Genomic DNA, 57,671 nt, shown 5'->3' with positions numbered 1-57,671 from the left:
CGCTGCGGCGTGATGCTCGGACTTGCCGACATCAAGCCCGCAGTAGACCTCGTATTCTTCGTCCATCCGGCGCTCCTTTGCACCACTTATGGCCGCAGTCACGACACCCGATGCTGGCACCCACGTTACAAAGAGACCTGGCCCCGCGGAAGGAGCCGGCCGTGTCCCTATCAGCAGTCAACGCGTGTCTCCGAACCTGGCGACAACACCCCCCGGATCATCAGTGACAGGGCAAGAAAGTCATACCAGGTCCAGCGACCAAATCCCCGGCCTTCGGGGACGGAATAAATGTAACGGGCGGCTACAGGGCCGCTGCGGAGCTTGTTTGTCGTTGTCGTTGGCGCTGCAGCTGGGGGTCGGCGATGGGGGCCGCCATGAGCAGAGCCTTGGTGTAGGGGTCGGCCGGCTGGGTGGTGACCAGCTGGGTTGGTCCGGATTCTTTGATGGTTCCCCGGTACAGCACGGTCACTTCGTGGCAAATATGTTTCACCACGGACATGTCATGGCTGATGAACAGGTAGCTTAGACCGCGTTCACGTTGAAGGTCCGAGAGCAGGTTGAGCACTTGGGCCTGCACGGACAGGTCAAGTGCGCTGACAGCCTCATCGCAGACAACGATTTCCGGGTTGGTGATCAACGCCCGCGCAATGGAGATGCGCTGCCGCTGCCCGCCGGAGAACTGGCGCGGACGCCGTGATGCTGCGTCCGGTTCCATACCGACGGCGGTGAGAACGTCGGCCACACGGGCGTCCACGTCCACCTCGCCCAGCATGTTCTGCGCTTTCAAGGGCTCGATGAGGCTGCGTCGGATGGTGAACGAGGGATTCAAGGAGGTGTTGGGGTCCTGGAAAACTGCTTGGATGGAGCGGCCGAGCTCCCTCCGGCGTTTGCCGGCCAGGTGGGTGATGTCGTGGCCGAGCAGTTCCACCCGGCCGGTGGTGATGGGCACGAGTCCAAGGATTGCTTTGGCCAGTGTTGACTTGCCCGAGCCGGACTCGCCGACCAGGCCGACCGTGGCGCCGCGGGGAATGCGTACGCTGACGTTGTCGAGCGCTGTGAAGCTCACCCGCCCGCGTCGGAAGCGGACGGTGATGTTTTCGGCGTTGAGCACCGGAGCTGCAGTTTCGTTCATCGGTCCAACACTCCTTCACTGGCAAGTTCTTCGGCACGGATGCAGCGGGTGACCGATCCTGTCGGGACAACACGCAGGGGCAGAGGCCCTTCGAGGCATGCCTCGGTGGCGAAGGGGCACCGGCCGGAGAACCTGCATCCGGAGGGCCAACTGCCGGGAGCGGGAACGCGTCCCGGGATGGTCTCCAGTCGTTCACCGAGCGGGGATACGCTAGGGTCAGCAGCCAGGAGCGCGGCCGTGTAGGGGAACCGGGGGGCTTTGAAGACGGTGTATACGTCACCCATTTCCACGACCTCACCGGCATACATCACCACGGCCCGGTCAGCGATGTCAGCGACGACGCCCCAGTTGTGGGTGATGATGAGCACGCTCATCTTGGTTGAGCGCTGGAGCTCGCGAAGCAGGTAGAGAATCTCTGACTGGACGGTGACGTCGAGGGCGGTGGTGGGCTCATCGGCGATGATCAGGCGGGGACGACCGGCCAGTGCGAGGGCAATGTTGATGCGTTGGGCCATGCCGCCTGAGATTTCGTGCGGGTAAAGCTTGAGCACCCGGGCAGGGTCAGCGATCTGTACTTGTTCCAGGAGTTCGTGGGTGCGGTCTTTCAGGCGCGCCGACGGAAGCTGTTCGTGGCGCAGGATGACTTCGCGTAGGTGGCTTTCGATGGTGTGGGTCGGGTCCAGGCTGCCGAGAGCATCCTGGGCAACATAACCGATGCCTTGTCCCCGGACGGCCGCGTATGCCTGGGGCCCTCCTTGGAGAAGATCGACGCCGTCGAAGATGACGCTGCCCCCGGCAATGTGCAGCCCCGGCGGCAGCAGGCCGAGGGTCGCCAGGGCCGTGACCGATTTGCCGCATCCGGATTCGCCGACGACAGCGACGATTTCTCCCTCGTCCACGGAAAAGGTCGCGTCATCCACCAGTGCCACACCGTTATCGAGGGAGACCCTCAGGTTCCGTACCTGCAGGAGATGACTTGTCGCGCCGGGACCAAGATCGGCGTCGGCCGGTGCCGGGATGACTGCCCCCCGGCGCTTGCGCACCGTGGTGGGGCCTTCATCGGAGGTGGCATCGCGGATGGCGTCGCCCAGAAGCCCGAAGGCCATGACCGTGAAGATGATGATGAGTCCGGGAGGGACAAGCGGCCAAGAGGTAAGTGAGATGACAGTGGATGCTTCGCCGATCATGCCACCCCAGGTGGGACGGTCTCCATCGGAGAGCAGCCCCAGGAACGCCAGCGCGGCCTGGACCACCAGGGCGGCGCCGATGAAGACGGATGCCTGGACGAGGATGGGTCCCAAGGCCCGGCGCGCCAGGTGCGTGGCCATGATGTTGACCGGCTTCACCCCGGCAACCGTGGCGGCGGTGACGAAGGCTTCTTCCCTGACCACGAGGGTCACGCCCCGGACAACGCGGATCAGGCCGGGGGAGCCGAGAAGGCCCAGGGCGACCATCGCGGCGACAGGGCTGGAGGAAAAGACGGCCAGGACGACCAGCAGAATGATGACTGCCGGAATGGACATGGTGATTTCAGCTGCACGGCTGATCACGCTGTCCAGACGTCCGCCGCGGTAACCGGCGATGATTCCCAACGGCACGCCGATGATCAGGAAGACAGCCAATGCGACCAAGGCGTACCCGAGAGAGGGAACGGTTGCGTAGAGGAGCCTGCTCAGGATGTCGCGGCCGAGCGTGTCCGCGCCGAGCCAGTGGGTGCTGCTGGGTCCGGTGAGGGTGACCAGCAGGTCCTGTTTCCCGGCCGGGAAGGGGGCGATCACGGGGGCGAGGATACCGAGAATCAGGACCAGCAGAATGAAGAGGCTGGCAATGACCCCGAGGGGTTGGCCTTTCCAGGCGCGACCCAACCAGGAGGTCCGTTTGGGTGTCGTGCCGGGTCCGGTCTGGCGTGATCGGGGGGATATTGTCGCTGTCATTGAACTCTCACACGTGGGTTGAAGTAGCCGTACGCGAGGTCGACAATCAGGTTGACGACGATCGTGATGAGCGTGAAGTAGACGACCACCCCTTGGATCAGGGGCAGGTCGCGGGACGCGGTGGCCTGGACTGCGGTGCTGCCCAGCCCGGGGATGGCGAAGATGGATTCGATGGCCACCGTCCCACCGAGGGCTCCCACGAAGACAATTCCGATGACGGTCAGGATCGGCACCGCGGCGTTGCGCAGAGCGTGCCGGTAGATGATTGAGTTTTCCTTCACGGCCGCCGCACGCAGCGTGCGTACATAGGTTCCGTCCAAGGCCGTCGCCATGGAATCCCGGGTCTGCTTGGCGATGCGTGAGAGGGCCGGCAGGGACAACGTGATGATCGGAAGGATCAGCGATTGAATCCACAGCCCGGGATCATCGGTCACCGAGACATACCCGGTCGGGGGCAGGAGCCTGAGTTGCACGGCGAAGATAACCACCAGCACCAGTCCCAGCCAGAAGTCGGGGATGGCCAGAGCGAGGATCGAGGAGGAATCCACGACGCGTCCGAGGACGCCGCGGCGCGCTGCGCGGATGCCCATCGCTATCCCGATCACCGAGGCCACAAGGGTGGCCCCGATGATCAGGGACAGGGATGGTTCCAGCCGTGCATTGAGAAGGTCCGTTACAGGCTGCCGGCTGATCAACGACGTTCCCAGATCCCCGTGCAGCGCGCCTGTCAGCCAGTTCCAGTATTGCTGCCACAGCGGGAGGTTCAGCCCCAGCTCTTCCCGGGCCGCAGCGAGCTGGGCCGCGGTGGCGTTGGGTCCAAGCAGGGCCCTGGCCGCGTCGCCGGGAAGGAAGGGGACGAGGACAAACGAGATCATTGACGCGATGAGCGCCAGCGGAATCGACAGCGCCAATCGGCGCAGGATCAACCTAAGCACGGCTTTGTATCTTTCTTATTCGGTCGGGCGCAGGTCGGTGACCAGCGGAACTCCGGCGTTCGCCGATGTTGCATCGAAACCTGTCAGACCAGGGGCGAGGTAGTAGCTCAATGGGGCGCCGACGACCGGAATGGTCCAGGCCTGCTCGACAAGCCGGGCGTTGATCTGCTGCTGCAGTGCAGCACCTGACTTTTCATCTGCAGTCCGGTACTGGGTGTACAGCTCATCAAGTTTCGGATCGACCGTCTTGAACCAGTTGAAGGGCCCGGCCGGGTTGACGAAGCCGGAGTAGAGCGTGTTCATGTCCGCCAGCCCATAGCCGATGACAGCTGCAGGGTATTTCCCCGAGACCATGGCCGTGAAGTAATCCGGAGCCGCCGCCTGTGTGGTCAGCTCAAGTTTGACCCCGACCTGCTCGAGCTGTCCGCCGATTGCCTGGGTCAGTTTGTCGAGGCCAGCCAGGGAAGTGCTGAGAACCGGCAACGTGAAGCCGTCTTTGTACCCGGCGTCGGCGAGCAGCGCCTTCGCGGCTTCCGGATCGTATTTGTACTTCTCGTTGAGGTCCTTGTTGAAAGCAGCCTGTCCTTCAAGGGCGTACTGCGACAGGGCGAGATCCTCGGATCCGTAGAGCGCCTTGGCGATGGCCTTGCGGTCCACGGCCATGTTCAGGGCCTGCCGGACCCTGACATCACCAAGGGGCTTGGCGAGTTTTCCTTCGCGGTCGGCCAGGTTGATTCCGGACAGAGCCTGAGGCGGTGCGATGACCTGCAGCCCCGCTGCGCGTGCAGCCGGCAGGGTCGTGGAGTCACCGAGGGCGGCCTGTACTTGTCCGGCCTGCATTGCCTGCACCGTGGAGGACGGGTTTGCGATCACGCGAACGGTCACAGTGCTGAAGTGCTGACGTTCCGGGCTCCAGTACTTGGGGTTCTTCACGAACGTGTAGTGATCCCCGGCGACAGTCTGGGCAGCGTCGAGCATGTACGGCCCGGCCCCCGCAGTGGCCGCGTCAAGCGATGCTGGATTGTCCAGGGAGGCCGGGCTGATCAGGTAGCCAGCGCCGAACGCCTGAGCGAAGTAGAAGGTCAGTCCCGGATCAGGGCGGGACAACGTCAGACGAACAGTCAACGGATCCGTGACTTCGACGCTCTGCACCGAGGCCAACAAAGTCGCAGGAGTGCCGAGGGTCTGGGAACGCAGGTAGTCGAGGTTCTTCTTCAGCGCCGCGCCGTCCAGAGCGACGCCATCGCTGAAGGTCAGTCCCTGGCGAAGCGTCAGCTCGTAGGTTGTGTTGCCGTCGCCGACGTAACCCCACTTCTCAGCGAGCCCGGCAGAGAACGTGCCGTCGCCCTTCATGACAACCAGGGGGTCATAAGCCCACTGGTACATCGGAGAGTAGGCCGGATCACCGATCGCCGGGTTCAGCGAAGGCGGAACTACCGAGGTGGCAAAGGTGACAGCATCAGCGGTATACGGCTTTCCGGTCGCCGCAGCCCCGCCCGTCCCGTTGCCCGAGCATCCTGTCACGGCGACACCGAGAACCATGACACCGGCTGCAAGCACCGTGCCGCGACGTACTGCCGGCCTCGAAGATCCGCTGGAACCCTCCCGGAATCCTCCTGCAAAGAAGGACTTGATCCGGGTACTGAAACGCCGCGCGGCGCTGGTGCCCTCTCCGGACACCTCTTGTGGGGAAGCGATGCCCTTGGCACCGTTCACTTGCACTTCGTCCATTTTCATCCTCCGTTGGAATCCCACACCCGACACCGTTGCCGGGCTAAATGGATTTAGCAAAAAAGATGACATGTGCCATAGGTCACTGTCAAGCCCGTGAAGAAAATTCCTGAAGTATCAGGGGGTGGCGGCAGGCCGGGTTGAGTCCCGGTGCCGCAGGTGCATCGGTTCGAGGTGCTCGCCGACCGTTGCCGTGTTCGCGTCCAGTGCGATCTCCACGGCCCGGCGGCCCATGGCCTCGAAGGGAAGGGCCACGGTCGTCAGCTGTGGCCTCAGAACCGAGACGATGTCGTCGTCATCGAAGGAGACGATGGACACATCATCCGGGACGATGAGGCCCTGCTGGCGGAACCCTTCGTAGGCGCCGGCCGCGAGTGTGTCATTGAGGGCTATGACTGCAGTGACAGGGCCGTGCTGGCTAACTGCCCTGGTCGCCGTATCCAGGCCGGTTTCGAAGTCCCACACGGGTCGGTCGAGAGCCACCCGGATAACCTCCACGCCCGCGTTGGAAAAATCCGACAGAAGACTTTCGATGCGCCGGCGCACCGGCACGGTCCAATACTCCGGTTCGGAGGTGCCAAGGATGTGCACTCGGCGCTGGCCAAGCTGAATGAGATGGCGGGCGGCCTGCCGGCCACCGCCTTCCTCATCTGGCAGGACCGAGCTAAAGTCCCCGGGTCCGGGACTGCCGTTGAGGATTACCAGCGGAACAGGCAACGGACGCTCGGGCATCATGATCGTCCCGGTCACCGTCGCCAAAATCAGCGCGTCGACCTGGCGGTCCAGCAGGGCCTCTATGGCCAGTTCCTGTTCCCGCAGGTCACCTTCGGTTTCTGTCACAAACAGCGTGTGGTCCCGCTCCCGGGCAGCCCGCAAGGCCCCGCGGATCATCGGGCCTGCATAGCGCGTCGAAGCGATCCGATCGGAGACGAAGCCGATGGTCGCCGATTTCTCCATCCGCAGGCCTCTGGCCATCAGGTTGGGTCGGTAGTTCAGAGCTTCAGCGGCTTCGAACACCCGCCGTCGGGCATCAACACTCAACCGGGTATTTTCCCGCCCGTTGAGGATCAGCGAAGCGGCGGTCCGGGACACGCCGGCTCGTTCGGCGACATCAGCCAAGGTAATTCGGGGACTCATCGCTCCATTGTTGCCGGTCATGCGTTCCTACCAGGACGTGCCTTGACATATTTAGAAGAGGACATGAAACTAGTATTCGCTAAATCCATTTAGCTTCCAAGCTTCTCAGCGTTGTTTCCGCGAAAGGTCCACCAAAGATGCTCAACCTCAGCGGAGATGTTGCTCCGGGATTCGGTCCTGTCGCGGACGCTTTCAGGGAGAACTTCCAAAGCCGCGGCGATATTGGGGCCGCCTGCGCCGTCGTCGTTGACGGAACAACGGTGGTGGACCTGTTCGCCGGTGAATCCCGGCCCAACACGCCCTGGACTGCCGCAACACGCAGCGTCGTATTCTCCGTCAGCAAGGGCATCACCGCGATCTGCCTTCTCATGGCATCGGAACGAAACCACCTGGACCTCGATCGTCCCGTGGCGCAATATTGGCCGGAATTCGCAGCCCACGGTAAAGACCGGATAACTGTCCGCCAGCTTCTGGCCCACCGCGCCGGACTCGTTTATCCCGCGGCCCCGCTGACCGCAGCGGACCTTCGAAACTGGACTCCAACGGTGCAGGCTCTGGCTGCCCAGGTGCCGGAGTGGCAGCCCAATGAGACTTTTGCGTACCACCCCATCACCATGGGATTTCTGGCCGGTGAAGTGCTTCGACGCGCCACGGGCATGAAGCCCTCGGAGTGGCTTGAAAAGTACGTGACCGCGCCGTTGGGCCTGACGATTGCTTTCGGCGCCGACGGCTTGAGCGCCGATTTCGCGCCGATGATCCCCCCGGTGGCGGAAGAACCTCTTCCGTATCCTCCGCACGAATTGGTCGTGGCGGAGAAGGCCATGACCATGTCCGGAGCCTATGACGCGGACTTCTTTAACGGCGCCAACGGGGAAGTCTTCCTGGGGAGCGAGAGCCCCGGGGCGAACCTCGTTGCCACGGCTCGGGACCTGGCCCGTCTGTATGGTGCCACCGTCGCCGATGTCGATGGAACCCGCCTCCTGGAGGACGATTCCATCGCTCAGGCAACACTGCCGCTGTCCTGGGGGCAGCCCTTCTACGGGGCTGACGAGGGAAACGTCTGGGGTACAGGCTTCATGCTCCACTCCCGTCGCCGCCGCATGGCCGGCCCGGGCTGTTTCGGGCACGACGGTGCCGGGGGACAACTGGCATTCGCAAGCCCAACGCACCGACTCGGGTTCGCCTACCAGACCATCCAGGCGGGAAACCAAAAGGACTCCCGTGCGGAAGTGCTCTCACAGGCCCTGCTCACATGCCTGTAGTCCCGACTCCGTCCAGCCCGTCCGGAGGCATCGATCACGCGACCAATTGCATTGGCACAACCACCGGGAGGGCGTGAATGAGGCACCGCTCCATCCTTATCGTGGGCGAGTCGCTCATGGATATTGTTGCCACCGGCCAAGGGGCCACCAGCCATCCGGGAGGCTCGCCGGCCAACGTGGCAGTAGGACTTGCCCGCCTAGGACACGCAGTTTCGCTGCTGACGCGCCTCGGTCAGGACAGCGACGGCCACAGGATCCGAAGGCACCTCGAATCCGAGGGAGTCGACCTGGTCGAAGCGGACACACCGTCCAACCAGCGCACGTCCACTGTCACAGTGACTCTTAACGCCGACGGCTCCGCAAAATACGCCTTCAAGATCGAATGCTCCCTCCCTCAGCAAACGGTCCCTGGCGTCTTCGAGATCATCCTTACAGGTTCGATAGCTGCATTCGTGCTCCCGGGACCGGTGACCGTCCGGGCACTGTTCGAACAGTATCGGTGGGCTTTCACTGCTCAGCGTCGACCCAAATATCCGCCCGCAACTACTCCCCCTGGTTGCGCCGCGCGTGAGCTGGCGTCCCAGCTCACGCGCTACCCGCGTGGAAAGGACCGCGGACCTGCCGACGATCCTCAGCTGCCCATCGACTGGCAAGCTGGCGATGATGGCCTGGGGCTGCATCATGGGGCCTATGACGGCCGCGCACACCACATCGAGAGTGTTTTTGCTCTTGAGCTTCAACCAGGACCGCGACCCGTCGTAGGGCTGCGAGCCTCGCTTAAAGACCAGCCCTTCCACCCCTGTGGAGGGCAGATCCTGCAACCAGATCTTTGCCAGTTCCATGTCGGTGGTGGTGGGGGAGAGGTTCAACGGAGCGGTCCAGTCCTTGGCCAGTTCCTCGAGCAGCTGCCGGCGCCCCGCGAACGGCACACCCCGGACGTCCTGCCGGCAATGGCCAGCACGTCAAAGGCCGCGAAGGAGGCCGGCAGCTCACCGACCAGCGCCGGCAGATCCGCCCTGGAGGTGACCAAGCGGCGTTGCAACGCCTCAAAGTCCTGCCGGTCCCCGTGCCAGATGAGCGCCTCACCATCGAGGACCACACCGGGCGGGACCTGAGCCCGTACAGCTGCGCATAGCTCTGGAAAGATCCTCGAAAGTTCTTTGCCCTGCCGGGACCACAGCGTCACCCCCGCCGGATCCACCGGCGCCACCGTTCTATAGCCGTCCCATTTGGGTTCCGCCCACATTCCTCCCGGTAGTACGCCCCGCCCCGGGAAGTTCTTGACAAGTTTCGCCAGTGCAACAGCAACCGGTGGTTGCAGTGCCCGCGGGGTGGACTCGTCCATGGGGTCAGCCTAAAGGACCAAGGACCAGAAGGGGCGCCCGCTCCGCGGCCGACTGCAAAAGCCTCTTTTTGCCTTACATATGGCTGGGATGTTCTCCGTACAAGGCCACTGATCGTAGCCGTCCGGGGGGCCCGACCCGTCAACCCACGCAACCGGCCAATCCCACGCGGTCGCTGCGCTCCCTTATTTCGCCGGATAGCTCGGTCACTCTTCGGGGTTTGACGGCCCACCCTCGACCGGCTGCGGGAGGCCGGCTCATAACTGGATGGGTTTCGCGGTTATGCGATCTCGGCAAGGTGAGCGATGTTCGGCGTTAAAGCCCTGATTTACTCTATTACGAAGTTGGGCTTCCGGGTCTGGCTTGGGCAACGGACACACAGACCTATGAGACGGGCGGAGCCCAGCCCAAGACGTGATCGCCGTCGATGAAGTAGTTCGCTGGCCATGGACTGCCAGGCCGTATTTGTGCAGGATCCGGTCGGATCAAGAGGACGGATCCGGACCAGATCGGTTCAGGTAGCGCTTCGATCCAAGCGGGTTGGATGTAGTCGAAGCGGTTCCAGCGAATGCTGATCCAAGAACCTGTTGGCTGAAGGGCATCTACGCTGAGAACGGTGACTTCCGCAGTCGTCCCGCTGTTGTTCTTGAAGCTTTCGAGCTGCTTCCATCGGGCATCTGCTGTGGCCTGCCATGATCGTTGGCCACGAATGCGCTGAGCCCAGAACGACAGGATGACCAGAACCAGGACAATGACGGCCACAAGGAACCAGCCGGAGCCGGGAACTTCGTTCGTCATTGCCAGCAGCACGACGGCAAGAACCAAGGTTACCGCGCTTAGGATGACCAGAGCGGGTGTCGCTACCTTTGGCTTGATTGCTGGGTTCATCTGCATTCTTTCCCTCCATCGAGTTTAGAGCTGCCACCCAGCGCTGTTAAGACTTTGGTCAACCCCGGTCGCGTTGATGATGCTTGGATTAAGTTCAGATGGCGCGAAGTTCGCGGCATTGCGGATTGCCTGCTGAATTGCGCCCCACTGTGAGCGCTGCTCCCAGTCATACTCCGATGGAGCCGGGCCAAGGGGTAGGGGAGAGTCGCCCACGTTCCATCGGTCTCGATACACAGCTACCTCGCGGATGATCCTTGAAGCCTCGAGCGGATCAGGGCTGGGGCTAAGCATTTCCATCAAGGGCGGTGTCCACGATGGTTCGTCGAGTAGAGCAATTTTTCCAACAAATTCGGTTCGGTTAAGGATCCGGTGTCTTACCTGTGTGACTAGAGATCGGAGGTCTTCGCGGCCTAGCGAGAGGTGCTCGGTCAACGGATCGAGGGTCGACTGCGGCATCCCCGAACTGAACCTGCGTAGTCGGGAATGGACTACAGCGGCCGGGTCCTTTGCGGTGCTGTCAGATCGCAGCACTTCGGCCAACACTCGGAGACAGCCGGCGCGATTGACGTTGGACGCTTTTCGCCAGGCAGCGACTGTGGCTCCCCACGCCGTCGAGGCCTCAAATTCCCTCATTTTGCCGGGGAGCAGGCTGTCGATTGCTTGCGTCAGATCAACGCTGGCCGCTATTTGAGCCAGGTAGTCGTACTCGCGGCTGAGGCGCTCGAGGCTGTCGGCGTGGGAACGCTCAAAGTCGCGGACCTCGTGGGCTGTCCGTTCCGCGCCTTCCGCGGCCAAGACTTCGCCAAGAATGGCACGCCAACCCGATCGCGCACTGGGATCAAGGATTTCGTCTTCGTCGGGGTCATTCTCACTGACGTACGCCATATTGGAGAGCCGCCCACGGGTCATGCTCACATACAGGAGTTCTCTGGTGAGCCGGCCAGGGGTGACCACTACATGCGCCGTATCGACGGTGATGCCCTGGGATCGGTGGGCCGTGGTGGCATATCCAAGTTCAACCGATGCCTGCAAATATGAATCACTGAGCTCGATTAGCGCCCCGGTGTCCATCCGTCGGGCGCACAGTGACCTGTGTCGTCCATCCAACTCCTGCACTTCGAGCAGTGTTCCATTCCGAATAGACGAGCCGTGGCTGTCGCGAATACTTCTGTCGTTTTGTCGGGCAATGATGAAGTCGCCCCGGCCCGCGACCAGCCCATCCCTCAGGACAACGGTTTTCTCTGCGTCGGCTACGCCAAGGACCACCCTGTCTGTTTGGGCTCGTTCGTTGAGCATCCTGACCGTCTCGTTGTCCGGTCCAATAAGGACAGACAGGCGCCCACAAAGGACATCCGAATGCCAGGCAGAGTACGAGCAGTCCAGCATGTCCAGATAACTGCCATGGCTGATTCGTCCATGGTGCTCGTAGTCGGCAAGAACAGACGCACGGCCCGCACGAAGATCGAGCGAGGCTGACTTTTCCCAAGCATGCTCGAAGCGCCAAATCGAACTTAATCTTGAGGCTTTCCCCTGCCGATCGAGCCAGCCAAGAACTCCGCCGGCATCAATGGAATCGAGCTGCGCCGGATCACCGACCAACAACACCTTCGCCTGAGCCAGGTGGGCTTGCCGGACTATGGCCGCGAGTTGCTGGGTCGAAACCATCGACGCTTCGTCGACGACCACGAGCTGATTGGCTCTAAACGTCCACTGGGCCTGCTCTGCCGCCAACCGCGTAATCCGTTGTTCGAGGATTGACGCCGCGCTGCCATGAGGCACGCGCCCAGTGAGCCGGGATTCTGCATCGAAGAACGCTGACGCCCTATGAGCCGCTCCGCTACCAACAGATTCATAGAGCCACTTGGAAACGTTCTCCGTAACCATAGCGAGCTCGGAGCCAAGAACGTCAGCGCTCGCAGCGGCCGGCGCCAAACCGACCACACTGCCCACGCCGAATTGAGACTCCCACGCAGTCTTGATCGCACCGAGGGCGGTTGTCTTTCCCGTGCCTGCGGGGCCAACTACGGCGTCTAGTCGGCGGCCGCTCAGCAGGACTTCAGCTGCAGCGGACCTTTGGTCCGCGTACAACTCAAGGGTCCCGTCTTTTCTGTATGAGGCGATTGAGTCCATGGCGATATTCGCGCTGACCGCCGGGCCGCCGTCGTCGTTCCTCGCCGCAAGGATCTGATCCTCGAAGGCGAGGGTCGCCTCATCGGTGTAGAGCCGTGACCCGTGAAGGTCGAACACGCTGCTGTTCGCAAAGCCCAGATCGTTAGCAGCCTCCGTCGGCACGCTGTAACGATATTCGTTGAGCGGCACCGACTGCAGCTCCGCTGCTGTGGCGACAGCGTCGACCATCCCATTGCGGTCTACCGGCGATGCGCACCGGATCTCGGCGCAAACGCGCTCGGCTTCTGCGATCAGATTCCACCGATTCCATGTGGACCGCTTTGCCGCGACGCGCTGTCGCGTAATGAGCCCGACGGCGGCAGTCCAGTCAGGGGCGAAGTCCCTGGCGTGGAACGGGCGGTTGTGGGACCGCCGAATGGTGGAGGCAACGACGTTCTCCGGGTCGAATCCCTTGCTTGCGGAGCGGTCGCGCCAGTTGGCGGAAAGCTCGCGTAGGGGAGACGGTGTGTGTTCCTTCGGCGTTCTTGTCGAGAGCGTGGCCTGCTGCCGCAGCTTCACTGTGGTTGTGGGAGAGGGCCGGGTGCCGTGTTCAGCGGTCCACTCGCTCACTAACCGGTCGGTCTCGACGTCAATGAGCCTCGACCGGTTGGAGAACTCCCGGATGAGCGCGTCATCGATACCGGTCAATTGCTGGCTTGGGTTGTGCGTATTTTGTGCGGGAGCCCGCATGTCCGTTTCGGTCCCGAGATTCTGCCTCAGCGCATCGAAGAGCAGGCCGTTGTAGTGCTCACTCGCTGCTACGACTGCCTTGTACAGGCTCCGGGAGTCCAGGGTGACCCAGGCTGTGTCCGTGATGCGCTGGACACGGTTGGCGATCACGACGTGCGTGTGAAGTTGGGGGTCCCCTGCCCTTGACTCCCAATGATCGAAGGCGGCAGCGATGACCCCGCGTGTGCCGAGGTGGGCGATGCCGTTTCGTCCGGCGCGTGTGTTGACGACGAGTTCCTCGAGCCAGTGAAGTGTTGCTTCGACGGCTTGGTGGTGGGTCTCGAGGATCTGTTCTTGCAGTTGACGCGGGCTGAGCGCCCAGAGAGCGGAGACCGACTTGGGGACGCTGAAGGTGAGGTCGAAGCCAGCGACGGCATGCTTGTTGCTGATTTGTCCTTGACTACGCTGGGTCACGGTTGCTTCGCCGTAGGGTCGGCCCAGAGGCGCCGCCGTGTCTGGGTGCTGGGCGTCTTGAAAGATGGATCTAGCGTCGGATTCCGTCACCAGGTTGCCGGACGTTCTATTGATCCCGTCGAGTCCGCGACCGATCCATCGGCCCTGGGGTGTGCCGGTGGCGAGGTAGTAGCTGATGGTGTCCGGGGGAGAGGTTCCGTAATCGTCAAGCATCGTGGACTTGAAGAGGTACTTCAGGCCTGACTGGACTGACAGCCTGGCGATGGACATTGTCATCGCCGTGGCGCACCGGCTCGTGATCTGCCGGGCACCCAGCCGCGACGTCGGAGGATCCCGACTGTTGTGGGGTCGAGGGCGATTCCCTTAGCTCTGGATATGTGGACGAGGGCCGCGGCCACGTGAGCGAGGTCCTGGACGTTCGTTCGCTGGGCTCGTTTGAGCCGCAGGACTTCGTTGTGTAGGAGGCTGTTGCGTGTTTCCAGCTCGTCGTAGATCGCGTGAAGGCGTTCTAGCTCGGAGGACTGTGATCTGAGTTCCGTGATGAGGCGATCAATCCGCGTCTGGCATTGTTCTTCGCTGGGGAGCGCTGGCGGCTCGGAAGTCTTTCGTTTCACACCGTTTCATGATCCAAAAGTCGCAACTCAGCATGATTTCCGAGGTGGAACCGGGCTTTTTCGGCCTTGGATGCCAGAGGTGTGAAGTGAATGGCAGTGCAGGTGGGAGGGTTACCGCGGTGCGGGGGGTGTCCCTATGCTTTTCGTCAAGCGGCTTGGGCGGGTTTCTCCTCGTAGAGGGTGCCGTTTCTGAGCATTGAGTAGATGACGTCGCAGCGGCGCCGAGCAAGGCAGATGACGGCGGCGTTGTGCTTCTTCCCCTGGTCCCGTTTCTTTTGGTAGTAGGCCTTCGAAGCCGCGTGGTGGCAACTGGCGATCCAAGCGGATCTGAACAGTGCGTTCTTGAGCTGCTTGTTGCCTGATCGGGCAGGGAATTCACCGCGTATCGAGGTGCCGGAGCGTCGTGTGACCGGGGCAATGCCCGCGTAGGCCGCGAGGTGCCCAGCGGAAGTGAACGTGCCGGCATCGCCGATGGTCAGGAGTATCGTCGCTGCGGTCTTGATGCCTACTCCCGGCATGGACATCAAGACCTGGGAAAGAGGGAAATCATCGAGGAGCTTTTCGACTTCTTCGGCCACGATGGCTCGCTGGTGTTTGAGTTCCTTGATTTGGCCAGCAACGCGGGGAATGACCAGTTCGACGGCTTCGGTACCGATGACAGTGACCGTCTGCTCGCCCAGTGCGGCGAAGATCGCGTCGACCAGATTCCCCGGATCCTTCCGGCTGTGGTTTCTGGCCCAGCGCAGCACGTTGGACCGCCCGGCGGCCCGCAACCCGGTCGGCCCCCAGTACTTGATCAACAACTCCAGGACCAGAGACCGGGTCAGCACTGTTCCCGGGAAGACGCGCTCCAGGGCGGGGAAAATCTGTAGCAGCAGGGACCGCAAACGGTTGATCGCCCTGGTGCACTCGTGGGTCAGGTCAGCGTCGAATCCGGAGAGCACCTTCAGCGCGGCGAGCACTTCGCTGTCCCGGTCTACTGCCCGAAGGGTGTGCGGCATGGCACGTGCGGTCTCGGCAATGATGAACGCATCCCGCGCGTCCGTTTTGGACTTTCCGGGGTACAGGTCAGCGGCTTTGCGCATCGCTAGGCCGGGCAGGTATGCAACGGTGCAGCCGCAGTCCCGTGCCACGGCTATCGGCAGTGCGCCGATGGTGTTCGGTTGGTCCACGATCACCAGGACCCGACCGTGCTGCTGCAGACCGGTGAAAAGCTCGCGCAGCCGGGCCTCGTCCTGCGGCAACGGCTTATCGAATACCCGCTCACCGGTCGCGTTCAGCGCTGCGGCGTGATGCTCGGACTTGCCGACATCAAGCCCGCAGTAGACCTCGTATTCTTCGTCCATCCGGCGCTCCTTTGCACCACTTATGGCCGCAGTCACGACACCCGATGCTGGCACCCACGTTACAAAGAGACCTGGCCCCGCGGAAGGAGCCGGCCGTGTCCCTATCAGCAGTCAACGCGTGTCTCCGAACCTGGCGACAACACCCCCCGGATCATCAGTGACAGGGCAAGAAAGTCATACCAGGTCCAGCGACCAAATCCCCGGCCTTCGGGGACGGAATAAATGTAACGGGTGTACTGCTCGTAGCGCCGCCTGTTGTCAGCTCGACAACGTAGGCCAAGAGATGGAGGGCAGGGGACAGGGGGCTTCTCTGAGAGCCGTTTTGCCGTAGCCGATTGCAAGGGTTCAAAGCATGAACAGGTCCTGCTCGACAGCATGTCGTACTGTCGAGCAGGACAGCCAATTTCCACATCTTTCCGGCCGCGGCGGCGGGCTCCACGCCGGGCTGGGCGGATCGTCGTTTTCCCGGAACCCGCCCACTTTCACCCGGCAACGCCGACCAGCCGGAGGATTATTAGCGAGCCAAAGTATCCCCTGGAGGAGGTTTCAGGAGTCAACGCGGGGCTATAGCGTGGGAAGAGGGTCAGGCGTAGCGTCGATTAAACCAACGAAGGCTACAGGAGCACGCGAAGGCCTACGTTGGCTCTCTATGGATCAGACGCTGAAGGGACCCAAACGTGGCTGGATGGAATGCCGACACAGTAGCCGAGTCGCCTGGATCAGGAGCGGTTACCTTGGTAGAGGGCTCGTCTTTTTGTATTTCTCTACCGAATGGGGACATGGATCCTGCACTTCCGCATGGCTTGTTTGTTCAAGACACGCGCATCCTTTCCTGCTGGAGTCTCACCATCAACGGTTTGAACCTCGAGCCTCTGGCGGCAGGGGGAACGGAGCCGTATCGGGCGAAGTTTGTTTGCCGTGTTCCCCGTACCGACGGCCATGCGGATAGCCCTCTGATTGTCGAACGGCTGAGGGAAGTGGGAGCCGGAATGCTGGAGAAGATCACAGTTCGCAATTATTCGTTGGAGCCGTTCCACTGCATCATCCGTCTCAGTGTCGAAGCGGATTTCGCCGATCTGTTTGAAGTGAAGGAGGCGCGGATTCAACATCGCTGGGATGAAACCCGCCGGGCGAACGAAGATTCACTTTCAATCCGGGCCACTTGGGAGGATGTACGAAAGGGCGTCGATATAGAGTCCACCGGTGCCGTCGTCGAGCCGGGGAGTGTGACCTATCAAGCGGTAGTGGCGCCACGAAATTCTTGGACAACTGGCCTTACGGTGGTGCCAGCAACTGACGAAAAGGTAGGTTTGCGACCGTTTGAAAGTGCGGATGAGCACGGCTTATCCCCGCGAGATCGTCGCCGGCAGGAATGGGTGGCAAAGATTCCGGTGATGAGCATAGACAACCGCTCGATCGAGCACACTTTGCAGCGGAGCTACGACGATTTGGGCGCATTGAGGATTGAGGACCCAAATCATCCGGAACGGGTTGTGGTGGCGGCCGGCGCCCCTTGGTTTATGACTCTGTTCGGCCGGGACTCGTTGTGGGCTTCTGAGATGGCGCTTCCTGTAGACCCCTCTCTCGCCTTGGGCACCCTGCAAACCTTGGCCGACCGCCAAGGTAAATCTGTGGATCCGCTAACCGAGGAGGAACCTGGAAAAATCCTTCACGAAGTCCGGTTCGATGTCTCGAGCGGTTTAGCACTGGGTGGCAAGTCCGTCTATTACGGCAGTGTCGACGCGACGCCACTGTTCGTGAACACCATTGGAGCGCTCAGCCGATGGGGCTTCGCCGCTGAGACTGTAGCGAACCTATTGCCCCATGCGGATCGCGCGCTGGCATGGATCCGGGATTATGGAGACAAAGACGGCGACGGATTTGTTGAATATGAGCGCCTAAATGATCGTGGGTTGATTAATCAGGGCTGGAAGGATTCGTGGGATGGTATCAACTTCGCCGACGGGACTCTCGCGGAACCTCCCATAGCGCTTTGCGAGGTGCAGGCCTACGTATACATTGCGTATCTGTCACGCGCTTGGATGGCCTACGACGCTGGCGATGAGTCGCTTGGGTCCGAGCTAGCAGAAAAGGCGGAACGACTCAAGAAACAGTTCAACGAACAGTTTTGGATCCCGGAACGCGGATACTATGCAATCGCGCTGGATGGCAAGAAGCGTCAGGTCGACGCGTGCGCATCCAACATGGGCCATTGCCTTTGGATGGGCATCGTGGACACCGATAAGGCCCCCTTGGTCGTCGACCGGTTGATGTCGCCTGAAATGTTCAGCGGCTGGGGCATACGGACCCTGGCCAGTGATATGGGGGCCTTCAATCCAGCCAGTTATCACAATGGTTCGGTGTGGCCACATGACAACGCGATCATCGCGACCGGCCTCTTACGGTACGGATTCGTAGCCGAGGCGCAGCGCATTGCAACCGCTCTGTTTGAGGCGGCGGAGTACTCTAATGGTCGGCTTCCCGAGCTATTCTGCGGCTTCAGCCGGGAAGCGTTCCCGCGACCCATACCTTATCCTGCTGCTTGTTCACCGCAGGCGTGGGCAGCGACTACCCCGATCCACCTGGTGATAAGCCTACTGAGGTACGACGCCCATGTTTCCCGCGGGGGTTTGTGGATGGACCCGGCCATTCCGGAGTCATTCGGCAATCTGCGCATCACAAATGCACCTACGGGCAGAGGTCCCATCTCTATCGACGTAGTCAATTCCAGGGCCACTGTCCGGGGACTGCCAGAGGGCCTGACGTTTAAGCAGGGCCATCGGCCCTGGATGACGGAACTTGTGGAACAGACTGGCCTTCTACGGAAGGCAACTAATGACGGCTAGGCCAGAGGCAGCTTTCGGGTATGTGACGCGCAAGAGAATTTTAGACGGGTTGCCGAAGGTTCCCCCCGCAAAAGGCCCGGGCTACTTCTATAGCCGACAGTACTGGTTGGCCCGGTCACTGGCCCGGTGCTGCAGTTAGGAGCCGGTCGTGAGGTACCGGCGGCCAGCATCGCATGCGGCGGGGTGAGTTGGCCGAGCCGGGCAAAAGATGGCCTTCATAGTATCCAGTCATTCGGTGGCAGCCTCAATGACGATGTCGGCATAGGGCGCCACGGAGTCCAGGTCGGCGCTGAATTCGAGCTGATCGAAGGGGGCGCTCAGCCAGCTCGGCGTTCATCTTGCCGGACTTCACCAGTTTATCCATGCGTTCACGTAGTTGGGCCGCGGCGTGCTCCAGGCGGTCTGTCGCAGACGTCCTGAACTGCTGGGTGTACCCGGCGAGGGCAGGGATCTGCGCGATACGCGATCGCATGGCGCCAGCGCCGAAACGAGAATGCGCGCGGTGGTGGTAGTGGGTTGCATTATTCTTCCCATTCGGTGGGAAGGGGCCTTTTGGAGCTGTGTGCCGGGAACGCTGGGGACCCTAGGCGCCGGCACCCCGGAGACTGGACCTGCGGCCGCCCTGGAGGTAGACAGTGGTTGTGTGCGTGTAGAACTCTTTGGCGCTTTGTCCCTGTTCCTTGGGCCCGTAGCCGCTCTTCTTGGCTCCGCCGAATGGCACGTGCGGATCGGCTCCGGCCGATTCGGAGTTCACGTGCAGGATTCCGACGTCCAGCTCGTCCATTCCCTCCAGTGCTAGGGTGACATCCTGCGTGAACAGTGCTGCAGAGAGCCCGAATTCGCTGTCATTCGCCAGGTCGAACGCGACCGTCGTCGAGGCTGCCCGGCGGACGCTGAGGACGGGGCCAAACAACTCGTCACGCCAGACATCAGCGTGGGTTGCCTCCCTTAGTTCCAGAATCGTGGGGGCGACGAAGTAACCGGCGGCCCGTGCAGTGTCTTCATAAGGGAAGCCCCCTGCTAGTAGACCGGCGCCCTGGTTCAAAGCCGCGTCCATGCCGCGCAGGATGGACGTCCGCGCGGGACCGCTGACCAGTGGCCCCATCTCGGTGGAGGGGTCTGCAGGGTCGCCCACAATCAGGAATTGGGCCTTGGCGGCCAAACCGGCGAGGAAGTCATCGGCGACGGTGTCTGCGACGATCAGCCGAGACGTCGCCGTGCACTTCTGCCCTGAGGAGCGGAAGGCGCCCAAGATGACTTGTTCTGTGGCCAGTTCGAGGTCCGCGTCGGCCAAAACAATGGCGGCGTTCTTTCCGCCCATCTCTGCCTGGATTGGGACGCCGTGGCGAGCCGCGGCGGCGGCCAGGGTGCGACCTACGCCGGTGGATCCGGTGAACGACAGCCCGTCCACCGCCGGGTGTTCGACCAAAGCTGTGCCGATGGAGCCCGGCCCAATCAGCAGATTCAGCACACCGTCGGGCAACCCGGCCTCTTCCAGCGCTTGGGTCAGCCGCATGGCCAGCAGGGGCACCGTGCTCGCTGGCTTCCAGACGACCGCGTTGCCATAGGTCAGCGCTGGGGCGATCTTCCATGCCGGAATGGCGATGGGGAAGTTGAACGGGGTCACGACTCCCACTACCCCCAGCGCCTTGCGTATGACGAAGATTTTTTCGCGTCGCCGTGGGGACGAGTAAACCGCATCGGCTTCGCGGTCGCCGTTGTTGCCGTAGTAACGGAAAATTTGTGCGGCGCGCAGCACCTCGCCCTGGCCCTCGGCAAGTGTCTTTCCCTCCTCGCGGGCCAGTTCCAGCCCCCAGACCTGCGAGTACTGTTCCAGGATCACTGCCGAACGTGGCAGCACTGCGCCGCGTTCGTGGGCAGGGGTGCGGGCCCAGCCATGCTTGGCGGCGTCGGCGCTTGCCACGGCGCGTTCGACGTCGGCCGGTCCGGCCTGCAGTCCGTGAGCCACCGTTTCGTCTGGGCGGGCAGGGTTGACGGAGGTGATGATGCCTCCGTCGCCCTGAAACCAGGTGCCCGAGACGTAATGCTGCAGTTCGACTGATGTAGTCATCGCCATGTTCCTTTGCTGGCCACGGTTCAGCGGAAGGCTGGGATGCCCGTGATGTGGTTGCCGAGGATCAGCGTGTGGACCTCATCGGTGCCCTCGTAGGTGCGCACCGATTCCAGGTTGTTCGCGTGGCGCAGCGGTGAGTATTCCAGCGTAATGCCGTTGCCGCCCAGCATGGCGCGTGCCTCGCGGCAGATCCTGATGGCCTCGCGGCAGTTGTTAAGCTTTCCGACGGAGATGTGGTGCGGCTTGAGCTGACCGGCCTCCTTGAGGCGCCCAACCTGCACCGCCAGAAGCATCCCCTTGTTGATTTCCAGGGCCATGTTGACCAGCCGTTCTTGGGTCAGCTGGTAGCCCGCCAGCGGCTTGTCGAACTGTAGCCGTTCCTTGGAGTAGCGGACGGCCGTCTCGTAGCTGTCCCGCGCGGCCCCCATGGTGCCCCAGATGATGCCGTAACGGGCTTCATTGAGGCACTGGAACGGGCCGCGGAGCCCTTTGGCGTTTGGCAGGATCGCCGTGGACGGGAGGCGGACCTCGCGAAGTTCAATGTCACACTGGATGGAAGCCCGCATGGAGAGTTTCGGCTCAATCGGGGCGGCCTCAAAGCCTGGGGCGTTGGTGGGAACGATGAACCCACGGACGCCATCGTCGGTCATGGCCCAAATGATGGCGATCTGGGCTATGGAGGCCATGCCGATCCAGCGCTTGGAGCCGTTGATGACCCAGACGTCGCCGTCGCGACGGGCAAAGGTCTTCATGCTGCCCGGATCGGAGCCAGCCGTGGGTTCGGTCAAGCCGAAGCAGCCGACGACGTCGCCCGCGGCCATTTTGGGCAACCACCGGTTCTTTTGCTCCTCTGAGCCGTGCTTGTAGATGGCACTCATAACCAGCAAGCCCTGCACGCTGACGAAAGTGCGCAGACCTGAATCGCCTGCTTCAAGTTCCATAGCAGCGAGGCCGTACTCCACGGCGGAGCGGCCGGGGCAGCCGTAACCCTTCAAGTGCATGCCCAGCAGGCCCAGCCCGGCCATCTCCTTGATGATCTGCACGGGCAAGGCCGCCTGCTCATACCAGGTGGCAATATTGGGTCGGATGGTGCTGTCTACAAAGGACCGCACCTTGTCCCGCAGGGCAAGTTCTTCCGGGCTGAAGAGGGAGTCAATGTTCAGCAAATCAGAGGTTTCGTTCATGGTGTTCTGTTCTCCAAGGGTCTTCAGTGCGCTCGTAGACAACCGCGAGCGCCGCTGGGACTTGGTAGGCCGCGAGGGCCAGGCGGACCTGACCGCCAGCCTCGGAACGCAGACTGCACTGGCCCGGGCGGCTGCGCAGCCGGATGCCCTCCCTTCCGTCGTCAAGGCCCTGGCTCGAGCGCTGGGGGGGTGGGTGGCCTATCTCCCGGCAGACAACGCTGCGGAAACCGTGTGGCCTATAGACAACCAGACGATAGTGCGGCAGTTGCGTAGAGAAACGTCGCGGCTTGATATGGCGGTGACACACTCCGCCTCCACCTTTCAGATCCATGGCACCGACGTCGTTGAATATCCCGTGCTGGTGGGCCGCCGTACGGTCGGGTTCTTGGCAATTGGTGCAGGGCGCAAACTGACGCGGGCCGACCGGCAGGGTCATTATGACCGTGTGCGTCCTGCTCTCGATCAAGGCCGCCCAGCAGCAGGAGAGCGACGCCACCGTTGCCGCGCTCGGCTCGGCCGTCACAAAGCTCTTTCTCACCGGACATGTTGACGCTGGCCGGGCTCTTGCCCCGGATTTGGGTATCACGGCACCCGTCGGAGCCGTGCGGGTCCTGGTGGTGCGGGGCGGGACCGATGCCGCTGAGGATTCTGGCGAGCTGGAGGCGCGGCTGCGTGCCGCGACAGGCTGGCCGCAGGCCGCAGGTGCCCTGCGTTCCTGCCGCCTGAGCCATCTGGACAGCGGAATTCGTTACTACCTGCTGGACGCGGAATACGACGCCGGCGACATGGCCAGCAGCGAGGTGGACGCCACTGCACCGGATTTCCGCGCCGCTGCCGGAAAACGTCGTCGTCACAGCTGTGCTCGGCCGGCCGATGCCGCTGGCGCGTGTGCACGATGAGGTCAGGCAGCTGGCCGCCATGGTGCGTGCGCTGGACGCCGGGCAAATTATCGACGTTCCGGAAGGGGCCCTTGATCCGCGAACACAAGGCTGGGTGGCGGCGCTGCGCGGATATCAGCGGGCGGATCTGATTGGCAGCGTACGCGCTTATCTGCGCCACCGGGGCCAATGGGAGGGCGCGGCCCGCGAGTTGGGGATCCACCGGAATTCGTTGCGACACCGGATGGGAATTGCGAAGGAACTGCTGCAGGCCGATCCGGACGATCCCGATGTAGCGGCGAACCTGTGGCTGGCGCTCCGCTGGGTGTAACGCCTGCATCGCTAAGCGTGCTCCGTCAGCCGTGGATTTGTTTAGCGCCGTTCGTGAGGCATCGTGTCTACTGCGGAACTGCTGGCGCCGTTGACCAGCCAGGCCCTGATCGTGTCGCTATGCTCGCCCAGTGACGGCGGTGCGACCGCAGGCAAGGAGATGGCCGGGATCCACGTGATGGGATGGCGGATCTGTCGCCCAACGAAATCGCCTGCGACATTGCGGACCTCGATAGTCGGTTCTAGACCTAGAGACTCGGCGTAAGCAATGCCTTCATCGATGCCTGCCACATGGCCGACGGGAAGGCCCGCGTCGATGAGCTTGTCCTGCCAGATGAGGGCAGAGGACGCGGACAGGGCGTCCTCCAAGATGGGGACCAATTCCGTGCGATATTCCACGCGGGCGTTGTTGGTGGCAAATCGGGGGTCTTGGGCTATCCCAGCAATACCCAAGACCTGGGTCAGTTTGGCGAACTGCCCGTCATTGCCACAGGCCACTGCCAGCGGCGCATCCGCACACTGGAGCAACTGGTAGGGCACTATGGAAGGATGGGCGTTGCCCAGGCGCTGCGGCACCGTCCCCGAACCCAGAAAGGCTTGGCCCTGGTTGGCCAGCGCGCCTTGCAGACTTGAGAGCAGGTTAAGCTCCAGATGGGCGCCGAGCCCCGAGACGGCGCGGGCTGCGAGGGCGGCAAGGACGCCAATGGTGGTGTCTTTGGCTGTCAGCACATCGACCAATGCGACGCCGGCTTTGATGGGCCCGCCATCCTTTTCGCCGGTAATGCTCATCAGGCCGCCCACAGCCTGGATGATGAAGTCATAGCCCATCAGTGAGGCTCCACCGGCGCTGCCAAAGCCAGAGATGGATGCATAGATTAAGCCGGGGTTGCCTGCAGAGAGCTCAGCGTAGCCCAGACCCAGTCTATCCATGCCGCCGGGCTTGAAGTTTTCCACTAGGACATCGGCGCGCATGGCCAGCTCCCTCGCCAGCTTCCGGTCATCGGGCTTAGCCAAGTCCAGGCATACGGATTCCTTGTTGCGGTTGGCGCTGTCAAAGTAGGTAGCCCCGGTGGGGGAGAACGGTGGTCCCCAACTGCGTGTGTCATCACCGGTGCCGGGGCGCTCAACCTTGATCACCCGTGCGCCCAGATCCGCCAACGTCATGGTGGCCAGCGGACCGGCCAGAACCCGGGAGAAATCGGCCACAAGCAGACCCGACAACGGTCCGGCGGGCGTACCCCTCTGATGCTGTGCGGCATTCCGGTTGGCGGAGCCGGGCGTCGGAGTCATGGGAGTCCTTTCGTGGATCGCCGGCGGCGGCATCGCCGTGCCGAGGTACTTGGGTCAAGGATTCGAAGCCTAACAACGCATTTCCGCTCAATCATTGGACGAACCGTCCCTGCGCTAGCCGCTTTGTACAATCAATGATGCCCATCCATGGCGATAACATACTCGCCTGCTGCTGGGCGATAGGTGGCGTGATGGAAGCTGACCTTCCGATTCAGGTACGCCCTGATTTAGCCAGACATCGGCTCTGCTGTGAGCCAGGAGCCAGCCGCACTCACAGGGTCTTCCGCGCAGGCGGCGTGGATGCCAAACTTCGGCTGCGTCGAACCGTAAAAGGAGGAGATTTCGACGGGCGAGTACGGACGGGGCCACAGGGGTCAGTGCGGTCTCCGTGCAGCGGCGTTCGAGGAGGCAGCCCGGCACATGTAGTCTCTGGCGGAGTTTCGAAACTGCGGCGTTATGGTTCTGGAGCGGATGACGTCGTCCGATCCTGCGCCCGTTGCGGGCATTCGTCCAGCTTCCGGGCAGCTCTGCAACACTCGTTTGGCATGTGTAGTCCCAAATCAAAGTCTGAACTGCGTAAACACGGCAGGACGGACACGGACCGTTTCTCTCATCTGTTTGAACTCGTCCTACTTTTAACGCCTTGGCCATAGGTCTGTAAAGCTATAACGTCTGCTGGCGCCTTTGTAGGCACCAACGGAGAGAACTGCTCTCCGCGTGGGGTGTGCCCTTTCGAGGACGAGGAAGCCTCGGCGTGGTACTGCGCATTGCTGAGATCCTGCGGAAGGAACCGTCAGTGGCATTTTGCTAGTCGTCGCCACCCGGAACCGCAACCTAGCCGAGCATCCGGACGCTCCTACTTTGGATGCTGGCGAAGGGACGGAGCGCCGCGGCCTTCCGCGAGCATTCGTTTCCAGGCCAAGAAGTCCGCAAAACCCGGGGGTGATCTCGGGTGCCGCTTTATCGGTCCCGTTGACAACGGGCTCCTAACCGAAGAATCTGTCAAGACGTACTTGATGAAAGCCGATCCTTCTAGGAGGTCCAAATGATGACAGTTGTCAGTACCATGCAGCTCCAGCCAAGCTCAGAAAGTGAGTGGGATCAGCTAATCAGAGAACGTTTCAGATCAGCCCACGACAGGGAAGGCTGGATTTCCGGACAGTTGCTTTCACCTGCTGATGCACCCAACACTCGGGTCATTGTGGGGACCTGGAGGAGCCAACGTGACTGGGAGGCTTGGCACGAGGATCCCGCCTTTCTCTCCACGCGCGCAAGGCTCGACGAACTACAGCAGGTAAACCATCAGACTGCTTGGTACGACGTCATCGAGGACGCCCAGGCAATCGACGACTAGTACGTGTAGGTGGGTGTAGGGCAGATGCCGGTGGATCGTTGTCTGGCTGAGCTCCTCAGACACGGCCAGGGCGGCTTCGAAACCCTCCGTGTCGGTGCGTGGCGACAGCAGGGCGGCCCGTCCCGCGACAAGCCTTTTCACTGCGCTGCTCACACTGTGCTGCTGCGCCGGGACGTTGCTTTCCGCTGCTGGCGTCTACCAAGCGAACGTTTGAACTCAGGGAAGGCATCCATGCACGGTCCCGTTGTCAGACAGCCGGTAGTTTAGGGCGCGACCCACATGGCTTTCCAGCTGTCGTGGTTGCGGGTGAACTGACACCTCTGGTGTGGGTAAGACGAGACGTCAAGCCAATCAAAGCGCTCGACGGTGACGTCGACAAGGCCGAAATGTTCGTAAAGCTCGCCAGAGTCAGGGGAGTTTCGATGGATCCCCATTGGCGGGCCTTCGGCATGTGGTAGCTCGGTGCCCGGTGAAATGGTGGTCTTGAAGTGGTGGCGGGTGCGGGGGCGTAAATTATTCCAGAATTCCCTGCGCCGTATTTCATCTGTGTTGATCAGTGCCCTGCCCTCAATGCGCACTTGCACGGATTTGTCCGCATCGTATGCACTCAGCGCAACCGGGGCTCGTTCGCTTATCTCCTTGGCTTTCTGGGACCGAAGCTCGGTGATGAACGAGAGCTTTCCATCCTCAACCCGGCGGACGACCACGCCACGGACCTTGGGCGCTCCGGTTCCGTCGACTGTGGCTAGCTGCAGGATCGTGAACGGTGTACGGGCTTTTGTTGCCTCGAGCAGCAACTGACTAATTGTCTGAAAAACCCTATCGAGGCTGGTATCTGGCACGATCTCCCCTTTTGGAACTAGCGGAAGGACTCTGTCTAGGTTAGTTGTTGTTCGACTATCCGTTCCTCGGACGTGTGTATCGGATCGGTATGGGCGGCGCGAACAGCACAACCGCGATCCCGATTTGCGGTCCGTCGATCGGCCGGGTCAAACGCCCATCGTCTGATGCGCCGATCCAGGCTCATTCACTAGCTGACCCGTCCTGGACGAGTATCTACGGGGGGAAAGAATGGACTCTACAGCACGTTCGGCCGTCTCGAGGGCACCCTCGATGTATCCAGGGAAAGCCAACGAAACATCGGAGCCGACGAAGTGGACTCGCCCGAAGGGTTCCCCTAGTTCCTTATGAACCCGGCTGAACTGCCCAACGCGTGGAGAAACCCATGGACCCTCGAAGAGCGGATCGCCTAACCAGTCGTGGTAGTCCACGCCGAGGGTGTCAGCTTCCGGCAGATAGTGATGTACGGCGTCTTCAACTGCCTTGACATCCGTCGGATCGAATGAGCTGGAGTCAGTAAAGCCAACCAAAAGACGTTCATTTTCGGTAACTGCACAATAGTCGTAAAGCGTTGGAAGGACACCATCCCCGATGCACGCGACCCCCGGTTGGCTCCCACGAACGTGAATGATCAGTTTCAGCCCTCGACAACCGTGTCCTTCCTCAACAACTAGGCGGCGTCTTTCCGGAAGCGGCGGCGAAAAGGTGATCTTCTTCCAGGTGTTCATGGGCGTCGCCACAACTACCGACTCTGCTTCAAAAGTGTCGCCATTCTGGACAGTTACTCGTGTCGTGGAGGTCGATTGATCTATCTCCGTGACGACTGTTCCCAGCTTGAGATGGGGGACATCTCTCCTGATTGCACCCACTAGTTCGCCTGATCCATTGGTGAACACTTCATCGATAGAAAGGACGACGCCCAGCAAGCTGCAGTGATGAGCAGCGATAAACTGCATCGCCCACAACGCACTGGACTCATGGGCTGGTTGACCCATCATGTTCCACGCCCAGGAGAGCAGAAGTTGCTTAGAGACTGGCGGAAGATTGAGGGCGTCTACGTAGTCTCTGAGCGGTATGTCGAGATCATCGAGCCCCTGGTTTTCCAAGCCTTTAACTAGATCAATCCGATGCGCATCCTTGAGCATCGTGTAAATGGCTGCTTCAACCGCGACGGCCTCCGAACCAGGGACGGGAAACGCTCGGTTTAGGGCAGTGGGCCCTAGCTGGTGCCTGAAATGTGTGAACTCGGCAGCTGCAGTTGTCGGGACTGCATACCTATCCAGCTCAGCAGCAAGACGCGGGTGATGCTCCCGATGTAGGTAAGCCCCTCCCATTTCGACCTGCAGATGCTCGGCCGCCGCGGATTTTCTGGAGTAGGCGCGGCCGCCAATGCGGGTCCCACCTTCCAGGAGCAGCACTGTCTGCCCTGCAGCCGCGAGGTCTCGAGCTGTCTTCAACCCGCCGAATCCTGCTCCAACCACAATTGTGTCGTATGACAAGACATTTCCTTTCTAGATAGTCGTCCATGCCTTTTTGTGCGCGAGCATGAAACGCTGTGCCGGTCCGGTCGTGGCTCCGCCGCGCCGAAAGGAACTTCCGCGAGCGGACCGCTCGTTTATCGGTCGTCTGCACGGCGGTACGGAGCCCTACGGACTCAAAACACGGCTCCCAGTACGGCTCACGTTCTAAACGGAGCTCGAACATAATAGATTCTCGCCATCCTCAGCGCAGCACTCCTGTTGCTCCGATGGGGCCACCTTGGCGAGTAATTCTAGGTTCACTGCCTCGAGTGCATTCATCTTCCCCGTTACCCGCCGGCTTCCGGCCCATCATGGAAGAACAAATGGGTTGATCGATTTGTGGGACTATGCAGAACGCAGGTTTCTATGGACGCTGACACCATCTGTCAGTGTCCCGTTTGCTCGACGCGGAGTTGGCTAGTCACCAGCGTCGGGAGCCTACCTGGCGTCGACACACGAAAATGTCGCCAGCGACCATTCGCGACATGTGGCGTTTGGCAGCAATGTAGGCGCAAAATGCCATTGGTGGGATCGGGGAATTCATGCAGAGATTACAGCTATCCGGTTTGCCGCTCGCTGCACAGTCCTTTTTGAGATGAGACAGCTAGCGCAAGATTGGCTAGATTGTCTTCTGCCTAATTGATAGCAGCCCAAGTGTATTTATGCCATTCGGCACAACATCTTGACGATCAGCGACGTAAGAATAGGATCCGGTGCTGCGACTTCAACATGTTTGACGTCGAGCAACCTCGTGCGATCTCCATATGGGGAAAGCCTTTCGAAAGACCTGGATCCAAACGCTGCGGAGCTACTGCCTGCCCAACGAATTCATTCTTGACCTGTTAGGAATCACTTTGAAAACAATCCTTGTACTCGGCGCGACCGGCAAGACAGGCCGGTACCTGGTCCCCGCTCTGCTCGATCGAGGGCTCGACGTGCGTGCGGCAACTCGGAACCCCGGAGCCTACGTTGGTGCCCAAGGAGCCTTGCCGGTACTCTTCGACTGGAGTGACAAGGGGTCTTGGGCCGGAGCTCTCGACGGTGCGGACGGTGTTTACCTCATCAAGCCGGAGGGCGGAGGCGTCGCTGTCCTAGTGAGCGAGTTTCTCGCGCTCATGACTGAGGCTGGAGCCTCGCGTCTGGTGCTTCACTCGGAGGTCGCTGCGGATTTCCGCTCTGAAGACGACGAGGAGCGGCGCGTTGAGGTGGTCGTCGAGCAGTCGGCGCTCGACTGGACCATAATTCGGCCTAACTGGTTCGTGCAGGATCTTGCTGACGAGCACTTCTTTGCCAGCATGATCCGCGATCAAGGCATTATGGTCATGACGACCGGAGGCTCCGCTGTATCGTGGATCGACACTAGGGATATCGCGGCAACGGCCGTCGAACTACTCTTGGACGCCAGCCTCTGCCGTCATGAGGCGCTCATGTTGACCGGGCCAGAAGCCCTGACGCTCGATGGGCTGGCAGACAGGCTCAAGGCGTTGACGGGCCGCCAGATCGTCTCCATTGAGGAAACGTTGAGCGAAGCCGAAGAACGGATGAGAAGGGACAACCTTCCCGAAGAGTACGTGGCTTACCTGACGCGGCTCAACACCAGTATCATCGAGGGTCATACCTCGAAGCTAACCGATCATGTCGAAAGGCTGACGGGTCGACGGCCCCGGCCCGTCAACGACTTCCTGGCTGAGTGCTCCCTACGCCAGATTCAGGACGATGTGACATCCGGCCACATCATTCGGTCCAACGAGGCTTTGTTCCGCAGGCAGATCGAGGCGTGGGCGGGCGCCGACATCGACAAGTTGGTCGCCTGCTATAACGACGACATGGTCTACGTAGATATGCCTTTCCTTGATCACCCGGTGCATGGGGTCGATGCTTTCCGAGCCCACATGATTGACTACAACGGCCAATTCGACCGGTCCGACTTTAAGGCTGAAATTCTCACGCTCGTCGCCAACGAAACCCACGTTGTCGGAGAGCTACTTTGCACGGCTCGCTACATCGGCCCTGGGGCCCCTGCCGGTGGAGTAGCCGTTAGCTGGCATGCCACACTTTTTGACACCATTGTGGACGGCAAGATCAGCTCGGAGAAGGCCTACTTCGATCCCTCGACGTTGGAGAAGGCCCTCGCCCGAGAGCCCTCTTGAGAGCCCTTGTGCGATCGGGGTCAGCACGAAAATTGATCGGGGGGGATCACACATCTAAGGTCGCCGAGAAGCCAGACTATCTTGGGTGGTGCGGTCGAAGCCTTGACGATTTCCCGGGCTGCGCTCCGGAGGCTGGTGAAGCCTACTTCCGGAGCGCAGCTCAAGCCACCCACACGGTTAGGCGTTCGTAGTCAAAGGGGCTATTACAGGCCGCTGCAGCCCAAAGCCCGTATGGAAGAGTGGATCCGCCGTGTCGAAGGGCACGTCTTCCCGGGAGGCTTCGACGTCGGCCATCGATGAAGGCAGGTCAAAGGGTAAGGTTCCGGTGATCGGGCTGCGGCCGGTTAGGGCATCGCACAATACTTTGTTACTGGCACCGAACTCACCAATTACGACTGCGGCGAGGCCAATAAATGGGGTGAGCACCGCGGGGCGCTCCAAGTAGACGGTGAGGTATACCGGCGCCTGCTTGGCGTAATTGGTGACGCGTTCCACGGTTTCAAGGGGGAATTCGAGAGTACCTCCGTGGAAGAAGTCACCCAGCGATCCTCGGCCCGGTTCGAACGGAGCGTCCAGCTTTACAAGGATGGCTTCCGCAGTCGCAGGGTCGTCAGCTATGACCAGTTCCTCGGTGATATCTTCGGGGGCGAATCCGTCGAGGTGTACTCGCGTTCCTGCAGTCAGAGGTAATGCTGCTTTATCGACTGAAAGCAGTACGAGGGAAGCGCGTTGCGCTGCGATCCCGCGTTCCGTGAAGATTGCGGATCCGCAGATCGAGCGTGCATTCTTGAGGTCGACCCGCCGATGTTCAAAGACGCCAAGCCGGAATTTCTCAGCCAAGAGCCGCCGCGCAGACTGGTCGATGCGAGCCTCGGAAATACGGCCGGAATCGACGAGTTCCTCTATCAACTCCGGATTCCGGTCGCCGCCGAATTGATCGACGCCGACATCAATTGCGATGGCAGCTCTCTCCTTCGAGTCGAGGTGTTCAAGCCCCCACCCATTGGGGCCGAACGTGATGCCGCCTATTTGCTCAGCCTCAAGCAAATTCCAGTCAGTCAGGACTACCCCGTTGAACCTGAGTTGCCGTCGCAGTATGTCGCGGACAACGGGGCCGTTGAATGCGAATCCAACCTCATCCCAGGATGTCCCGACAGGTTTGCCGTAGTAGGTCATGACCTGTGACGCTCCAGCGGCCAAGGCACGCCGGAATGGCATCAGGTGCAAATCTTGCATTCCACCTGGGTACACCTGATCCGGGTAGCGGGGGTCGTGGGCGTCGTCCCCTTTGAGTTGGGGGCCTGCGCCTGGGAAGTGTTTTACGACGGCGGACACTGAGTGCGCGCCCATGTATTTGCCGCCTCGCAGCCCTTCGATGAACGCCACAGTCAGCGCAGCGACTCGCTCTGGATCTTCACCAAAGGTGCCCGAACCGCGGGACCAGCGAGGTTCGCTAAAAATGTCCGCCATCGGTCCAAGGAGCACCCTGACACCCATCGCTCGCAGTTCCTGGCGCATGGTGTCCCCATAAGCGCGCACGGATACGACGTCTCCGATCGCTGCCATGCCCGTTGTTTCCGGCCAGTGCGAGAGAATACCGAGGGCCTGGCCGGTGAAGGGATTACTCCTGAAGCCATGACGCGGATCACTTGAGAGTGTTACAGGGATACCAAGACGGGTGCCTTCCGCGATCTCCTGCAGCGTGTTGTGCCACTCTGCCACTACTAGTGAGTCTTTCCCGCCAAGCACGTTGAAGTGGTTGATGCCCAAGTTACCGACATAAAATTCGGCCGCAGCAAGAGCGTCGGCTTGGGTCAAGTCACCGCCACTCGGGCTGGTGGATGGGTGGAACATCAAAGCCGCCTTCTCAGCGACAGTCATTCGACGGAGGAGATCTTCGACGCGGAGTTCGACGGGAAGGGAAGGGTCACGGTATTCATTCATGATGGGTCCGTTCAACGAGTAGAGCGAATGAAGAAGAGGGGAATGATGCCTAGGAGCGTCAGCGCCGCGCCTACGGTCAGTAATACGGAGTAGTTTGCATCCCCTCCTCCCACCCCGAGAAGCACCGGCGCAATGAATGGCATCACAGAGAATGGCAGGGTGAAAGCGATGTTGGTCACACCGAGGTCGCGTGCCGCGGTGTTGGGATCGTTCATAGTGGCTACAGCGAACCCGATATAGCCCCCATAGAGCATGCCGCCGGCAATGCCGCTAACAATGGAGAGGCCTATGAGGAACGGCACCAGGCCGTCAGCGAAGATGATGACAACAGTGCCTGCCGCCATAATTAGGGCGGTTGAGCCCAGAACAACCTTGCGCCGACCAGTGCGGTCGTTGAGCCATCCGGCGATGGGTGAGAAAACCACAGCCAAAATCCCCGGAATCACGTAGGCAAGTGTGATCACGCCTGGTAGCGCCTCTGTGGGGACCGCTATGCGGTCCTGTAACAAGTACACGGTGTATGTCGAAACGACGCCCCATGAGCAAGTGATCAGGAACATTGCAACTAGAAAGCGGCTAAAGTCAGGCGACTTGCGGGGGTTGACATAGAAACTGCCGAGGAACTCTTTGAGACTGAATGGAGCGATGTCGCCGGCGGCAGGGGTTTCGTCGCGCATCATCGCGAGCAAAATCGAGCAGAATACAACGGCGACAGCGACGGGTAGGCCGAATTGAGCGAGGGTGTTTGAGGGAAACAATTGTACGAAGAACACCCCGACGAGCATCGCCGCTGATGAAGCCATGCCAGACAAGGCTCCGATAATGCCCTGCTGCTTCTCGGGGATGCGGTCAGCAACGATCGCCAAAGAGGAGGCGATCGCTGCATTCACGAAAGCCTGCATGATGATCCAGCCGATCAGCAATAGTGGCATGCTGTCGCTGAGACCGATAACGACAGCCCCGACAACGGTGCCGAAGATGCCCACGACGATCCAAGGCCGACGACGCCCGAACCGGCTCCGGGTCCGATCGCTGAGGCGCCCGAACACCGGGTTCGCTAGCAAAGCGGTCAGGGTGCCAATGCCCGCCGCCATTGAATAGCTAGTCGCCTTGCCTTCGGGGTCGAGTTCGTCGATCCGTAATGCGAGTGTCACGGAGGCGGGAAGGTTGATTGACATCCAAATCCCAAACAACGCAAGCACGTAAATGACGACGAAGGCAGGTCCAACACGCTGCGGTCCGTTCGTCGGTGCCGCCGTGTCGGTAGAGCTACCAGTTAATGACATGGCTATTCCTCACCATTGAGAGTACTAATCTACGGAAACGTTACCGGAAACGTTACCGGAAACGCTTCCGATAGACTAAACGCGGATGGGTGCAGGGTCAAGTGCCCACGAAAAGACTGAGTAGGAATGGATTGCGATGCCACGGAGAGTAACTTTGGCCGATGTGTCCCGTGCAGCCGAAGTTGGAGTTGCCACAGTATCGAGAGCATTAGGAGACCACCCCGACGTTAGTGAAGCGACCCGTGAACGGGTTCGGGAAGTGGCTAAGTCTCTTGGGTACCGCCCTTCTGCCACAGCACGCGCATTGCGCAATGGGGACTACCGCGCCCTAAGCGTGATAGTGCCCGATGCGGGTTGGGGTTGGTGGGAGCCGGTTGTCCGCGCTGCATTCAGAGCCGCTGCCACGGAGGGCTACCAACTCATGGCACATCCAGTTGCGGGGACAGCAGGGGGCGCCGCGTCTATCGTCGAGGCGCTGGTTAACGTCCCGACCGATGGGGTCATCGTCATAGGCGTGCCGGACCAGGAGGGCGTGCGTGCGGCCTGTGACCGCATTGCCTTACCCGCTGTGGCTATCGACGACACCAGCCGCAATGTCCGATTCCCCACGATTTCAGCACAGAATAGGCAAGGCGCTCGTCTTGCGGTTCAGCATCTAATCGATCAAGGATCGCGTTCGATTGGGCTCCTACGTCCGAACATGGAAGGGGAAACGGCGGATTGGGGTGATGGCCTGTTCATTGACCAGCGCACCCTCGGATACCAGGACGCTCTCTCTGCGGCCGGCATCCCTATCGACAGCACGTTGGTCATCGACTGCGCGGACCCCTTCAACGAACACCAGGAGCATTGGACCGGACTCGAAGCCGCGTTGTCTAGTGGCGTGAAAATCGATGGATTGTTCTGCGTCACGGACTCAATGGCCGCTCCCGCCTTGCGGACCCTACGCGCACGGGGCTTGGACGTCCCCGAGGACGTTGCCATCGTGGGATTCGATGATGAGCGCGCGGCGCTCCTTGTCGATCCTCAACTTACAACGATCCGCCAGCCGTACGCCGAGATGGGCCACTTTGCTGTGGAGCTACTGCTGCGCAGGATTCAAGGAGAGGATGTCGGCAGCCATCGTTACGAGTTCGACACCGAGCTCATTAAACGGTGCTCCACCTCTGCTGACGACGCCGTTACTGCAGGTGAACAATAAACGGCTGATGGGGGTGCGGTTCAGGAAACGGGCCGAACCAGGCCGGGAAATATCGTTCTCGGAGATCCTTGGGAGCTACCTGGTGTTCCGTTCCGCCGCGCAGAGTTTGGCAGGCTGGGAATGAACCATGACGTCAGGAGGACATATCGCGCTTGTCGCGTTGTTCCGTGTATCCGTAGGGGACTGTCTCGCTCAGTTCGACCCTGAACCGTCCGTTCCCGAGCCGGGTTACGAGGATGCCGTGGCGCCGGTGTTGGAGGGCGACCTCCATGATCCGGTCGACTGCGAGGTTGATGGAGTCGTCCATGGCAGACCTTTTGTCCACCGTTAATTCGATGTGAGCTTCAGGCTGACGTTCCCAGCCGCTCCGGCAGATACCTTGGGTGTACGTATTGCCTGGCCCTCTTTCCGGCGGCTGGCCGGCTTGGGTCCACGAGGCTATCAACTTGAGACCGCCTGTAGTTGCGGCTCGAGCCTCTGCCTTCCGTGGGGGCCGGCATCTCGAGTTCGAATTCCCTGCTCAATCGGTTCCAAACACCTCGCGTGGTCTTCCATGGAACTCCTTTATCTCTCGGCCAACTTCCGAACTCTCGCGTTGGATCTCAACCGACGTTATCTCGTGGGCTGACAGAGGCCCCGACTTGAAAATGAGCATTTCCATTGAGTGCTTATGACTTTGTGTAGGTCGCGCACGCTGCCGTTTGCGCGGAAGTCTGGTCATTCAGAAGAGGCACGAATTGGGACAATCGCCCGCGCCCGTGCCGGGACGGCTGCCTAGCATGTGTAATGCAGGAGTGCAAGGGGGCAGGAATCCGAGGAGACCCACCACTATGGCGGTCTCGTCTAAAGACTGTCGCACACCAGTAGAGCAAACTTAGGATCCACAGTAGGCCCGGGGAGTGCCGCACAGAAGTGCGGTTCAAGAGTCCGTACCCCTCGACAAAGGAGCTCTAATGGAATCAAAAGAAGATCACGTGGGAGTGACGTTTCCTGCGTCTGACGAGGAAGTTTATCTTCCACGTGGCGGAACGGATCCGGATTTTTACATTCCTGCAGAATGGCAGCACAGAGAGCGCAGTTGGAAGCGTTTGGTACAGAGGTTTGTGTGGCGTCGGCGCCCCCGGTTGACCTGACCCCATAGCCTTGGATTTCTAGGCCGCACCGTTTTTTCCGCCGTCTATTGACGCAAGCGACCGGCTCTTCCAGACACGCACGCGTCCCCAACGGGAGCGTACGAACGGCAGGCAGGGTCGCTCTCGTCGTTGTGGGCAAATAAGGGTGGCGGTTAGGTCTGTCATATCCCACTGGTGCCGAGGGCCGTCTACCAGGGAGCCGGAGAAACGACTGCAACTGGCGCCTAGTTCAGTAGTACGACCGCCGGGAGGACGGCTTTGTCCTCGAATTCGTGCAGATCATGCCAAAGAGGGCCAATCAGCTGATCAACAGGCCCAGAAGACCAGGCGGCCGTAGCCTTGATCACAAAGAAGGCCTCCGTCCCAGGAAGGAGGCTTAGCTCTGCATGGGCTCCCGGAGTGACGTCCGCCGAGATATGCCAGCCCGCACGCGGAATAAGTCGCCGTGTTGTTCGAGATCCGTGATGGTGACTTTGAAGGTGTTTCGCGGGCTGCCGTGCTCGGCTGCAGAGACGGAAACGGCGGACGGCGGAAAGGCTGCAGCGCCCGGGGTGCCGGGAAGAGCTGCTTCATCGCGGTCTCCGGTGACCGTCCAACCTTCATGCGTTTGTAAGGCCGACATCCGTGACGTTGCCGGTGAGGAGGTTTAGATCGGACAGTCCCGCGGCGAAGCGGCTGCGAGGCGTTCCAAGGACAACGCGGGTCGGACCTTGTTCAGTGAGTCCGCCGCCGTCGGTGACGATCACCCGATCGGCAAGCAACACAGCGTCGAGGATGTCGTGGGTGATAATGATGGGCTCGCGCTCAGTGAGTACGCGCGTGAGTAGGCGTGCGGCGTGGATGTCGAGGACTGCCATTGGTTCGTCGAGGAGCAACCGCTCCGGGGCAGTGGCCAGCGCCCGAGCCACCGCGACGCGTTGAGCTTGCCCGCCGGAGAGCTGCCCCGGGCGGCGTTCTTCTAACTCTGCGCCATCGACTTCGGCGAGCCAGAGCCGCGCTGCATGGTGGGCTTCTTCTTGGGGGCAGCGCCGGCGGCGCGCGGCCCGAAGGCCACGTTCTCCAGCACGCTCAGATGGGGGAAACAAAGGTTCCTGTGCCAGCAGGGCGACCCGCCTGTCGATTCCGAGAAGTGCTTTCCGGCCAAAGGTGTAAAGCAGCGCGATGCCGCCCACCACAGGCGGCAAAACCAAAGGCAGGAGGACGAAGGCCCGCAGCAGGCGTTGTCCCGGGAAGTTTCCGCGGGCGAGCACCAGCGCGAGCGGAGCACCAAGAACGATGCACAGTGTCTTGCTCGCTGCGGACGGACGCAGACTCAGGCCCAAGGCGGCAGCGAGGACTCGGAGGGGATGAGTGGGAGGACCTGGATCCAGTTGACCCTGGCCACCATGGACACCAGCGGTAGCAAGACGAACATTCCGCCTGCTACCGCGATGGCGTAAATCCATGCTTGGGATGCTGATGTACGCGGTTCTACAGTCGGTGGCATCGTGAAGTCTATGGGGTGCCGAAGCCCACGTCTGAGAGAATCTTCTTGCCCTCGGCACTGGTCACGGCCGCGATGAAGGCTTTGGCCAGTTCCCTGTTCTTGCTGGCGCCGACCATCGCGATCGGGTAGGTGTTGACGACCTTGTCCGATTCAGGGAACGGGATGCCCTTCACCTTGTCGCCCGCAGTTTTGACGTCTGTAACGTACACGAGTCCCGCGTCGGCCTCCTGAGAAGTGACCTTGCCTAGGACATCAGTGACGGAGGATTCCTCACTGACCGGGGCCAGCGTGGTCCCCACGGCCCTTTCGATCGTCTCAATCGCCGAACCGCAGCTGACCTGAGGGGCGCAGACCACCACTTTTACCCCGGGCTTCGCCAGGTCGGCGAACGTTGCAATGTTGGCCGGGTTCGACGGCGGAACGGCGATCTGCAGGACGTTCGTGGCGAAGTTGGTGGCAGTTCCGTCGACGAGCTTCGCGTCAGTGAGCTTGGTCATGTTCTTGGTATCGGCCGATGCGAAGACGTCGGCCTGGGCACCCTGGATGATCTGGGTGACCAGATCCGAGGAGCCTGCGAAGGTTAGCGTCACCTTGGTCCCGGGGTTGGCGGTCTCAAAGTCCGTAGCGATCTTGGTGAACGTGGATTTGAGTGACGCAGCAGCGAACACCGTCACGGTACCGGCGGGTTTGGCGCTTCCGGTGGCTGGGGCTGGGGCGGCATCTCCGCCACAGCCCGTCAAACCCGCCGTGAGGGCGCCAGCGGCCAGCAGTGCTGCAACGTTGGTTCGGGTGATCTTCATATGCTGTTCTTCCTGGGCATGTCTTGATGATGGGAGTGTTAGCCGCAGCCGCGGGGGAATGTCTCTCGCGGCGAATAGCGGTGTTCCCCGGCTAACTGGCTGCGGACGGAAACACAGGGCGTGGCCTCAAGGCCACATACGGATTGCAAAAGTTGATTAGCCTCCGGCGCCCACCCATTCCACGGTGCCGTCGGAGAAGAATTGTTCTTTCCAGATTGGGACTTCTTTTTTGATGTGGTCAACGAGATCGGAACATATGGCAAAAGCTTCTCCACGATGCCCTGCTGCCACTGCACAGACAAGAGCCGCGTCACCGATCCTTAAGGCACCAACGCGGTGGGCTGCCCAAATTCGAACTTCGGCGCGATTGTCGAGTCCATCCGACACTGAGAACTTTGCAGCGACTCTATTTGCAACATCCTCAAGTATTTTTTGTGCCGAAGGATGGGCCGTGTAACTTAGCCGGTCAACTTCCTTTTCGCGGTCGTGGTTACGGACCACACCACTGAAGCTGACCACCGCCCCGGACGTATCGGACTCGACAGCCCTAATGCCGACATCTACAGAAATGTGTTTCTCACTAAGCAATGCGTGGACCACGCGTGGGGCTTGCGGTGCGGCTAGGCTCTGGCTGCTTACATGCTTTTCGGTTTCGGCGTTCATGCGCGCTCCTTGCTTCGCGTTTGGGTGATCACAACGTCCAACTCCCGCTCTTCCCGCCACTTTTCGCGAGCACCTTGATGTCAGTCAGAACGGCGTGCTTGTCCACAGCCTTGATCATGTCGTACACGCTGAGCGCGGCAACCGACACAGCGGTTATTGCCTCCATCTCGACGCCCGTTACGCCTCTGGTTTTCACTGTCGCAAGTAGGTTTATACCTTTGGGGAGCAGTTCGAAATCAACGGTCACCTTTGACAAAGGGAGGGGATGGCAAAGTGGAACTAGTTCTGACGTCTTCTTGGCAGCCATGATGCCGGCCACCCGGGCCACACCTAACGCATCCCCCTTGGGCAGTTGGTCTGATGTCAATAGCGCCAGGACCTTACTAGTGGTGAGGACCGTTGCCGTAGCCGTCGATTCCCGAGCCGATTCCAACTTCCCGCACACGTCAACCATATGCGCGGTGCCATCGGGTCGAAGGTGAGTAAAACCATCAGAAGTAACTGGGGCCTCTAGACCACCCATATTTCTACCTCCTCCCCTTCTGCCAGTTCCGAAATTCCGACGGGAATGTGTATTAGGACATCTGATCGTGCTAATGCTCCTAGTAGGTGGGAACCTTCACCCCCTTCCAATCGGACGGTACCGTTGGGCAACAGGACCCCCCGCCTCACTTGGTGCTTCCTCGGCGGAGATGTCAGGGGTTGGGAAAGTCGGGCCCTATAGGCGGCCCTGGGTGTCGGCGTGCCGAACAGCTCGCCGAGTAGCGGGCGCAGGAACATCTCGAAGGAGATCAAACAGCTCACCGGGTTCCCGGGGAAAGCTAGAACCGGGATGCCGTCAAAGCTTCCGAGTCCTTGTGGACCGCCTGGTTGGATCTCCACGTGTGAAAATTCAACGGGATGATCCAGCATTGTCTGCCGGACCACTTCGTAGGCACCCTTGCTTACACCGCCAGTGGTTACTACGAGATCGATATGAGGTGCGTGTCGTTTCAAGACTTCAGCCAGGACGTCAGGCGAGTCCCTAATGATGCCCGCACGGACCACAATAAGCCCAGCTTCGCGCATGGATGCTTCTAACAAGGTGTTGTTTGCGTCGTTGATTTTGCCTGGGGTTCGCCTCTCGCCGGGTTCGACGACTTCATCGCCGGTCGTGACAAGGAGGACGGTGGCTTTTTGATGTACTAGAACCTCTGTTACGCCGAGCGCTGAGAGTAGCCCAAGCTGACGAGGTCCAAGATACGTTCCGCAGGTCAACGCACAGTCCCCTGCTGCTACATCGCTCCCTCTGGGGCGAACAAATGCCCCCGCCGTGGGCGGGGGAAGTGTGACGGTGGTCAGCGCTCCTGGTGTGGGGAAAGCCGGTGGTACTGCCCATTCGATGGGGATGACAGCGTCAGCTCCTGCCGGCATCATGGCACCCGTCATGATAGGTGCCGCAGTTCCCGGCGTTAATGGCGCTGGAACTGCGCCAGCTGGGCCTGGTGCTCCAACACGCAGTGTGCCGTGACCATCGGCCAAGTCTTGCGAGCGGACCGCAAAGCCGTCCATCTGTGAGTTGTCGAAGGGTGGCAGGTCCATTGGAGCTAAGATGGTTTCCGCCAGTCCGCGGCCTAGAGCCTCCATCACAGGTACCCGCTCGGTCCGCGGCGGGGCAAGTAGCGGCCGGAGTACGTCACGAACTGCTCGTACGTGCCTGGAGACACTGCGGATTTCCTCCGGCGGAGGCCGCTCTTCGGTTGTTCGTGGTCTGGGACTGTTGCGGCCCGGCGGGGTCAGCTGCTCTTCATTGCTCTGCATGGTCCTGCCTTCAGGGAGGGCGGCTCGGCTACATCGGTGCATTCGTGTAGCTCCGGTGGAGGATAGTTTTCGCGCATACTCAGGTGATGGCTGTTTATTCGTACCGGTTGGACTCAGATCTGGTCGTTTGTGCGCTCGTCAGCGACTGGGTAAGTTCGGTCCGGATTGGGCCCAGACCATTCCATCAGGCGAGCCGACTCCCGGAATATGGCTCCTTGCCACAATCCGGCTCGCCAATTGTTTGGTTTTGCACAAATGGGTACTCTCAGGATTCACGTAGCCTGAATTTATGAGTGTTCAGTTGGGCATGCCGCGGCGCCCGGAGATAATGACATCAGCGCAGAACGGCCGCCCACCGGACGCTGGCTCCGGGCTCCTCGATCGCTTCGGACGCCTGGCGACGGATATGCGGTTGTCCCTTACGGATAAATGCAACCTCCGCTGCACATACTGTATGCCAGCGGAAGGCCTCCAATGGCTCACAAAGCAGGCAGTCATGTCTGCTGACGAGATCATTCGGATCGTCCGTGTGGGTGTCCAGCACCTTGGCATACGGGAGTTGCGGCTGACTGGAGGGGAACCGTTGGTACGGCAGGATCTGATACAGATTATTTCCAAATTGCGGAATAACCACCCTGCCCTGCCGATTTCCATGACCACCAATGGTGTGGGACTCGCAAAGAAGGCGGCGCCTCTCAAAGCCGCGGGACTAACCAGGGTAAACGTGTCACTCGACTCATTACACGAGGAGACTTTTTCGCGGTTGACCCGCCGGCCCTTCCTGGACCATGTGCTCGCGGGCGTGGACGCCGCCTTTGATGTAGGTCTCGGCCCGGTGAAGTTGAATGCTGTGCTAATGCGAGGGATCAATGACGCGGAAGCTCCAACTCTTCTGGAGTGGGCGTTGGAGCGCGGATACGAGCTGCGCTTCATCGAGCAGATGCCCCTGGATGCTGACCATGGCTGGACGCGACGCGACATGATCACCGCTGTTGAGATCCGAGACCTGCTTTCCAGGGATTTCGTCCTTAGCCCCAACGCGCAGTCCCGTGAAGGAGCACCGGCTGAACGTTTTGACGTCAGAAGGCGGGCCGTTGGGACCGATCATTTGCGCGAGGGGAAGGATGTTGCGGCATTTGGTCCCACCTTGGGCACGGTCGGCATCATTGCCTCCGTGACAGAGCCGTTCTGCTCGGATTGCCGCCGAACCAGGATTACAGCCGAAGGCAAAATCATGAGTTGCCTCTTCTCCCGGGAAGAATCCGACCTTCTGGGCACCCTGCGAGCCGGGGGGAGCGACGAAGATATCGCACTACAGTGGCAGAACGCAATGTGGCTCAAACCAAGGGCTCACGGAATGGACCACGTGGGACTTGATGCTCCGGATTTCGTCCAGCCAGAACGCAGCATGAGCGCCATCGGAGGCTAACACGAATGCTCGTACGTTATTACGCCGCCGCCTGCTCGGCCGCAGGTCTCGCGGAGGAACAGTTCCAACTGGGCGAAAATGCCACGGTGGCGGATCTCCTCAAGGCCATACTGTCGATGGAACGGCCGAAACCTCCCGAGGGCACTCCGCCGCTCCGCCAGATCCTCTCACGAAGCAGTTTCCTGCTCAATGAGGTTGCCGTGCGGGACCACTCAATTATCGTCAGAGTTGGAGACGTGGTTGATGTCCTACCCCCATTTGCTGGAGGCTAACCCGCATGACCTGGTTACGGGAGTTTGATCGCTCGTAATCGTTCGAGATCCGCACCTCCCGGCACGGGATGTGACAAGACCACTTTCGCTGGCCTGACCGTGCCGTCCATCTGATGCACCCTTGGCTTCCAGGGGTGCATCACGTGTTAGGGACCCTTTGACCGGATGGCAAGTAAGCCTTCGCGCACTTTGACGTGCTCGTTATGGCCCCGGGTGAATCGGGCGCATTTCTGGCTCAAGGCAGGTTCTCGACGTACGAAAACGAGCACCGTGGCTGTGGGCGAGACACCGATTATGCATGGTTCTACAAAATGACCAGCGTACTTGTTCCTAGATGTCGTGCAGCAAATCACAGAGCGTGGTGCATGATGAAAGTCGTTCGAGGGAGTGAAGAATGAAACTACCTGCTATTAGCTACACGTCGCCGACTTCAATGGAAGAAGCCTGCGCAATGTTGTCAGCCGACGATGACTCTAAAGTTATCGCCGGCGGACAAAGTCTTTTGCCAGTAATGGCCATGCGATTGGCCCAACCGACTGTTGTCGTGGACCTCGCGAAGATCCCGGGACTGGCAGCGTTGGAGGAGGTCGGAGACTACGTCCGATTCGGGCCGATGGTTACCCATGCAACCATCGTTAGTTCACCGCTTGTTGCAAACCTGCTGCCGATGATGTCGTCGGCGGGAAAACATATAGCGCACCCGCAAATCCGCAACCGGGGAACGCTTGGCGGTTCCTTGGCCCATGGTGATGCAGCCGGAGAGTGGCCACTAGTACTGCTCGCGCTCGACGGTATGGTGGAAGTCCAAAGCGTGAGAGGGAAACGCACCATTGACGCCGACGCCCTGTTCGTCGGGCCTTACATGACCAGCATCTCCTCTGACGAGATCATCACCGATATCTGGATGCCTTCCCGACCAAGGGGATGGGCCTACGGCGAATTTTCCAGACGCTCGGGCGATTATGGTCTCGCCAATGTCGCCATCACTCTAGCTACTGAGGACTCTGGGGTCGCCGACGCCAGGATCGCTGTTGGGGGAGCCGTTGGCAAGATACAAAGAGTGCCCGGCGCGGAGGATCTTCTGAGGGGATCGAAAGTCGCCGCGGATCTGGCCGAACGAGCCTCAATCGCTGGTGCGGAGTCGCTCACATATATTTCAGACATGCACGGCTCAGCTGAATATAGGCGCGGCCTAGTGCAGGAGCTGATCCGACGCACAATTCTTGAAGCAGGAGCACGCACGTGACAACACCCTCGCCATCTGACCGCATTGACATCGACATCGAGATAAATGGTCGGCGTCGAACGGTCGCTGTGAATGCACGCGACACGCTGGCTGACCATTTGAGAAACGATCAGAACCTCAACGGAACGAAGCTGGGGTGCGAGCACGGAGTGTGCGGAGCCTGCACGGTCCTTCTCGATGGAGCGGCTGTACGGTCCTGCCTCACTCTTGCCGCGCAAGGTGATGGGCGGACTGTAAGGACGGTCGAAGATCTTTCCCGAGGAAGCTCACTTAGCCCGCTCCAGGAAGCCTTCAAAAAGCATCACGCCCTTCAGTGCGGATTCTGCACCGCGGGGTTTCTCATGTCTGCGACAGAGCTGCTTGACTCAAATCCTGCTCCGACGCGAGCGGACGTTGTCGAAGCACTGAGCGGCAACTTGTGCCGGTGTACCGGCTATCAGACAATCATCGACGCTGTGCTGGACGCAGCAGGTCAGATTGGAAACGACAATGGATAACCCACACCTGATTTCTCCGCCGATAACCAGAAATATGATCGGCAAACGAGTGCCGCGCAGTGAGGATGCCAAGCTTCTGACTGGCCGCGGAAAGTACCTGAACGACATCAATGTCGATGGTCAGTTGCATGCCTGCCTGGTACGGAGCCCGGCTGCCCACGCACGTATCACGAGTATTGACACCAAGCTGGCGCAAGAATTTCCCGGCGTGCACCTTGTCTGGACATCTGCCGACGTCGAAAACTACTGTCCCGGTATAGAGGCGCAATTCAGCGCCGACGGCTGCTTGCCGATGACCATGCCGCTGTTGGCCAAGGACGTCGTCCGCTACGTTGGCGAACCAGTAGTGCTGGTCATAGCCGACACGCGAGGAATCGCTGAAGACGCGTGCGACCTCATTGGCTTGGAGCTCGAACAGATCGATGCTGTGATGGACCCGCGAGCATCTATTCAAGGGGGCCCGGTAGCCAACGGTGAACGCCCCGACAACGTTGGGATCCGTGGGCGTGCAACCTTCGGCGACGTCGACCAAGCCTTCAACGAGGCGGCCCACGTGGTCTCGGCGCTCTATCACCCAGGTCGAGTGGCGGCCGCGCCAATGGAAACCAGAGGCTGTCTGGCAGACTATGACTGGACGCAGGACCGGCTGAAACTCTGGGCATCAACCCAAATGCCGCACTACGTGAAGTTGTGCCTCAGCCTCTTCCTTGGCTTCGATGAATCACGGACGGAAGTCATTTCGCCAGACACGGGTGGCGGATTCGGCCAAAAGGCTCATGTCTTTCCCGAGGACATGTTGATCCCGTTGGCGTCCAAACACCTGCAGGCGCCGGTCAAGTGGGTCGAGGATCGCCGAGAGAACCTCCTCGCTGGCTCGCATGCGCACGAACAGTTTGTCACAATCCAATACGCGGCGGCGGCAGACGGAAAAGTCACCGGTGTACGGACCCATGCTCTGGTTGACGGAGGCGCCTACCACATGCCTCCGCAAACCATGGCAGTTGAGAGCTGGTGTTCGGTCGTTGTGACACCGACCGGCGTCTACGATATCCCAACGACGGAATACGTTTATGAAGCAGCCGTCACCAACAAATGTCCCATGGGCGCCTACCGCGGCGTTGGTTACATGGCTGGCACGCTCGCCCGGGAGTGCCTCATGGACGACCTAGCGAGGAAGATCGATGTCTCTCCGTTCGAGATTAGACGACGTAACGTTGTCCGGGAATTTCCATGGAAGAACCCTCAGGGGATTGACTTTGATGAAGGATCTTGGTTGGCAACGATCAATACTCTGGAAAAGATGGTCGATTACCCTGCGTTCCTGAAACGTCAGGAAGAAGCTCGAAAAGAAGGAAAATACCTGGGGCTGGGAATCAGCGTTTTTGTAGAAAGCAGCGGCGAGAGCACAGCGATGCTGCAGGCTCACGGAATGCACGAGATTTTTCACGACACAGCAACCGTCAAAATGGACACAACAGGCTCGGTTACGGTAACTTCTGGGCTCAACTCCCAAGGTCAAGGCCACCAGACCACTCTCGCTCAAGTGGCTGCTGACGTTCTCGGTATACCCTTTGAAGCAATCAGTGTTGATGCTGGAACATCGACGAGGGGCGCCTACGGCAGCGGTACCATAGGCAGCCGCGCCGCTGTCATTGCCAGCGGATGCGTCAATCGCGCCGCTCACGACATCCGCGAAAAATTGGTTGCAGTTGCAGCCAACATGCTTGAGTGTGCAGAGCAGGATATCGTGCTAGAAGACGGTGCCGCCTTTGTCGCGGGAGCACCAGAGTCCCGACTAGATATCGCCGACGTAGCTTCAGCGATCTACTGGGATGCCTCCAAATGGCCGGAAGGTTTCGAACCGGGGTTGGAATTCACGAGAGCGTGGGATACGTCGCGACCAATGTTTTCCAACGGGGGACACGCAATGATTGTGGAACTTGATCCTGTTACTGGCTTCGTCAACGTCGAAAAGGTGTTCTCGGTGGAAGACTGCGGAGTCATGATCAACCCCACCATTGTTGAGGGGCAAATCCGGGGTGGCGTGGTTCAAGGTATAGGTCTGTCACTTTTTGAGCAGCTGGTCTACGACAAGTTCGGTAATCTCTCCACAACCTCATTTTTGGATTACCAAACTCCCACGATGGATGTTTCTCCTCCGTTCGAAATTCAACACCTCGAGACCCCATCAAAGATATCTGCTTCGGGGATAAAGGGCATGGGCGAATCAGGACTGATCGCAGCGCCGGCGGCGGTACTTAACGCCGTCAACGACGCTCTTTCGCCTTTTGGAACGGTGCTTTACGAACTTCCCGCAACTCCCGAGAAGATCGTTCGTGCCACACAAGGAAGGGTAGACCTGGACGGACCCATGGACTGGACTGAACTCTGGGATCGAGCTGCGGTACCAGTCCTCGACCGAGGGGCAATGGAAACGGAATAGCGGAACCGTTCTCTTTTTCATGGGTTACGACAACCTTCTTGGCTCCGTGAGCTACTAAAAAAGGAATTACTTTGTCATATGACACTATTGTAGTTGGAGGGGGGTTCAGCGGGCTAAAGGCGGCTCGTGACCTCGCCAGCGCAGGCCAGAATGTCTTATTGCTTGAAGGTGGATATCGCCTCGGCGGACGAGCCTACTTCAGGCAATCAACGACTGCGGCGAATTTGCGGGTTGAAATCGGCGGAGCCTACCTTCATCGCGAACACCATCCACGCCTTGCCGCGGAACTCGACAGGTATGGTATTGCCACGGTTCCTGCCCCTGAATTCACCACGTTCAGACACCAATTGGGCTCTGATGCGGTGAACAAGGCTTTCCCTATTCCTGGGTCTGAGGCCGTGGCCCTGGAAGCAGCCGTCTATACTCTGCTGCGTGACGCGCATCGCATCGATTTGGCGCAGGGCTTGGAAAATCAGGGCCTCGAAGACCTCGATGTGCCGCTTATCGAATACGTGGACGCACTTCGTCTGCCTACTGTGTCCCGGAAGTTTCTATTAGCGTGGGCGTGGAATATGACTGGGCAGCCCGCCGAGGAGTCCTCCGCCCTGTGGGTGCTGCAGCTTATCGCCGCCCATCACTACAGTATTCTTGGCGTGGTGCTTTCGTTGGATGAAGTTTTCGCCAATGGTTCTGATGATCTTGTGAATGCAATGCGGCGCGATGTCCCACAATTAAGGATGGGCGCCGTCGTTACCAGCATCGACCAGTCGGCCGCGCTCGTCCGAGTCACTGATAATGCTGGGCAGTTATATGAAGCCCATTCCGTTATCTTGGCTGCGCCGATGAATACGTGGCGTCGTATTACCTTCAATCCCTCTCTGCCCGAACGGCGGCGCTCCGTAATTGAGGAGGGGCACGGTGGGCGGGGATTGAAGCTCCTGATTCATGTCCGCGGTGCTGGAGAAGGAATTGAGTGCGTCGGAGACGGGATATTCCCGACACTTTACGACTACTGCAAGGTCTCCGAAAGCGAGCGTCTCCTCGTGGCATTCACCGACTCCGGTTCCTTTGATCCCCATAACCTTGCAGCCATTGAAGACGCCGTCCACTACTACCTTCCTGAGGTCGAAGTCTTGGGCGTTGACTACCACGATTGGCTCGCTGACCCATTATTTGAGGGTCCGTGGGTGTCTCCGCGGGTGGGTCAATTCAGCCGTGTGCATAAGCAACTGGGTGAACCATTTGACCGAGTACATTTTGTGGGGTCGGACGTTTCTCTGGCTTTCCCCGGCTACATTGAAGGGGCTCTGGAAACAGCTGACAGGGCCGTAAAGGCTATTCTGCAGGCCTCCGTTCGCACGGTACTCTCCAGGTAGGACGTGCTGGGGACAGCGAAAATCATGAAATTTTGGAGTGGTTGTGTCTGCTCGCCGGCTGTAACAACGCCCTTCCTGCGCTGCCTTTCCCGGCGCGGACGCTCATATGTGCCACACGCTGAAGAAGGCACGTTGGAGTTGTAGCCTCTGTCGTTGCTGGCCTCCGGGGTAAATTTACCGCCAGAGGCCGGCGAGTCAGTCCACCGGAGCAAGTCTGTGGTGGCTGTGGTGCTGCGGCGTGTCCCTCTCCGGAACAACCTCTTATACAGGACGCGGCTCATTTTGCGCTTGCCGGCAAAGAGTTGCGTCCCCTTGCCTCAGGTTAACTGTCTCGGCATCGTGCTTGGACAGTTTTTCCTTGAGCTGTCAGACCGAGTCCGCAAGTAAGAGCTACTGCATTCTGTTCTCAAGGAAAATGACCTACCCATCGGTGACCGACGAGTCGACTTGCTGGGCGACAATAGCCATCGCGACGCGATTACGGACGCATATGTGCGTTTTTTCCGACGTGATAGAGCCATAAAAACAAATAAGGAGATGACTGTCTATGTCTGGTGGTGCGATTGCAGGGCTCATTGCGGCCGGAGTATTTGCGATTTTAGTAGCGCTGCTTGCCGTGCCGATTTTAAAGCTCGGAAAGGTGCTCGACGAGGTAGTGAATGCCGTCAAGTCCATGCGCGACGGTGCTACGCCCCTCCTGGATGAGGTCACAGCCACCGTCTCCACTACTCACCAACAACTCAAGAAGGTAGACGGGATATCCAACAACGTTGCTGATGCAACGGCGAATCTTAGTGCTCTGACTTCCGTGGTAGCCGCCACGGTTGGATCCCCGCTCATCAAGGTGGTGGCTTTCAGCCACGGCCTGAGCAAGGCCCTGTCGGACCGCACTAGATCCACCCCCCGTCGGCGCGCAAAATAGAATCGAGAGTGCCGTGATGAGACAATTCTTCTGGATGGGCATAGGTGTTGCCCTTGGGGTGATCGCATTCCGGAAGGTGACCGAAGCAAAGTCCACGCTGGGTCCGAGGGGACTAAACCGGACCGTAAGTCGGCTTGTGGACGAGGCAGCCGATTTCACCAACGTTCTTCGCAACGAAATGCGGGCACGAGAAACAGAGCTGCGGGCCACTCACATTGTCGAGTGGGGCCAACCGACAGCCATTGATGCCGTAGGACTGGGAAGTACCCGACAGGACGCGGCAAGGCGACCTCCGGGAGAGCTGAAGTGATGGCGGGATGACCCGCGCCTGCTTTGCGCCAAGACTTTCGTTGGTCTTCCCGCCCCGTAAACATGCCCGCGTGTTGGGCAAGCGGTTCGGAAGAAGGCTCGGTAAGTACAGAAAATGGTTCACTAGCAGCACAGCCTTACGCCTGATGGACGCGTGACGGTCTGGGTTCCCCTGGTTTTTTATAGCCCAATCCGAGGAGGCCACAACCCACCTAACGGGATCGGTCATCCGCCCAGGGTCACAGCTGCTTTACCCAGGTGCTCAGTTGCGCAACGTCTATCGGCTGACCGCGTATCCGCCTGCTTATGGGCGGTGGGGACGCCAAGGATTTGATAAATTGCCGACGATTTTTCCGGGACGGGTATTCACACCAATTAATCATCGACTACCAAGGGGTTTCTATACAGACGCCCACACACAAAAGCCGCGGGGAATGCGTGATGACGCAAACCCTGCGGCTTTGACGTTCCATAAAATCGTCGGAACTTTCAATATGCTTGTGAATATGGTTCGGACCGTCGTGCGACTGATTCCTGATCGAGTCGCACGACGGTGAAGAGTTGATATGCTCCGCGTCGCACGCGCGGAGGCCTTCCCAGGGCACTGAATACCTTGATTGGCAAGTGTTCTGGCCAATTCAGACGGTGGGTCAAGATCCGCGGTGGACTCCCTCAGGGGAGCACCCCAATGTTGAGGGTGCCCGGCCTAGGTTGCAGGGCTTTTGGTCTTCCCTCGGGAATCCTGAGCCTGTCTTTCCAAGCTAAGGTCCGCAGTCTTTGCTGGTTTTCCTACGAGGCCGTTCTGACAAGCGACTCATACACCGATCCGATGCGAAGGCTTATAACTACTTGCCCCTTGCATCGCCTGGAGGGACACAGAACAGTCAATTTCGTTCCACACCAACCCATGCGGGGGAGGAAACATCACTGGGATTGACCGCCGTGGTCTCTGCAGTGAAAAGCGTCAATGGTAGCCTCAACGATCTGTTGATATCCGGTGCAGCGGCAGATGTTCCCTGAAATGGCTTCCCGGGCTTTGGCGGCATCCATGGTGACTTCATCGTCGTCGTAAAGAGGCTTGAGCGTCATCAGAAAGCCGGCAGTGCAGAAACCACACTGGAGTGCATGGCATTTCGAAAATGAGCTTTGGAGTGGGTGAAGGTCGCCGTCTCGTTGAAGGCTCTCGACTGTTTCAATTAGGCTGTCGTGAGCCTGTACGGCCAAAGTCGTACATGAGCGCACAGGCTGCCCGTTCATCAGAACGGTGCATGAGCCACAGACTCCGTGCTCACAACCTACACGTGTTCCTTTTAGATGCAGGTCGTCACGGAGAAAATCGGCGAGCAGGCGGCGAGGTTCTACATCGGCCTCGTGGGTGACTCCATTTACTTCAAGCTTAAGGCGAAACGCGGTCATCGTTAATCCATGCTTTCCATTGTCGGCCTCGCGCGGAGGAGGGCCCGTGTCAGGGTTCGTTCGACGAGGGTTCGAATTACCTCTTGGCGGTAGACGGAACTGCCGTGCACGGTGGAGACTGGCTCAAGTCCCGTTACAGCGGTCTTAGCCGCCGCGGCGATATCTGTTGTAGTGGGCGTGCTGCCTAGGAGAAGACTCTCAGCGTCCTGGCAGCGGATGGCCGTGGACCCGCCCCCTAGAACGGTGATCCTTGCACTCACGCACCTGTTGTTGTCATCCAGAGTGACGATTGCGGCGGCGCCTCCGATTGCGTAGTCGCCGTGCCTCCGTGAGAATTCATCGAAAGCGGCACCTGTACCCGAAGGTGGGATCGGTACGGTTACTTCGACGATAATTTCGTCGGGAAGGATGCTTGACACAAAGTGAGATACCAGCAGGTCCTTGATCGGAATCCTTCGTTTACCGCGAAGTGACATCACCTTGACGTGGGCGTCGAGGGCCAGGAGAGCAACCGGCAGTTCGGCGGAGGCGTCAGCGTGTGCGAGCGAGCCACCGATTGTTCCCCGGTTGCGGATCTGTGGATGTGCTATCCAAGCCGCTGCTTCTGGCAGGAGGGGAAGATTCTGCGTGATGGTCTTTGAAGTGATCAGCTTGGCATGACGCGTCAAGGCACCAATCGCTATCCCTTGGTCAATTTTTTTAATATTCGCCAAGCCGGGCACCTGGTTGATGTCAACCAATAGTGATGGACGTGCCATTCGGAAATTCAGGAGTGGGACCAGACTCTGTCCGCCGGCAATGACTTTGGCGTCATCTCCTCCATCGGCCAAGAGGTGGAGCGCATGCTCGATCGAGTCGGCAACAACATATTCGAAAGAAGGTGGCTTCACAGGATCTGCCGCCTGCTGCAGTCATTGTTCATGTCACTACCTTGCCCTTTGACCAGGGTTCTGCGCTCTGCGTCATTCGACAAATCCTGGCTCCGTCCTAGGCGGAACCGACAAGGACGGTGTATTGGGTACTCGCTGGTGACACTACGTCATGGAATTTCTGGTTTCAGCAATGGATCGCAGCAGCCTTTGAAGTCGAAGGGCGACCAGGAGCTCAACGTGTCTGTCTGCGACGTCGACTCCAAGCCGTTCCTCAACGGATTTCAGCCGGTACGCGACGGTGCGCTCGTGGACTTGGAGTGCTGCAGCCGCGGCGACAGCATTGCAACCAGATGCGAAATAGGCTGTCAGCGTCTCGCAAAGTATGTCTTTGCGAGGGTCGCTAAGTATGGGGCCCAACTGTAGGGCGACCAGGTCGTGAACGGCTTGCATGTTGGTCGCGAACACTGATTCCAGCGCGACGTCCGCGTACAGGGTTATTTGGTTTCCTGTGAGGCGTCCGATCTTGTAGGCACGCCAAGCCCGTTGATGGCTGCGTTTGAAACCGGCGAACCCCTTATCGAGGGAGCCTAGAGCCAAATGGGACCCCTGCGGAAGATCCATCGCAGCAACTTTCCCAACAAAGTCCTTGTCGTCTCTAACTGCCAGCCATCCTAAGAAGGCGCCGTCGGTGCTCTCCAGAACCAATCGTTGGTCAGAATTGAGTGCCATGCCCGCACATTCGATGGTCCCTTTCGGGTCTTCGCCCCAGGCCACTACGGAAAGATGCTGCCCTTCAAACGGGTAATTTGCGCTTGGACGGGCACTACGTCTACCTGCGATGAAGTCGCGCACCTCGGATCTAAGCCGATGGTCTTCCGACTTATAGAAGAAGCGGTGCTGCTCTGAACGGTACGCGTCAATAATATTTGCGACCGCGACGTCGAACCAGTCATGTTGGCGGCCGGACACCCACTTTTGTACTTCCAGTTGCTCGGAAGAATCCGGGATGAGAACCGTTGTAAGGTCCAACAGGACGTCCCACATGGCTGACTGCAGTACCCGATACGTATGGATGAGGTCGAGCAGGTCGACACCGGCTTGGGCTGCTGCTCGTGCTTCTTGGGTAGCTTCGGCCAGGAACTTGTCCCCGGGCTCTTTACCTCCAGCCAGGCCTCTGCTCATGGATTGAAGAGCAGCGGTAAGCCGCTCGGATCGACGCAGAGCGAGTGCGGGGTCCAGTCCCACACCGGCCTCGGCATCGTCTTGCATCCGACGCGCTATCGATTCCGATAGGTGGTCTATGTCTGATGCTATAGCGTCCGAAATTGCGGACAAGTGCTGTGTCTGAATCATTTTCCTAGTTCATGAGCTTCTCAAACTTCGGCTGAAGCCTACTCCGTTGGTAGTCTCAGTGTATGACTATTGAGGAAGGGCTGGTTGAACTTTCGATTGCCGTCAAGGCAAGAATTCCTGAAATTTACGATTGTATCCGCGCCAGGCTGCAATATGCCTATGAAGGTATTTCGCCAGCGATGCGGAACTCCTCACTGACAAGTGCCGAGTCGGAGACTGTTGTGGCCTCGCTTCGTGATGTTCTCGAATACATTGGCCAGGACAGGGTGGGGGATGTGAGAGCATCCAACGAAACACTCCGCGAGGTCCAACTGGCAGCGAGGGCAGGCGTCGACCTTCAGCACCTGCTTAAGGGATCTCGAGCCGCTCAGGCGGCATTGTGGGAATTCGTGTTGGAGGAGGCGCATCGGATAATCGCCGACCCTGTACAACGATCGAAGGTTCTTAGGCATGCAAGCGCAAGCCACTTCGCTTGGAACGACAAAGTCAGTGCTTCCATAATTGAGACGTACCAGATGGAGAGCACTTCGTTTTCCCGACAGAGCCAGAACCGTCGGAAGCTTTCGACGTTGAGGGCGCTGCTTGCCGGGCTTCCGATTGATTCAACCGTATTTTCCTATAACCTTTCAGGCCGGCATCTGGCCGCCGTCGTGTCCGGTGAGGGCATCGATTCGGTCGTCCGGACGCTCGGTAGCGCAGCACGGATCCGTCCGCTGGTGATTACTGCTGAAGACGAAACCGTCTACATCTGGATCGAGTGGTCAAGTCGTATGCCGGCGCCTCAAGAAGCCGTTCGCGATTTGACGCTGGCGAAAGGCGCCCGGGTTTCGTTCGGAACGGTAAGTGAGGGTCTGGAAGGATTCGCCAATAGTCATAGACGCGCCCTCGAGTCTGATTCTGTAGCGCAGAAACTTGGGAGGCAGATAACGTGGTACGACGACGTCATGCTTGAAGCCCTGGCCATGCGGGATTTAGCGGCAGTAACAGCTTTCGTTTCCGACGAATTGGGGGATCTTGGTTTGCACCAAGACCCCCCAAGCAGGCTGGTCGAGACCCTCGAAGCGTATTTTGCTTCGGGACAAAACGCAGCGACGGCGGCATCGCGTTTGGGTGTTCATAGCAGAACAATTGCTTATCGACTGAAGATCATTGAGGGCAAGATAGGGGCCGCCGGTTTGCTGCGGGATGAATTACCGGTTGCCATCAGGCTCTCCAGGATGATCGACGCAATGAAGTTGGAGCTGGGCGTCGCTGAGGACTCCCCTGGACTTCCACTTCCCGCACACTAGAAGGCCTCCGTCCGCCGGGCAGCCTCCAAGTCAACTACTCTACTAAGAACCAAATCTCCTTGAAGGGTTCGTGGAATACCCAAGTGGATATGTGTCCTTTTGGTAGGAAGACTAAGTCCCCTACGGACACCCGCACCTCCTCTTGGCCAGCAAGGCTAAGCGTCGCAGAGCCCTCCACCACGTAAATGATTTCATTGTCTGTGAGCTCGTACGTTGTTGTACATGGCTGCGAGGTGAAGATGCCTGTGCCGAATTGGGGGGAGGATGTACGTTCGAACAGTGTGTATCCGTGTCCGTCCGGAGCGCCCTCAAGAACAGTTACACCCTCTGGCTGCCAAGAGTCGACGGGGGCGGCGCCGGCGTTGACCTTCAGAATTTTAGTCATGGTGGTCAAATCCAATCGTTGTCGGGATAGGTGCCTTGCCGTTCACCAGAACATCCTGAAGCCAATCTGCCATTTCAAGACGGGGACGCAGGCCTAGATTGTGGCAGCAGTGGTCGCCGTCTTTTTCGACTACCAGAGTCAAAATCTCGGGTGCAACTAAGTCGAGGATAGTATCCACAAAGGAAAGCGGTACCTCGTCGTGGACTCCGTGGAGGATATAGGTGGGACAAGCCAAGTTCTTAAGTACATGCCGGGTTTCCAAGGCCGCGTGAACGTGCTCTCGCGCTTCTTCCAGAGTGTCAACCTTGGACACGTACTTCCAGCTTTCCTTGGTCAGAGGCGTTTCCAGGTCCCAGTAGTCCAAGTCCGAGAAGCCTCCCCAAGAAATGCAGGCGGCGAGCCGTGGCTCGCATGCCGCTGACTTGAGCGCGTAGTTGCCGCCCAGGCTGCGACCCAATACTCCAATTGCATCCGGACGAACCCTTTCCAGCCCGATGAGAAGATCCACGACTGCGGAAGTGTATTTTTCGTAGTCACCAGAAAGTCGCTTGTGTTCAAACATCTCACCTTGTCCGGGACCGTCAAAAGTAGCGGTAGCCATTCCACGCGCGAGGACCAGATTTTCCATCTGATAGCTTTCCTCTTTAGTGCTTTCAAGGCCTCCTAGCATGATGACCGCCGGGTGGGGACCGGGACCGTCCGGAAAGCGCACGTAGACGGGCATGGGAATACCATCAACGACCAGCTCATGACGCTCGGCAGGCGGGGACAACAGTGGGGCCGCCTTCTGGTACAGCTCGACCTTCCTTGCTTGCCCTTTCTGTCTGCGCTCGTCGAACCAAAGGAATTGGGCGTACTGAGCGCAAAGCGACGCCGACATGAGGAACTCTCCGGCGGAGAGGGTGTGTCCGAGGGCTACCTTTCGCTCAGCTTCGCTTTCATACTCGCTTGCAAGGTTCATCCAGTAGTCAAACCAAGTCACGTCACCTGGGCGATCACGGGCACCAACCATGTCCGAGTAGGAAACGCCATCCAGGATGAGCCGCCCCCAGTTCAGCATTTCGTCCTCAGGTTTCAGTGGTGAAGTTACAGCCATGCCGCTATCTCCTATAGTCAAATTCCATTGCCCCGCACTAAGGGCTTGCGGAACGATCATGCTACGGAAGCATGGCGACGGCGCCTACTAAGTGCGAACACTTGAGATGCCTTTTTGTCAATGCCTGAACATCCCGCCCGGACCTGCCGGTGACATACTGGGCGCATGATGGCAAAGGCTAAAGCGCTCACTTCCGATAGCACCTCGTCTGATACGGATTTGGGCAACAAACAGACATGGATCGGTCGGGACGTTTCGCGCCGTGAAGATCGACGACTTCTCACCGGGACAGCGACGTTCGTCGCGGACGTTAATGTGCCTGGCCAACTACACATGAGAGTGGTCCGCTCAACTCATGCCCATGCCCGGATCCTGTCCGTAGATGTTGCTGCGGCCGCGGAAACTCCGGGTGTGCGTATGGTGATCACCTCCGAGCAAACTCGCCACTTAGGTTCCATCCTTTTGGAGGAACTGGGGTATCACGAGATCTACGACGACCTTGAAGGCTTTAGCCACCCAGTCCTGGCAGATGACAGGGTTTTATATGTTGGTCAGCCCGTGGTTGCTGTGTTAGCCACGGACCCATATGTTGCCGAAGACGCCGCGGAACTGGTTTCCATAGAGTACGAGCCCCTGCCTGTTCTCTTGGACCCGGAAGAGGCAGTGCACGGCGACATCGAGCTTTTCCCCGGCCGAGGGAATGAAGGCGCCCGGATCAAGAAATCATATGGGGATATTGAACAAGCGTTCGCTGGGGCGTCCCACATCGTTAAGCACAAGTACGTCACTAATCGGCACTCGGGAATGCCAATGGAACCGCGCGGTATCGTCGTACAACCTGATCCAGCAAGGGATACCCTGTTTATATGGGGGACGGTTCATGTTCATGACAATCGGAGGATCATTGCCAGGATGTTGAATCTCCCCGAGGTGAACGTGCGCATGAAACACGTTGAGATCGGTGGAAATTTTGGCGTGAAGGGCGGCGTTTTCCCGGAGAATGTCATTGCGGCGTGGGCCGCCAAATCGATGGGCGTCCCGATCAAGTGGGTCGAGGATCGTAATGAGCACATGACTACCACGTCCCATGCTCGAGAGATGGTCCATTATATGGAACTTGCACTCGACGCTGAGGGCAAAATTCTGGGCATGAAGGACGAGATTTTTCACAATCACGGCGCTTATTTCAGACAGGCGGAGCCGCTGGTAAGTGACATCACGGCCGGGATTGTCTTTGGTCCCTATCGCGTCCCGGCCTACGACGCCACTCTGCATGCCGTGTTCACAAACAAAACACCTGTGGGCGCTTACCGAGCGCCGGGGCGCTACGAATCTACGTTCGCGCGAGAACGAATTTTCGACTTGGCTGCCGAACAGATCGGGCTCAGCGCCGCCGAATTCCGGCGTAGAAACCTTCTATCCGAAGACGATCTCCCATGGACGCCAGGTGTGGACATCGTCCACGAACCCTACCACTTCGACTCGGGTGACGTCGTCAAGCACTTTGGTGAAGCGTTGGATGCTGCCGGCTGGACGGCATGGCTTGCGGAACGTGACCAAATGCGCACTGAGGGTCGCAAAGTCGGTGTGGGCCTCGGAGTCCTGATGGACAAGGCCGGCTTGGGGCTTTTCGAGACCGGTGGAGTTGATGTCAGCCGAGCGGGCCGCGTAACAGTTACCACAGGAGCTTCGTCGGTAGGACAGGGGATCGAAACCGTCCTGGCGCAGATCGTTGCGGAAGAGCTCCAAATTGCGCCAGAGAATATCGACATCGTGCACAGTGACACAGAACTTATTCCGGATGGAGTTGGTTCGTGGTCCAGCCGGTCGACAGTCATGGCCGGGGGTGCGGCCCGCAAGGCGGCACTTGCTGTGGTCGATAAGGCCAAGCGATTGGCCAGCGAGATGATGGAGGTCGATCCGGACGATCTTGAGTTGGTTGACGGCAGTTTCAAGGTACGGGGTGCTGATCGACGCCTGTCGCTTTACGAAATCGCCGCAGCTCGGGATCCTTTCACTGCCCGGCTAGAGAACGACGAGCCAGGGCTTCAGGCAGACGCCGTTTACGTCAACAACGCGATGAATTATCCCTATGGTGTGACCCTGGTACAGATCGAGGTTGATCCGGACACCGGCGGCCACAAGCTTCTTAGGTTCTTCACTTCGACAGAAGCCGGACGTGTGATCAATCCGTTAACCACCAGGGGCCAGATCGTTGGTGCCGCAGTCCAAGGCATCGGTGGTGCACTTTATGAAGAGTTCTTATATGAGGAGGACGGACAGCCCATCACGACCTCCTTCATGGACTATCTCCTTCCCGGTGCGCTCGAGATGCCCAACGTGGACTACTTCG

At 59.6% G+C, this 57,671-nt stretch carries 47 protein-coding genes and 2 pseudogenes (2 of these 49 running past the window's edge); 18 read left to right on the top strand and 31 right to left on the bottom strand.

Annotation, left to right across the window (positions count from 1 at the left end; genetic code table 11):
• The 6 genes from ACFX4T_RS07090 to ACFX4T_RS07065 form a co-directional block, all read right to left on the bottom strand.
• Positions 1-66 carry the beginning of an IS110 family transposase gene (locus ACFX4T_RS07090; RefSeq protein ID WP_377651271.1) on the bottom strand. Its footprint begins 1,134 nt before the window's first position, so only the first 66 of its 1,200 coding nucleotides appear in the window; the start codon lies at positions 64-66; its stop codon lies beyond the left edge, outside the window.
• A 235-nt stretch (positions 67-301) separates the two neighbouring features.
• Entirely contained in the window at positions 302-1,132 is an 831-nt protein-coding gene (locus ACFX4T_RS07085) for an ABC transporter ATP-binding protein (protein WP_377651280.1), read from the bottom strand.
• Positions 1,129-3,066 carry a dipeptide/oligopeptide/nickel ABC transporter permease/ATP-binding protein gene (locus ACFX4T_RS07080; protein ID WP_377651279.1) on the bottom strand — a complete coding sequence of 646 codons (1,938 nt, stop codon included), beginning with the start codon at positions 3,064-3,066 and terminating at the stop codon, positions 1,129-1,131. Before ACFX4T_RS07080 ends, ACFX4T_RS07085 begins: the two co-directional genes overlap by 4 nt.
• Positions 3,063-4,001, bottom strand: a complete 939-nt coding sequence (locus ACFX4T_RS07075; RefSeq protein ID WP_377651278.1) for an ABC transporter permease — start codon at positions 3,999-4,001, stop codon at positions 3,063-3,065. Before ACFX4T_RS07075 ends, ACFX4T_RS07080 begins: the two co-directional genes overlap by 4 nt.
• A 15-nt stretch (positions 4,002-4,016) precedes the next feature.
• Positions 4,017-5,732 carry an ABC transporter substrate-binding protein gene (locus ACFX4T_RS07070; protein WP_377651277.1) on the bottom strand — a complete coding sequence of 572 codons (1,716 nt, stop codon included), beginning with the start codon at positions 5,730-5,732 and terminating at the stop codon, positions 4,017-4,019.
• Between the two features lie 117 nt (positions 5,733-5,849).
• A complete protein-coding gene (locus ACFX4T_RS07065) occupies positions 5,850-6,890 on the bottom strand; it encodes a LacI family DNA-binding transcriptional regulator (protein WP_377651275.1) in 1,041 nt (346 codons plus the stop codon).
• 116 nt (positions 6,891-7,006) lie between these two features.
• Between ACFX4T_RS07065 and ACFX4T_RS07060 the strand changes: the two genes are divergently transcribed.
• Together ACFX4T_RS07060 and ACFX4T_RS07055 are read left to right on the top strand one after the other, a co-directional pair.
• On the top strand, positions 7,007-8,131 hold the full coding sequence (locus ACFX4T_RS07060) for a serine hydrolase domain-containing protein (protein ID WP_377651274.1): 1,125 nt from the start codon (positions 7,007-7,009) through the stop codon (positions 8,129-8,131).
• A gap of 77 nt (positions 8,132-8,208) precedes the next feature.
• A pseudogene (locus tag ACFX4T_RS07055) lies at positions 8,209-8,475 on the top strand (PfkB family carbohydrate kinase); the annotation flags it as partial.
• Between the two features lie 521 nt (positions 8,476-8,996).
• On the opposite strand, the gene ACFX4T_RS07050 reads toward ACFX4T_RS07055, so the two are convergent.
• The 4 genes from ACFX4T_RS07050 to ACFX4T_RS07035 form a co-directional block, all read right to left on the bottom strand.
• Positions 8,997-9,377: a hypothetical protein gene (locus ACFX4T_RS07050; RefSeq protein ID WP_377651349.1), complete on the bottom strand. Its 381-nt coding sequence runs from the start codon at positions 9,375-9,377 to the stop codon at positions 8,997-8,999.
• Positions 9,378-9,858: 481 nt separating this feature from the next.
• Positions 9,859-10,368, bottom strand: coding sequence for a hypothetical protein (locus ACFX4T_RS07045; RefSeq protein ID WP_377651273.1), 510 nt, complete (start codon positions 10,366-10,368; stop codon positions 9,859-9,861).
• A gap of 18 nt (positions 10,369-10,386) precedes the next feature.
• Positions 10,387-13,944: a MobF family relaxase gene (mobF, locus tag ACFX4T_RS07040; RefSeq protein WP_377651272.1), complete on the bottom strand. Its 3,558-nt coding sequence runs from the start codon at positions 13,942-13,944 to the stop codon at positions 10,387-10,389.
• A gap of 490 nt (positions 13,945-14,434) precedes the next feature.
• Complete coding sequence (locus ACFX4T_RS07035) at positions 14,435-15,634, bottom strand: IS110 family transposase (protein ID WP_377651271.1); 1,200 nt, start codon at positions 15,632-15,634, stop codon at positions 14,435-14,437.
• Positions 15,635-16,311: 677 nt separating this feature from the next.
• Between ACFX4T_RS07035 and ACFX4T_RS07030 the strand changes: the two genes are divergently transcribed.
• The gene (locus tag ACFX4T_RS07030) at positions 16,312-18,480 is read left to right on the top strand and encodes a glycogen debranching N-terminal domain-containing protein (protein ID WP_377651270.1); all 2,169 of its coding nucleotides are present in this window, start codon (positions 16,312-16,314) and stop codon (positions 18,478-18,480) included.
• A 244-nt stretch (positions 18,481-18,724) separates the two neighbouring features.
• Here ACFX4T_RS07030 and ACFX4T_RS07025 read toward each other — a convergent pair whose 3' ends face one another.
• From ACFX4T_RS07025 to ACFX4T_RS07015, 3 genes are all read right to left on the bottom strand, one after another.
• Complete coding sequence (locus ACFX4T_RS07025) at positions 18,725-18,952, bottom strand: hypothetical protein (protein WP_377651269.1); 228 nt, start codon at positions 18,950-18,952, stop codon at positions 18,725-18,727.
• Positions 18,953-19,063: 111 nt separating this feature from the next.
• The gene (locus tag ACFX4T_RS07020) at positions 19,064-20,551 is read right to left on the bottom strand and encodes an aldehyde dehydrogenase family protein (RefSeq protein ID WP_377651268.1); all 1,488 of its coding nucleotides are present in this window, start codon (positions 20,549-20,551) and stop codon (positions 19,064-19,066) included.
• A 26-nt stretch (positions 20,552-20,577) separates the two neighbouring features.
• Positions 20,578-21,738: an acyl-CoA dehydrogenase family protein gene (locus ACFX4T_RS07015; protein WP_377651267.1), complete on the bottom strand. Its 1,161-nt coding sequence runs from the start codon at positions 21,736-21,738 to the stop codon at positions 20,578-20,580.
• Between the two features lie 437 nt (positions 21,739-22,175).
• Here ACFX4T_RS07015 and ACFX4T_RS07010 point away from each other — a divergent pair, with 437 nt between their 5' ends.
• Together ACFX4T_RS07010 and ACFX4T_RS07005 are read left to right on the top strand one after the other, a co-directional pair.
• Positions 22,176-22,637: a hypothetical protein gene (locus ACFX4T_RS07010; RefSeq protein ID WP_377651266.1), complete on the top strand. Its 462-nt coding sequence runs from the start codon at positions 22,176-22,178 to the stop codon at positions 22,635-22,637.
• Positions 22,627-22,947 (top strand): helix-turn-helix domain-containing protein, encoded by a 321-nt coding sequence (locus ACFX4T_RS07005; protein ID WP_377651264.1) that lies wholly within the window; start codon positions 22,627-22,629, stop codon positions 22,945-22,947. Before ACFX4T_RS07010 ends, ACFX4T_RS07005 begins: the two co-directional genes overlap by 11 nt.
• A 41-nt stretch (positions 22,948-22,988) precedes the next feature.
• Here ACFX4T_RS07005 and ACFX4T_RS07000 read toward each other — a convergent pair whose 3' ends face one another.
• Positions 22,989-24,236, bottom strand: a complete 1,248-nt coding sequence (locus tag ACFX4T_RS07000; protein WP_377651263.1) for a CaiB/BaiF CoA transferase family protein — start codon at positions 24,234-24,236, stop codon at positions 22,989-22,991.
• Between the two features lie 1,045 nt (positions 24,237-25,281).
• Here ACFX4T_RS07000 and ACFX4T_RS06995 point away from each other — a divergent pair.
• Positions 25,282-25,590 (top strand): antibiotic biosynthesis monooxygenase family protein, encoded by a 309-nt coding sequence (locus tag ACFX4T_RS06995; RefSeq protein ID WP_377651262.1) that lies wholly within the window; start codon positions 25,282-25,284, stop codon positions 25,588-25,590.
• Here the strand turns inward: ACFX4T_RS06995 and ACFX4T_RS06990 are convergent.
• The 3 genes from ACFX4T_RS06990 to ACFX4T_RS06980 all read right to left on the bottom strand — a co-directional run bounded on the left by ACFX4T_RS06990 (position 25,522) and on the right by ACFX4T_RS06980 (position 27,929).
• The gene (locus tag ACFX4T_RS06990) at positions 25,522-25,743 is read right to left on the bottom strand and encodes a hypothetical protein (RefSeq protein ID WP_377651354.1); all 222 of its coding nucleotides are present in this window, start codon (positions 25,741-25,743) and stop codon (positions 25,522-25,524) included. The genes ACFX4T_RS06995 and ACFX4T_RS06990 overlap by 69 nt on opposite strands.
• A gap of 110 nt (positions 25,744-25,853) precedes the next feature.
• A complete protein-coding gene (locus ACFX4T_RS06985) occupies positions 25,854-26,432 on the bottom strand; it encodes a pyridoxamine 5'-phosphate oxidase family protein (protein WP_377651261.1) in 579 nt (192 codons plus the stop codon).
• A 147-nt stretch (positions 26,433-26,579) separates the two neighbouring features.
• Positions 26,580-27,929: a flavin monoamine oxidase family protein gene (locus ACFX4T_RS06980; protein ID WP_377651260.1), complete on the bottom strand. Its 1,350-nt coding sequence runs from the start codon at positions 27,927-27,929 to the stop codon at positions 26,580-26,582.
• Positions 27,930-28,804: 875 nt separating this feature from the next.
• Between ACFX4T_RS06980 and ACFX4T_RS06975 the strand changes: the two genes are divergently transcribed.
• The gene (locus tag ACFX4T_RS06975; protein WP_377651259.1) at positions 28,805-30,100 is read left to right on the top strand and encodes an NAD(P)H-binding protein; all 1,296 of its coding nucleotides are present in this window, start codon (positions 28,805-28,807) and stop codon (positions 30,098-30,100) included.
• Between the two features lie 177 nt (positions 30,101-30,277).
• Here the strand turns inward: ACFX4T_RS06975 and ACFX4T_RS06970 are convergent, their stop codons facing one another.
• Complete coding sequence (locus ACFX4T_RS06970; RefSeq protein WP_377651258.1) at positions 30,278-32,044, bottom strand: glycoside hydrolase family 3 protein; 1,767 nt, start codon at positions 32,042-32,044, stop codon at positions 30,278-30,280.
• An 11-nt stretch (positions 32,045-32,055) separates the two neighbouring features.
• A complete protein-coding gene (locus ACFX4T_RS06965; RefSeq protein ID WP_377651257.1) occupies positions 32,056-33,330 on the bottom strand; it encodes an MFS transporter in 1,275 nt (424 codons plus the stop codon).
• Positions 33,331-33,466: 136 nt separating this feature from the next.
• Between ACFX4T_RS06965 and ACFX4T_RS06960 the strand changes: the two genes are divergently transcribed.
• Positions 33,467-34,531: a LacI family DNA-binding transcriptional regulator gene (locus tag ACFX4T_RS06960; RefSeq protein WP_377651256.1), complete on the top strand. Its 1,065-nt coding sequence runs from the start codon at positions 33,467-33,469 to the stop codon at positions 34,529-34,531.
• Positions 34,532-34,664: 133 nt separating this feature from the next.
• Here the strand turns inward: ACFX4T_RS06960 and ACFX4T_RS06955 are convergent, their stop codons facing one another.
• The 7 genes and pseudogenes from ACFX4T_RS06955 to glp form a co-directional block, all read right to left on the bottom strand.
• Positions 34,665-34,838 carry a hypothetical protein gene (locus tag ACFX4T_RS06955; protein ID WP_377651255.1) on the bottom strand — a complete coding sequence of 58 codons (174 nt, stop codon included), beginning with the start codon at positions 34,836-34,838 and terminating at the stop codon, positions 34,665-34,667.
• A 1,425-nt stretch (positions 34,839-36,263) separates the two neighbouring features.
• Positions 36,264-36,749: an ATP-binding cassette domain-containing protein gene (locus ACFX4T_RS06950; RefSeq protein ID WP_377651348.1), complete on the bottom strand. Its 486-nt coding sequence runs from the start codon at positions 36,747-36,749 to the stop codon at positions 36,264-36,266.
• 36 nt (positions 36,750-36,785) lie between these two features.
• Positions 36,786-37,150, bottom strand: a pseudogene (locus ACFX4T_RS06945) (molybdate ABC transporter permease subunit); the annotation flags it as partial.
• Positions 37,151-37,158: 8 nt separating this feature from the next.
• Positions 37,159-37,950, bottom strand: a complete 792-nt coding sequence (gene modA, locus ACFX4T_RS06940) for a molybdate ABC transporter substrate-binding protein (RefSeq protein ID WP_377651254.1) — start codon at positions 37,948-37,950, stop codon at positions 37,159-37,161.
• Positions 37,951-38,106: 156 nt separating this feature from the next.
• Positions 38,107-38,613, bottom strand: coding sequence for a molybdenum cofactor biosynthesis protein MoaE (locus tag ACFX4T_RS06935; RefSeq protein ID WP_377651253.1), 507 nt, complete (start codon positions 38,611-38,613; stop codon positions 38,107-38,109).
• A 28-nt stretch (positions 38,614-38,641) separates the two neighbouring features.
• Entirely contained in the window at positions 38,642-39,136 is a 495-nt protein-coding gene (gene moaC / locus ACFX4T_RS06930) for a cyclic pyranopterin monophosphate synthase MoaC (RefSeq protein ID WP_377651252.1), read from the bottom strand.
• Positions 39,124-40,413: a gephyrin-like molybdotransferase Glp gene (gene glp, locus ACFX4T_RS06925; RefSeq protein WP_377651251.1), complete on the bottom strand. Its 1,290-nt coding sequence runs from the start codon at positions 40,411-40,413 to the stop codon at positions 39,124-39,126. The genes moaC and glp overlap by 13 nt, the downstream gene beginning before the upstream one ends.
• Before the next feature lie 328 nt (positions 40,414-40,741).
• Between glp and moaA the strand changes: the two genes are divergently transcribed.
• The 8 genes from moaA to ACFX4T_RS06885 all read left to right on the top strand — a co-directional run bounded on the left by moaA (position 40,742) and on the right by ACFX4T_RS06885 (position 48,908).
• Entirely contained in the window at positions 40,742-41,842 is a 1,101-nt protein-coding gene (moaA, locus tag ACFX4T_RS06920; protein WP_377651347.1) for a GTP 3',8-cyclase MoaA, read from the top strand.
• A gap of 5 nt (positions 41,843-41,847) precedes the next feature.
• On the top strand, positions 41,848-42,114 hold the full coding sequence (locus ACFX4T_RS06915; protein WP_377651250.1) for a MoaD/ThiS family protein: 267 nt from the start codon (positions 41,848-41,850) through the stop codon (positions 42,112-42,114).
• Between the two features lie 394 nt (positions 42,115-42,508).
• Positions 42,509-43,360 carry a 2,6-dihydroxypyridine 3-hydroxylase subunit NdhA gene (ndhA, locus tag ACFX4T_RS06910; protein WP_377651249.1) on the top strand — a complete coding sequence of 284 codons (852 nt, stop codon included), beginning with the start codon at positions 42,509-42,511 and terminating at the stop codon, positions 43,358-43,360.
• Complete coding sequence (locus tag ACFX4T_RS06905) at positions 43,357-43,857, top strand: (2Fe-2S)-binding protein (RefSeq protein WP_377651248.1); 501 nt, start codon at positions 43,357-43,359, stop codon at positions 43,855-43,857. The genes ndhA and ACFX4T_RS06905 overlap by 4 nt, the downstream gene beginning before the upstream one ends.
• Entirely contained in the window at positions 43,850-46,300 is a 2,451-nt protein-coding gene (gene ndhC, locus ACFX4T_RS06900) for a 2,6-dihydroxypyridine 3-hydroxylase subunit NdhC (RefSeq protein ID WP_377651247.1), read from the top strand. The genes ACFX4T_RS06905 and ndhC overlap by 8 nt, the downstream gene beginning before the upstream one ends.
• 71 nt (positions 46,301-46,371) lie before the next feature.
• Complete coding sequence (locus ACFX4T_RS06895; RefSeq protein WP_377651246.1) at positions 46,372-47,676, top strand: (S)-6-hydroxynicotine oxidase; 1,305 nt, start codon at positions 46,372-46,374, stop codon at positions 47,674-47,676.
• Positions 47,677-48,223: 547 nt separating this feature from the next.
• Positions 48,224-48,598: a DUF948 domain-containing protein gene (locus tag ACFX4T_RS06890; protein ID WP_377651245.1), complete on the top strand. Its 375-nt coding sequence runs from the start codon at positions 48,224-48,226 to the stop codon at positions 48,596-48,598.
• A gap of 16 nt (positions 48,599-48,614) precedes the next feature.
• Positions 48,615-48,908 carry a hypothetical protein gene (locus ACFX4T_RS06885; protein ID WP_377651244.1) on the top strand — a complete coding sequence of 98 codons (294 nt, stop codon included), beginning with the start codon at positions 48,615-48,617 and terminating at the stop codon, positions 48,906-48,908.
• A gap of 923 nt (positions 48,909-49,831) precedes the next feature.
• Here the strand turns inward: ACFX4T_RS06885 and kdhB are convergent.
• From kdhB to ACFX4T_RS06870, 3 genes are all read right to left on the bottom strand, one after another.
• A complete protein-coding gene (kdhB, locus tag ACFX4T_RS06880; protein ID WP_377651243.1) occupies positions 49,832-50,323 on the bottom strand; it encodes a 6-hydroxypseudooxynicotine dehydrogenase complex subunit beta in 492 nt (163 codons plus the stop codon).
• A 2-nt stretch (positions 50,324-50,325) separates the two neighbouring features.
• On the bottom strand, positions 50,326-51,213 hold the full coding sequence (gene kdhA, locus ACFX4T_RS06875; protein WP_377651242.1) for a 6-hydroxypseudooxynicotine dehydrogenase complex subunit alpha: 888 nt from the start codon (positions 51,211-51,213) through the stop codon (positions 50,326-50,328).
• A gap of 144 nt (positions 51,214-51,357) precedes the next feature.
• On the bottom strand, positions 51,358-52,464 hold the full coding sequence (locus ACFX4T_RS06870) for a PucR family transcriptional regulator (protein WP_377651241.1): 1,107 nt from the start codon (positions 52,462-52,464) through the stop codon (positions 51,358-51,360).
• Positions 52,465-52,610: 146 nt separating this feature from the next.
• Here ACFX4T_RS06870 and ACFX4T_RS06865 point away from each other — a divergent pair, with 146 nt between their 5' ends.
• Entirely contained in the window at positions 52,611-53,837 is a 1,227-nt protein-coding gene (locus tag ACFX4T_RS06865) for a PucR family transcriptional regulator (protein ID WP_377651240.1), read from the top strand.
• A 34-nt stretch (positions 53,838-53,871) separates the two neighbouring features.
• Here the strand turns inward: ACFX4T_RS06865 and ACFX4T_RS06860 are convergent, their stop codons facing one another.
• Both ACFX4T_RS06860 and ACFX4T_RS06855 read right to left on the bottom strand, forming a co-directional pair.
• Positions 53,872-54,222 (bottom strand): cupin domain-containing protein, encoded by a 351-nt coding sequence (locus tag ACFX4T_RS06860; protein ID WP_377651239.1) that lies wholly within the window; start codon positions 54,220-54,222, stop codon positions 53,872-53,874.
• A complete protein-coding gene (locus tag ACFX4T_RS06855; protein ID WP_377651238.1) occupies positions 54,215-55,318 on the bottom strand; it encodes a 2,6-dihydropseudooxynicotine hydrolase in 1,104 nt (367 codons plus the stop codon). Before ACFX4T_RS06855 ends, ACFX4T_RS06860 begins: the two co-directional genes overlap by 8 nt.
• Positions 55,319-55,483: 165 nt before the next feature.
• Between ACFX4T_RS06855 and kdhC the strand changes: the two genes are divergently transcribed.
• On the top strand, positions 55,484-57,671 hold the 5' portion of the coding sequence (gene kdhC, locus ACFX4T_RS06850; protein ID WP_377651237.1) for a 6-hydroxypseudooxynicotine dehydrogenase complex subunit gamma. 197 nt of this gene lie beyond the right edge of the window; 2,188 of the gene's 2,385 nt are visible here — the first part of the coding sequence; the start codon lies at positions 55,484-55,486; its stop codon lies beyond the right edge, outside the window.

The sequence above is a fragment of the Paenarthrobacter sp. YIM B13468 genome, from assembly GCF_042788025.1.
Taxonomy (GTDB): Bacteria; Actinomycetota; Actinomycetes; order Actinomycetales; family Micrococcaceae; genus Arthrobacter; species Arthrobacter aromaticivorans.
This window is presented reverse-complemented; position numbering and strand designations above follow the sequence as displayed.

Excerpts from the sequence above, each read along its gene's own strand:
- ACFX4T_RS07085 (WP_377651280.1), bottom strand. The coding sequence starts at position 1,132 with ATGAACGAAACTGCAGCTCCGGTGCTCAACGCCGAAAACATCACCGTC.
- ACFX4T_RS07080 (WP_377651279.1), bottom strand. The coding sequence starts at position 3,066 with ATGACAGCGACAATATCCCCCCGATCACGCCAGACCGGACCCGGCACG.
- ACFX4T_RS07070 (WP_377651277.1), bottom strand. The coding sequence starts at position 5,732 with ATGGACGAAGTGCAAGTGAACGGTGCCAAGGGCATCGCTTCCCCACAA.
- ACFX4T_RS07065 (WP_377651275.1), bottom strand. The coding sequence starts at position 6,890 with ATGACCGGCAACAATGGAGCGATGAGTCCCCGAATTACCTTGGCTGAT.
- ACFX4T_RS07060 (WP_377651274.1), top strand. The coding sequence starts at position 7,007 with ATGCTCAACCTCAGCGGAGATGTTGCTCCGGGATTCGGTCCTGTCGCG.
- ACFX4T_RS07050 (WP_377651349.1), bottom strand. The coding sequence starts at position 9,377 with ATGTGGGCGGAACCCAAATGGGACGGCTATAGAACGGTGGCGCCGGTG.
- ACFX4T_RS07045 (WP_377651273.1), bottom strand. The coding sequence starts at position 10,368 with ATGCAGATGAACCCAGCAATCAAGCCAAAGGTAGCGACACCCGCTCTG.
- mobF (WP_377651272.1), bottom strand. The coding sequence starts at position 13,944 with ATGTCCATCGCCAGGCTGTCAGTCCAGTCAGGCCTGAAGTACCTCTTC.
- ACFX4T_RS07035 (WP_377651271.1), bottom strand. The coding sequence starts at position 15,634 with ATGGACGAAGAATACGAGGTCTACTGCGGGCTTGATGTCGGCAAGTCC.
- ACFX4T_RS07025 (WP_377651269.1), bottom strand. The coding sequence starts at position 18,952 with ATGCGATCGCGTATCGCGCAGATCCCTGCCCTCGCCGGGTACACCCAG.
- ACFX4T_RS07020 (WP_377651268.1), bottom strand. The coding sequence starts at position 20,551 with ATGACTACATCAGTCGAACTGCAGCATTACGTCTCGGGCACCTGGTTT.
- ACFX4T_RS07015 (WP_377651267.1), bottom strand. The coding sequence starts at position 21,738 with ATGAACGAAACCTCTGATTTGCTGAACATTGACTCCCTCTTCAGCCCG.
- ACFX4T_RS07010 (WP_377651266.1), top strand. The coding sequence starts at position 22,176 with ATGACCGTGTGCGTCCTGCTCTCGATCAAGGCCGCCCAGCAGCAGGAG.
- ACFX4T_RS07000 (WP_377651263.1), bottom strand. The coding sequence starts at position 24,236 with ATGACTCCGACGCCCGGCTCCGCCAACCGGAATGCCGCACAGCATCAG.
- ACFX4T_RS06995 (WP_377651262.1), top strand. The coding sequence starts at position 25,282 with ATGATGACAGTTGTCAGTACCATGCAGCTCCAGCCAAGCTCAGAAAGT.
- ACFX4T_RS06970 (WP_377651258.1), bottom strand. The coding sequence starts at position 32,044 with ATGAATGAATACCGTGACCCTTCCCTTCCCGTCGAACTCCGCGTCGAA.
- ACFX4T_RS06965 (WP_377651257.1), bottom strand. The coding sequence starts at position 33,330 with ATGTCATTAACTGGTAGCTCTACCGACACGGCGGCACCGACGAACGGA.
- ACFX4T_RS06960 (WP_377651256.1), top strand. The coding sequence starts at position 33,467 with ATGCCACGGAGAGTAACTTTGGCCGATGTGTCCCGTGCAGCCGAAGTT.
- ACFX4T_RS06955 (WP_377651255.1), bottom strand. The coding sequence starts at position 34,838 with ATGGACGACTCCATCAACCTCGCAGTCGACCGGATCATGGAGGTCGCC.
- modA (WP_377651254.1), bottom strand. The coding sequence starts at position 37,950 with ATGAAGATCACCCGAACCAACGTTGCAGCACTGCTGGCCGCTGGCGCC.
- ACFX4T_RS06935 (WP_377651253.1), bottom strand. The coding sequence starts at position 38,613 with ATGAACGCCGAAACCGAAAAGCATGTAAGCAGCCAGAGCCTAGCCGCA.
- moaC (WP_377651252.1), bottom strand. The coding sequence starts at position 39,136 with ATGGGTGGTCTAGAGGCCCCAGTTACTTCTGATGGTTTTACTCACCTT.
- glp (WP_377651251.1), bottom strand. The coding sequence starts at position 40,413 with ATGCAGAGCAATGAAGAGCAGCTGACCCCGCCGGGCCGCAACAGTCCC.
- moaA (WP_377651347.1), top strand. The coding sequence starts at position 40,742 with ATGACATCAGCGCAGAACGGCCGCCCACCGGACGCTGGCTCCGGGCTC.
- ACFX4T_RS06915 (WP_377651250.1), top strand. The coding sequence starts at position 41,848 with ATGCTCGTACGTTATTACGCCGCCGCCTGCTCGGCCGCAGGTCTCGCG.
- ndhA (WP_377651249.1), top strand. The coding sequence starts at position 42,509 with ATGAAACTACCTGCTATTAGCTACACGTCGCCGACTTCAATGGAAGAA.
- ndhC (WP_377651247.1), top strand. The coding sequence starts at position 43,850 with ATGGATAACCCACACCTGATTTCTCCGCCGATAACCAGAAATATGATC.
- ACFX4T_RS06890 (WP_377651245.1), top strand. The coding sequence starts at position 48,224 with ATGTCTGGTGGTGCGATTGCAGGGCTCATTGCGGCCGGAGTATTTGCG.
- ACFX4T_RS06885 (WP_377651244.1), top strand. The coding sequence starts at position 48,615 with ATGAGACAATTCTTCTGGATGGGCATAGGTGTTGCCCTTGGGGTGATC.
- kdhB (WP_377651243.1), bottom strand. The coding sequence starts at position 50,323 with ATGACCGCGTTTCGCCTTAAGCTTGAAGTAAATGGAGTCACCCACGAG.
- ACFX4T_RS06870 (WP_377651241.1), bottom strand. The coding sequence starts at position 52,464 with ATGCAAGACGATGCCGAGGCCGGTGTGGGACTGGACCCCGCACTCGCT.
- ACFX4T_RS06865 (WP_377651240.1), top strand. The coding sequence starts at position 52,611 with ATGACTATTGAGGAAGGGCTGGTTGAACTTTCGATTGCCGTCAAGGCA.
- ACFX4T_RS06860 (WP_377651239.1), bottom strand. The coding sequence starts at position 54,222 with ATGACTAAAATTCTGAAGGTCAACGCCGGCGCCGCCCCCGTCGACTCT.
- ACFX4T_RS06855 (WP_377651238.1), bottom strand. The coding sequence starts at position 55,318 with ATGGCTGTAACTTCACCACTGAAACCTGAGGACGAAATGCTGAACTGG.